Raw genomic sequence first — 56,305 nt, 5'->3', positions numbered from 1 at the left:
ACACCACCGCGTATCCATAGCGCCGGACTCAACAGCCATCCATCTGTTTACCATCGAGGAACACTTAATGAGAATCGCAGTCCTGCCAGGCGACGGCATAGGTAAAGAAGTGACAAGCGAAGCCGTAAAGGCATTGCGCGCCGTCCTGGACCAAGATACGGCGCTGCAACTGATCGAAGCGCCCATAGGCCAGGCGGGCATAGACGCCGCGGGCGACCCGCTGCCCGCCGAAACCGCCGAAATAGCAAGCGCCGCGGATGCCATCCTGTTCGGCGCCGCCGGCGTCCCGGGCGACGAAACCATTCCTTATGCCATGCGCCCCGGCGCGAGCCTGTTGCGCTTGCGAAAAAAACTGGGACTGTTCGCCAATTTCCGCCCCGCCTTCCTGTTCCCCGAACTGGCGGGTGCATCCAGCTTGAGGCCGGAGATCGTGGAGGGACTGGACCTGATGATACTGCGCGAGCTGACCGGCGACATCTACTTCGGAGAACCGCGCGGCATCCACACACTGGCGTCCGGAGAACGCGAAGGCTACAACACCATGCGCTACTCGGAGTCTGAAATCGAACGCATCGCGCATGTGGCATTCCAGACGGCTCGGCAACGCCGCCGCAAGGTTTGCTCGGTGGACAAGGCAAACGTCCTGGAGACCATGCAGCTGTGGCGCGAGGTGGTCACGCGCGTTTCCAAACAATATCCGGATGTCGAACTGACGCATTTATTCGTGGACGCCGCGGCGATGATGCTTATGCGCGCCCCAAAACAGTTCGATGTCATGGTAACTGGCAATATCTTCGGCGATATCCTCTCGGACGCCGCCGCGATGCTGACCGGCTCCATCGGCATGCTGCCATCGGCATCGCTGGCGCTCGACAAGAAAGGCCTGTATGAACCGGTACATGGGACAGCGCCGGATATCGCCGGCCGTAACTTGGCTAACCCGATCGCATCCATACTTTCAATGGGCATGATGCTTAGATACTCATTCAATCAGCCCGATAATGCCGACCGGGTGGAGCGCGCGGTACGCAAGGTGCTGGCCGATGGGTACCGCACAGGCGACATCGCGCAAGCCGGCTGCAAGCAAATAGGCACTTCGGAAATGGGGGATGCGGTGGCCGCCGCCATAGCCAGCGGCGCCTAGAAAGGAACGCGAATCTTAAGCCGTCAGGGCGCGCCGCATGGTTACATGCTCGATGCCGGCATCCATGTAGGAGGTCCCTTCCGGCACGAAACCGTGCCGGGCGTAGAAATCCTGCGCATGCAGTTGTGCGGAGAGCACCACTTCCATGTAATGGCGGCGCCTGGCCTCGTCCACCAATGCCGCCAGCAGCCTCGAACCGACGCCGGCGCCGCGGCAGTCTAGCCGGACCGCCATCCTGCCGATATGCGCATTGGGCAATAAGCGGCCGGTTCCCAGCGCCCCGCCCTGCTCATCGTAAGCGACGACATGTACGCAATCCCTGTCATGCTCGTCCATTTCCAGTTCGGGGGGCACATGTTGTTCCACAACAAAAACCTCGTGCCGAATGGCCGCGGCGTCGTGCCGGCATGCAGCCCAATCGCCCACAACGATTTTTATTTTCTGACCCAAGTGTATGCCCCCTTGTTTCAACCGGCCAGCTTCAGGCCGATGATCCCCAGGATAATGAAGCCGACGCTGATCAGTCGGGGAAGACTGGCTGAATCGCCAAGCAGGATGATGCCTAATATAACCGTTCCCACGGCGCCTATCCCCACCCAAACGGCGTAAGCTGAGCCTACAGGCAGTTGCTTCATGGCCATTCCCAGCATCACCACGCTTATCAGCATTGCCAGCAATGTACCCACGCTGGGCCAAAAACGGGTGAAGCCTTCGGTGTATTTCAGGCCTATGGCCCAGCCCGTTTCAAAAAGGCCTGCAATAATCAAGACCAGCCAGGACATGGATATCGACATAATGGTTCTCCGACAGGGGCCGTCCCCTTGCATGGGCGCTTGACAATGCTAAGCGGCAAGGCCGTCCTTGCTGTTGGAAAGGTATGCATTTTACTATTGCCAGGCAATATGACGGCAACACCTCGAAACAAAGGAAACATATGGACCGCCTGTTAACACGCTACACCGCCTTTTACCTGGCCATACTGGGCACGCTGGTTTTTCTTGCCATGGGGATGGCCGCTGATGCCTGGTGGCTGCTCGCCGCGGCGGTATTCGCCGCGCTGACGGTCCTGGGCATGTGGGATTTGCGGCAAACCCGGCATGCCATCCGGCGCAACTACCCGGTGATCGGCAACCTGCGTTTCCTGTTCGAATCCATACGCCCTGAAATGCGGCAGTACTTCTTCGAGGACGACACCACCTCGCTGCCGTTCTCCCGCGTGGACCGCTCGCTGGTGTATCAGCGCGCCAAGCGCCAGATCGACAAGCGCCCCTTCGGCACACAGGGCGACGTGTACCGTACCGACTACGAATGGATCAACCATTCGATGGAACCGGCCCACCCTGAGACCAGCGATTTCCGCATCACGGTCGGCGGTCCCGATTGCACCCAGCCCTACTCCCTATCGGCGCTGAACATATCGGCGATGAGCTTTGGCGCCCTCTCGGCCAATGCGGTGTTGGCGCTTAACAAAGGCGCGGCGCTGGGCAACTTCGCCCACGACACCGGCGAGGGCGGCGTCAGCCGCTACCATCTGGAACACCAGGGCGACCTTATCTGGAACATCGGCTCGGGCTATTTCGGCTGCGGCGATGAAAAGGGAAATTTTTCCGAGGAAATCTTTACCAACCGTGCCCGCCAGCCCAGCATCAAGATGATAGAAATCAAGCTGTCGCAAGGGGCCAAGCCCGGCCATGGCGGCATATTGCCCGGCCCCAAAGTCACCCCCGAAATCGCCGAGGCGCGGGGCGTGCCCGTATGGCAAGACTGCAATTCACCCGCCAAGCACAGCGCCTTCACCACCCCCATCGAGCTCATGCATTTCGTGGCGCGCCTGCGTACGCTGTCCGGCGGCAAGCCCGTCGGATTCAAGCTGTGCATCGGCCATCCCTGGGAGTGGTTCGCCATTGCCAAAGCCATGCTCAAGACCGGCATCACGCCGGACTTCATCGTGGTCGACGGCGCGGAAGGCGGCACCGGCGCTGCTCCCATCGAATTCGTGGACCATGTGGGAACGCCACTGCGCGAAGGACTGCGCCTGGTGCACAACACCTTGGTAGGCATAGGCCTGCGCGAACAGATCAAGCTGGGCGCATCGGGCAAGATCATCAGCGCCTTCGACATGGCCCGGGTCATGGCGCTGGGCGCCGACTGGTGCAACAGCGCGCGCGGATTCATGTTCGCCATCGGATGCATACAGGCGCAGGCCTGTCATACGGGCAAGTGCCCCACCGGCGTCACCACACAGGACCCCAAGCGCCAGGCCGCATTGGTGGTGGGCGACAAATCGCTGCGGGTCGCCGGCTTCCATGGAAACACCCTAAAGGCCTTGGCAGAGCTGCTGGGCGCCGCCGGCCTACGGCACCCGGACGAACTACGCCCGCATCATATCGCCAAGCGTATTTCCAACGGCGAAGTACGGGTACTGTCCGCCCTGTTCCCGGACCTGGAAAAAGGCGAGCTGCTGGAGGGCAAGTTCCGCCTGACCATATTCAGAACCGGCTGGCCCATGGCGCAGGCCGAATCCTTCGCCCCCCTATACAGCCTTAGCGCGGCGCTATCGGGCAATGCCAACAGCCCGCTACCCGACGATGCCAGCGACACCCACAAGGCACACAGCGTTCCGACCTAGTATTTTCCCGTACTTGCATTTGCCGCAGCTTGGAATTATCGTTGAATCGCTGCCTGACGGCAGTATAGCTACCTCTCCGGTAGTTAATCCGACACTACCTTCAGCGTAGTGTCCACTGCCATACCGGCAGTAGGGCCCCGCCAAAAGGCGGGGCCTTTGATTTTTTGGCCTCCCGTCGCGTGCAATCAGGCTTGCCATATCGACGGCTCGGCCTTCGGACCGTGGCAATCGTTTTTCGCTGCCAACCAGCCCGTTTTGCCGCTACACAAACCAAAAAAAATATGCTAAAGTGTCGGACTTTGGCGCATTAGCTCAGCCGGTTAGAGCGACGGAATCATAATCCGCAGGTCCCCTGTTCGAATCAGGGATGCGCCACCAAAGAATACAAGCTGCCCCGACACCGCAAGGTTCGGGGCAGTTTTTTGTTCTTTTAATTCGTAATCATTTGATTTTAAAGGGATATTTATAACCTAAAGTGGGTTCCATTTTAGCGTCAACGACAAGTTGCTAGACGAAGTAGCTGGTACACAAGACTGGTACACACACCGTCCGACAACCAGCGACATCCAACGTATAGCTAGATGCAAACCTCCATCACTCGTGAAGCCATTCGGCGATGCCGCATCACGGCGGACGAAGTGGACAAACTGTTCCTCGAAGCCGAAAAATGGCGTGAAGGCGCCTGCCCCCTTAACGCTGTGGCCAACTTGAGGGCCTTGCAAGCCGAGTTCGACGACCCCGATGCGGTGACTGACCCGCTGGAGCGTTGGATGATTCCAACAATCCTTGCACGCTACCAGGAAGCAGTGCTTGCCGGGCATGAGCTGCAATGCCAGTCCATGCTGCCTGATGAGCTGACCCCCGCAGCAGACACGTCCTTGGCCTGACCTCGCTTGAGCGAGCCAAGGCGGAAGCTCTTGCGGCCCGGCTTCGCCAAGATATCCCAGGCCTTCAAATCACTGGTTATCAAGCACGTGTGGCTGAATGGCTGGCCAGGGTGGAAAACCACAAGGAATACGACTTGGTCGTCGAATGCACCGGTGAGAGCAGTGTGCGAACAGTACTCTCGCAATGGCGCCCACTTGCTTTCGGAAATACCCCAGTTCTACATGCCTGGCTTGAGCCCTATTGCTCAGCAGCCCACGTTGTCTTGACCTTAGCGGATGACCCATGGCCAGCATCAGACCCCGCTGATGACAAAGTCAATGCGGCCGGATTCTCTGGCTTTGATATCAGAGTGGATTTACCTGCTTGTGGGGCCGGCTTCCACCCCTACGGCGCTGCGGATGCCTGGCAAGGCGCGGCATTCGCTACAGAACGGGTCCTCGCCGTGCTTGATGGCCAATGCACCGAGGCAACTGTGTGGAGCTGGGTAAGGACAAAAGCTTTCTACGACGCCCTTCCTGTCCCAGGCCAGGTCCCTCTGCGCGCCATCGTGCCCCTGGACGGCTCCCGCTACGATTCTGTCATGCGAACCAGAGACTACCGCTCAGTCATGGGCGCACCATGAGCGAGGCCCTCCAATACCAAGTTGCCCGGGCAGCGCAAGAGGATGTTCTCCAAGGGACTGCACTGCATCGGGCTATGGCATTCACACCCGGAGCCGGTGCCATCCCCATCGGCCTCCCGCTCTGACAAGTCAGAATCCATGAAACAAAAAGTCAATGGCACCCACAATATCGTCGTGCAACTGTCGGAGACTGCATACGGGGTTCTGTAGCTCCCTGTCCGGAACTGCAGCGATGTATTGCGTCACCATCGCGTAGGGTTCACCACCTATGTCAAAAACAGGGTTAAGTGTCTTTGCTGGTTTGGGCGCCTCGCCAAGTGGTAGCAGTGGCACAACAGCTCTCGTATTCAGCGGCTGCAGGATGTCCGCCTGGACATCAAGAAGGTATCCACTGCCTGACGGATTGGGGTAAACGTCGTAGCGGCTCATCAGAACATCCGGTACTTCGCCAGAGGAAGGCCGTGTTTCTCAACGAAGGTATTGGAACTCTCGATGGCATCCTGGTTCTCGGCAAGCCAACGCTGGCTGCGCGTGCGTGCGACGGCCTGCGCAACACCGGCTTCAGCGGCCTGCGAGATATTAATTTGCAAAGCCTTGGCCTCGGAAAGCAGGTCCTCAGGCAGTGACACATTCGTGGCACGCTTGGCCGCACTGCGCGGGCGGTTGACGGTCAGCATGACAATCTCCTTGTTCAGTAGCGCAACCATGCGCACCTTTCTCAATAAATTATATGCGCATACTAGCAATACAAGAAAGGTGTTTCTGCCCAAAATTTTCGTAATCGATTTCGCTTGGAGGCTGGTACACCACGCTGATACACTAGCGCCAAGCAGCTTGTAAACCATTGATAATCATAATTACTTTACGAACTCCTATGCAAATTTCCAGCATCAGGGATGCGCCACCAAGATACTAAAGGCCGGAAGCCAGCATACATGCGGGTTTCCGGCCTTTTTCTATTGTCGCACGCCAGCGTAGTTGCTCCCAAGCTTCGCTTGTAACGTCGACCCACGACGCTACGTTATAAATAGCGGTCCAGCGCTCCGAGACGCAATCAGCATCAGCGTCAGGGTGTGAGCCTACGGAAGGTCTCCAGGACAGCAAGCATCACGCAATGGTTAAAAGCTCAGTAAGCCGGGGCGAGGCCGCATTAAGCCCCTTCTGCGTTGACCTCGGGGAACACCAGTCGGTAGTTTCGTAGGTCTTCTTCAAAGGCGTTGCACCTCTTGAGCGCCTCATAGAGGCCGGGCCGGGGCTGGGTGTAGTCAAAGGCCGCCGTCCAGGCATGGATGCGAGTCATGGCCCGGATGTAGGGTGTCGCGTCGGCATGGTTCGACAGGCTTTTCAGCGGCAACAGATAATCCTCGCGATAGACCGTCGGCACAATGATGCGCGACAGTCCGGCGGCGCTTAGTACGCTGTTCATGGCCAGGCGCGCTGTTCTGCCGTTGCCGTCCTTGAAGGGGTGAACCTCGGAGACAACAAACATAGTCATCAGCGCGCGGGCAAGGGGGTCCTCCAGCGCCTGAATCCGCTCGAAGCCTTCCCGCAGCGTGCCCGGTACAAGTTCATGGGCCACGAATAGCGTCGCCCCGGCCTGGTTGTTCTGGTTCTTCCACTCGCCTGGGCTCTTGTCCAACCTGGACTGCATCACCAGCGCGTTGACGCTCTTGAGCCAATGCAGGAAGTCGTCCGCCGAGCTTGCCGGTTGGTCGCGCCAAGGGGCTTGCATCGCGGCCTGGAAGGTACCCAAAATGTCGTGAGAGTCCTCCGTCCGGTTCGGTATGAGCTTGCCTTCAAACACGATTTCTTCGGCCTCGCTGACCAGGAATGTAGTGCCTTCGATATAGTTCGAGAAGTAGGACTCAAAAAAAGCGAAGTTCTCGCGTGCGACTCCTGTTTCCGCTGTGGCGGTCACCTCCGGCAAGACCGGGGCCCGTAGGCCGCTGAACAGGGTATCGAACAGCACTAGACGGTCGGGGTCATAGGGACGGTCGGTGGCGCGTGCGAGCGCCTGCTTGCCGTGTAACTTTTTGCTCTCGTGGGTACCCAGCAAGGCTCCCATGATGCCATCCAGACGCTTGAACTCCTTTTCCCTGCCAATCTTGTTCGCTAACGTGCGGCAGGCATCCCCGAGTTGGTTGAACCGATGCTCCCCCCGAATCGAAAGAAGTTTGTCGAGCTCGACCTCGAGCGTCTCCTGGGGAAGCACTCTTTCACTTACACCACGGCCAGTCGCCATGTTCTCCAACAACCAGCGGGATTGGCTGGCCAGGAAAAGGTTCTTGTAGGGCATGTCGCCATCGACCGCGCCGGGTCCCGGAATAACCTTGATGGTGAGTCCGGGCAGCTCAAGCGTTCGCGGTCGATTTCCGCGCGTTACATAGAGGCGTCCTTCGACGGGCTTCGCGTCATACCCGCTCCGATAGCTGAGGACGCCACCAGGGCGAGGCGACCGAGCTGTTTGGACTGGTGCGTGGTAATGGCCTGGCATCCGCCTTGGCAACAATTGAAGAGCCCTTTTTATTTGCCTACGTTTCCAGGCTTGCCCAATGCACCTTATGCTTTTAGAAGCATGGAAATCAGAATTTATAGCGCAAGCCGGCGACGAACAGGTTGTAGTTCTGGCGCCCCAGGTTGACATGCCAGGGCGCGGTAGGCTGGTGAACCCCAGGGTAGTTGGTCGACCCGAAGGTATAGCTCGTCGAGTAAATGGACAGATATCGGTATTCGGCGAATAGCGATAAGTTCGTATCGACGTCTGCTTTGAGCCCTGCCTTTAGTTGCATGGCGAAGGCCGAGTCCGAAGCATCGGGGTTCGAATTGAAGTGATTGATACCCGGTTCGGACGGATTTGCCGAGTCCGAGCCCTTAATAGAGATGTGCGCTACGCCCGCGCCGACTCCAAGATAAGGGAAAACCTTGCTTGAATATGGAGTTTGAAAGGTAAAAACGGCATTTGCCAAAAAAATGCCGGCCGTCATGGGAATGGTGACATATTGCGTCCCCAGGAATCGCGGAATGATTGGCATCGTGCCGATGGGCGAATGTTTGCCCAGATAGATGCCTTCAAGCTCAGCGGCAGGTTTCAGCCCCCATTTTGAGCGTCCGAATTTCCAGCCGGCCCATTCATAACCGGCTTGAACACCAGCTAGGGCAAGACTCTTGCTTCCTGTGTCCCCCCTGGCATTGATGGGTAAAAACTTAAGGTCCGGAGCCGGATCGTAAACCCCTCCTTTTTGCTGCAAGCTGGCCGAACCGGCAGCCCCATAGCCGGCAAACACACCGATGTAAGCGCCTGCCTTGTCTGGGGCATCGGCGGCTAGACTCGAGCTTGCACCGAATGAACAGAAAACTATAAATAAAAAACTCGATAGTTTTTTCATGCCTTGACCCCTCTTGTTTGGGTAAACAATCGTTACATGCAGGCATGCTAGCCGGTTTGTCGGTTTGAGGATACGGCCTGGCCAGATGTCAACCAACGGCCAACGACATAGCCAAGCAAAGCGTCCTTAGAATCCACGAAACAAAAGGTCAATAGCAGCGACGATTTCATCGTGTAGATACCGAAGACCGAGTGCAACACTTTTAAGTTCTTTCGCCCGAATCGCGGCCATATAGCCGAAAGCCTGATCAGACCCGTGACGCACGTATAAAATAGAGCATCTGCACCCTATCCGCAGCACTCCGGCAAAAAAAGAGATTCTTAATGATAAAGGCGGCGCCCGCCTGGCTTGTACCCATCGCGGCAATTTTCATCCTGCAAACCACGACGTCGTTCCTGGCACGGTTTATTCCCATCATTGCCCCGGCAATGTCCGACGAGTTCGGATGGGGCGGCAGTTCCATCGGTTACCTGACAGCCACCAATTCGCTGGGCGGGCTCGCCATTCTGGTCGCCGGATCGACCCTGATGAAACAGGTGGGCGGGATGCGCACCTTACAGCTCTGCCTATTGCTGGGAGCTGCCAGCATGGCGCTCTTTCTGCATTCCAACGTTGGCGTCGCCCTGGCCGCGTGCTTTGTAATGGGGCTGAGCGGGGGCACCGCCAACCCGGCCGGCAGCGAAGTCCTGCAGCGCTTTTCACCGCCCGGGAAACGCAATCTTATATTTTCCATCAAGCAAGCCGGCGTACCCCTGGGCGGGGTCATAGCCGGATTGATCATCCCCATCATGATTGCCGTAGCGGGATGGCGCATCGCCCTCTTCGCCTGCGCGCTCCTGGTCGCGTTGCCAACCATCCTGACGTGGCGCATGAGCGCCGGACTGGACGACACAAGCGATACAGAAAGGTGGCATTTCAGCCTGCCAGGCCTGCATTCGCTATATACCCTTTGGGTTCCCTTGCAGTCTTTGATGAGCAATGGCAGCCTGCTGAAAACATCCATAGTCGGCAGCCTGTTCGCCGTTTCCCAAAGCTGCTGGTTCACCTTCACGGTCATCTACCTGATAGACGGACTGGGATACTCCCTTGGCCTGGCCGGCGTGGTATTTGCCGTCATGCAAGCGGGCGGCGTGCTGGGCCGCATTGCATGGGGATGGCTTTCCGACCGCTTGCGATCGGCCACCGCATCGCTTTCAATGGTGGCGATCTTGTCGGCGACGACAACCGTGCTTCTGGGATTGAGCAAGCCTGAATGGCCCTTTTGGAGCATTGTGGCGCTGGCATTCATTGCCGGCTGCTCGGCGGCCAGCTGGAACGGCGTGCACATTGCCGAAGTGGCGCGGCGCTCGCCGCCCAACCTTATTTCCGAAACCTCGGCGGGATCCAGCATCCTGGTCAACCTGGTCAATATGCTGGTGCCGGCCGCCTTCGCCGCATTTGTGGCGTTCAGCGGCCGCTACGATTACGCTTTCGGCTGCGCGGGCATTTGCACCTTGCTTGTCCTGGTGTTCCTGCCGCGCGACAAGCAGGCGGCGCAATAGCGGCCAAGCCAAGGAGCACAGAATGAAGCCACGAGTAACCGTCATTACCCTGGGTGTCGACGATCTTGAACGCTCACTGCGCTTTTATCGCGATGGATTGCAACTGGCCACGGAAGGCATCATAGGCCAGCAATTCGAACACGGAGCCGTTGCCTTCTTCGATCTGCAGCCGGGACTGAAACTGGCCATATGGCCGCGTAAAAGCCTTGCGCACGATTCGGGGCTGGCCTTGGGCCCGCCCAGCGCCACGGAGCTCTCGCTGGGGCATAACGTATCGTCCAGGAAAGAAGTGGACGACGCCATGGATCAGGCCAAGGGTGCCGGAGCGGTCATCGTCAAACCCGCCCAAGACACGTTCTGGGGAGGTTATGCCGGTTATTTCCAGGATCCCGACGGCCATCTTTGGGAGGTTGTCTGGAATCCCGAATTGTTGCCGCAAGACTGACGCCATGAATCCCGACGATCTGGAGTTGCTGCTGACGCGCAGCATGCCTTACGGCAAATACAAGGGGCGTCTTATCGCGGACCTGCCCGGCCACTACTTGAACTGGTTCGCCCGGGAAGGCTTTCCCAAAGGAGAGATCGGCCGCCTTCTGGCCTTGATGCAGGAACTGGATCACAACGGGCTTTCCTCCTTGTTGACGCCGCTGCGGACGCGGCGCTACCCGCCCTCGGCCGCCGATTCCTTGCCGCCCTCCGAGCCGGACTTGTTGCCATCCGGACCAGACTCTTGATAGACCCTCATTTCGCCACGGCCGAAGCTCAAGCCCCGCTGCGCCACTTCACGCATGATGCCCAGATTGATGGCCTGCTGGATATCCATATACTGGTTGTATTCGGCGCTTAGCACGTAATACACCACCTCGTACTCCAGCCCGCGCTCGGTAAATTGCAGCAGGTGCGCCCGATCGAAACGCGTGCCATCTTGTTCCTGGATCAACGCCCTGACGGAATGCGCAATCTCTTCCGCCTGTTGCGGTTCGGCTCCGTACGCCAAGCTGAAGCGGAAGGCAATACGGCGCAACTGCATGCGCTTGTAGTTTTGTATGGTCTGCTTCAACAGCTCTGTATTGGAGCAGACGATCTGCTCGCCGCCCAGGCTGCGGATACGCGTCGTCTTCAAGCCCACGTGCTCGATGCTGCCGGCGATGCCGCCGACCACGATAAAGTCGCCGGGCTCAAAGGGCTTATCCAGCCCTATCGAAACAGAGGCGAACAAATCGCTTAATACCACCTGTGCCGCCAAGGCAACCGCCACGCCGCCTATGCCCAGGCTGGCGATAAAAGCCGTGATGTTCACTCCAAGATTATCCAGCACGGCAAGGACCGCCACCACCCAAAGCACGGCCCTGGCCGCAAACCCGACGATACTCATCGCGACGGCATTCAGGTCGGCATGGCGCTCCAGATACCGCGCCAGGCCGAATGTGATGGCCCCGTTCAGCCACAGCGCCACCTGCAGCACCACGGCCACGAACCACAACTGTGATATTCCGGCTCGCCAAGCCAGGGGCATATCCAGAAATTTCACCCCGACCAACACAGCCAGGGCAAACAAGGCGAACGAACTGGTGCTGGCTGCAATCTGGAAAAACATGCGGAAGAAAATGCTGCGCTTATGCTCCGGATCACTGCCGGCCCGCCTGCGCACCCATTGCCGGATCAACAGCAAAACCACCAAGATCAGGCCGGCAACCACCAGCGCCGACAGCCAGTTCCACACGGGAATAGACAACACCTCGGTTTCCAGCCACCACTCGCGCATCGTTCCGCTCCTTTGAATTGAGTACGGGCACGGCGATGCGGCAGCAAATGCCATGCCCCTGTACCGGGAATGCCGATTGCTGGCAAAACGAAGACGGCTGCCGCAGCCGCCTCTTCAACCCACGACCAAGGAATCGCCATGACGAATAGACCCGGCCAGTCCAACGAGACCCTGCAAAAAGATGACCGTCTTCGCGAGGAGCAACGCAGCCATCGAGACCAGCAGAACCGAAGCAAGAAAGACGGCCATACCAGCCAGATCGGCACAGGCCAGGATCAGAGCAGTCAACGCAACCGCGGGCAAGGCGCGCGGCGCCCATGACGGTTCCTCCCCGAATGTGGCGCAGAGCCACGATTCGGGACCTAGTGGAAACACCGAATTTCTACGTGATAACCCTGCCAGCCAGGGAAAGAAAATCCTCGCCAGCCTAAATATTCAAACCTAAACATCCTCCGGAAACCCTTATGGACATTGGGTTTCAAACAAAACTCAAAAATTTTTTTATTCCTGGTACTTGAATTTGCCCGGCTTACAAATTGTTGACTCGCCTATTCGGATAGCCTATAAAAGCGACGGCAGTTGATAGTTTGTACCTTGTTGCAACCAACGATACGTAGTCATATAAGCCAGGAGACACAGAAAATGAAAAGCAGTGCTAAATTGGACAACCTTGCCCCCGCCAAGTCGTCGCGCCGCCAGTTCCTAGGCGGCGCCGCCGCCGGTACGGTGGCCGCGGTGGGCATGGGCTTCCCCGCCATCGTCAGCGCACAGACCCCCATCAATTTCCGTTTCCAGAGCACCTGGCCGACGGTCGATATTTTCCACGAGTACGCCCTGGACTTCGCCAAGAAGATCAACGACATGACTGGCGGCGAACTCAAGATCGAAGTCCTGCCGGCAGGCGCTGTCGTGCCCGCATTCGCACTGCTCGATGCCGTATCGAAAGGAACCCTGGATGGCGGCCACGGCGTGCTGGGCTATAACTACGGCAAGCAAAACGCCCTGGCTCTGTACTCGTCCGGCCCGGCCTTCGGCATGGACGCCAACATGGTTCTCGCTTGGCACAAATACGGCGGCGGTAAAGAACTGCTGGTCAAACTGTATGACCAAATCGGCGGCAACGTGGAGTCCTTCCTTAGCGGCCCCATGCCCACGCAAGCCTTCGGCTGGTTCAAGAAGCCGGTCACCAAGACGGCCGACCTGAAAGGCCTGAAGTTCCGCACCAACGGCCTAGCCATCGACTTGTTCACGGCCATGGGCGCGGCGGTCAACGCCCTGCCCGGCGGCGAAATCGTTCCGGCCCTGGACCGCGGCCTGCTGGACGGCGCCGAGTTCAACAACGCCACATCGGATCGCCTGCTGGGCTTCCCCGACGTGTCCAAGGTGTGCATGCTGCAAAGCTTCCACCAGTCGTCGGAAACCTTCGAAATCATCTTCAACAAGGACAAGTACAAGGCCTTGCCCGACAAGATGAAAGCCATCATCGCCAATGCCGTGGAAGCCGCCTCGGCCGACATGTCCTGGAAGGCGGTCAACCGCTACTCGCAAGACTACATCAAGCTGCAAAAGGAAGACGGCGTCAAGTTCTACAAGACGCCCGACGCCATCCTGCAAGAGCAGCTTACGGTCTGGGACGACATCGTCGCCACAAAGGGCAAAACCAATCCGCTTTTCAAGGAAATCGAAGAGTCGCAACGCGCTTTTGCATCGCGCGCGGTGTCATGGGACATGGACACCAACAACAATCGGCGCATGGCATACAACCATTACTTCGGCAAAAAGCCGGCCGCCAAGAAGAGCTAAGCCGCAATTGTGCTGCACCAAACACTACCCAGCTGTACGGGTAGTGTTTTTTAAATCGGCTGCCAGGAGCCGCGGCATCTTGTGCGCGGTTCCCCTGCTTCTTCCCTAGCAAGGTGAATCTACCATGCAAAAATTTTTGCAAACCATAGACCGGGTCAACACCTGGATAGGGCAGCTTTTTGGCTGGTTTGTCCTGGCATTGACGCTGTTCGTGACTTATGAAGTGTTTTCGCGCTACGCCCTGGGCGAGCCCCATGCATGGGCCTTCGACGCCATGAACATGATGTATGGCGCACTGTTCATGATGGCCGGCGCCTACACATTGTCCAAGAACGGACACGTGCGCGGCGACGTGCTGTATGGCTTCTTCCCGCCGCGCCTGCAGGCCGGCCTGGATCTGACCCTGTACATATTGTTCTTCATACCCGGCGTCGTGGCGCTGGCCTGGGCGGGCTATAACTATGCCATGGAGTCCTACATGATCAATGAGCACTCCACCATTACCGCCGACGGCCCGCCCATCTACCCGTTCAAGTTCATCATCCCCCTGGCCGGCGTCACGCTGCTGTTCCAGGGCTTTGTCGAGATCGTCTACTGCATCCAGTGCCTGAAGCACGGCGACTGGCCCAAGCGCGATAAAGACGTCGAAGAAGTCGACGTGGACAAACTCAAAGACATGGTGCACGTGGACACCAATGAAATCAATGCGCTTGACTCCATAGTCATCGACCAAGAAAAAGGGAAGCAACCATGAGAAAAGAGATATGGTTCGGCCTCTCTATATTAGTGGCCGTCGTCATCGCGCTGATAGTGCTTATGCCCTCGCCGGCGGACATCACCAACGGCCACCTGGGCCTGCTGATGCTGGGCCTGATCGTCGTCACCATCATGCTGGGGTTCCCCACCGCCTTTACCCTGATGGGCATGGGCGTCATGTTCACCTACCTGGCCTATCGCGGCATGGGGCCGCAGATCGCCATAGAACAAACGCTGGACCTGATGGTGCTGCGCACTTATGCAGTCATGACCAATGACGTGCTGATTGCCGTGCCGCTGTTCATTTTCATGGGCTATTTGGTCGAACGCGCCAACCTCATTGAAAAACTGTTCAAAAGCATGCACCTGGCCATGGCCCGCGTGCCGGGCTCGCTGGCCGTCGCCACGGTCATTACCTGCGCCGTGTTCGCCACGGCAACGGGCATCGTGGGCGCCGTGGTCACGCTGATGGGCCTGCTGGCCCTGCCGGCCATGCTCAAGGCAGGCTACAGCATCCGGCTGACCGCCGGTGCCATTACCGCCGGCGGCTGCCTGGGCATCATGATCCCGCCATCGGTGCTGCTTATCGTGTACGGCGCGGTGGCCGGGGTATCGGTGGTCAAGCTGTATGCGGGGGCCTTCTTCCCCGGCATCATGCTGGCCCTGCTGTACGTCCTGTACATCATGATCGTGGCGAAAGTCAGCCCCAAGTCGGCGCCTCCGCTGTCCGAGGAAGAACGTCGCGTAACGCTGCCCGAGTTCGCGCAGATCGTCAAGGACACCGTCAGCAACCGGGTACTCCCCGGCCTGATCGGCGCCATGAAAGGCAAGCGCAATGCGAACGTGCCGATGCGCACCTTGTTCAATCACCTTGTCATCGCGCTGCTGCCCGCCCTGGTGTTCGCCGCCGCCATGCTGCTTAGCTACGAAATCGTAACCAAGCCCGCCGCCGTCCAGGAAAGCGGCCTGGTGGAAATGGGCTTTGCCGGCGGGTTCGACAACAGCCTGGCCAGTAGCGGTGGCCTTCAAGAACCGGAAGGATCCACCGGCCTGGCCGAACCCGCAGGGGCGGAGCCAGCCCAGCCTGCCGCCGCCGCAAGCGGCGACGCGGCGGGCGAAGCAACGGCCGATTCCATTTCGGCACCACTCAGCTTCTGGATCACCCTGGCTGTGGGCACGATCCTGCTGCTGATCTTCTACACCATCTTCACCTTTGCCCGCCTTGAAGTCTTCAAGATGCTGCTCAGCTCGTTCTTCCCGCTGGCCATCATGATTCTGGCGGTCCTGGGCAGCATCGTGTTCGGACTTGCCACGCCATCGGAAGCGGCGGCCATGGGCTCGTTCGGCGGCCTGTTGCTGGCGCTGGCCTACCGGCGATTGAACATGGAAATGCTGAAGGAGTCGGTGTACCTGGCGGCCAAGACCAGCGCCATGGTGTGCTGGCTGTTCGTGGGCTCCAGCATCTTCTCGGCGGCATTCGCACTGCTGGGCGGACAAGAGATCATCAACAGCTGGGTATTGGGCATGGACCTGACCCCGGTCCAGTTCATGATCCTGGCGCAAATCGTCATTTTCCTGCTGGGCTGGCCCCTGGAATGGACCGAGATCATCGTGATCTTCATGCCCATCTTCCTGCCCTTACTGGCGCACTACCAGATCGATCCGCTATTCTTCGGCCTGCTGGTCGCGCTTAACCTGCAAACGGCCTTCCTGTCGCCGCCGGTCGCCATGTCCGCGTTCTACCTGAAGGGGGTTGCGCCGCCGCACGTCACCCTGAACCAGATCTTCGCGGGCATGCTGCCTTTCATGGGAATACAGATCATCGCCATCGTGATGCTGTACGTATTCCCCGAAATCGGACTGTGGCTCCCCAGGGTGCTTTACTGATCCTGGTAGATAACAAGAGGGCCGCCAAGGCCCCTGGCAGCAGCCGGCTCCGCAAGGAGCCGGTTTTTTTATGGTCGGCAGGTTCGTGACGTAGCACCTTGGGGGTGGGCATGATTGTCACAGGTGGCAAGACATTGGGCAGTGCCACACGGTATGGTCATGCCTGATACGCGCCGTCGATACCTGGCGGTGCCTATTCCTTTACTTGCCTATCCAATTGGTATAAAATTTTATACAAAAATGGTTTATGAAATCAGAAAAGCAGAAAAGGAAATTCGCTGGGTCGGTTCTGCCTACAACGATTTATTAGCGTTTCCCGATGCGCCGCGCCGTGATGCGGGCTTCCAGTTAAGCAGAGTTCAAGCAGGTCTTGAGCCAGAGGACTGGAAACCGTTCAATAACATAGGCATGGGTACCCAAGAGATTCGTATTTCCGACGGTGGGGGGATATACAGAGTGATATACGTTGCCAAGTTCGAGGAGGCCATATACGTTCTGCATTGTTTTCAAAAGAAAAGGCAGTCCACCAGCAAGCGGGACAAGGAGCTCGCCGTAATACGTTACCGAGCTGTAGTTGATTCAAGGAAAACAAATTCGTGAAAGCCGATACTGAAATTCGCCACATTACAAAACCAGGAGTGAATCTGTTTCTTGAACTAGGCTTCCCTGTCGGCGAAGCCAAACGGCTGCAAGCCGCCTCACAGAAGCAGATAAATGACATATCCTTATTAAAAGAGCAATTGATGGCAGAGCTGGCTGGGTGGATAGAACAAAACCATCTGAAACAAGCTGAGGCTGCAGAAATCCTGATGGTATCCCGCCCTCGGGTCTCTGATGTCGTTAACAAAAAAACAAGCAAGTTTACGATTGACTCATTAGTCGAAATGTTAAGCCGCATAGGGAAGCCAGTTCGACTGGCGATTGGCCAATGAAAGCAAGCAACAAACATTTCTACCATTCAAATAACCATACCAATAACCTGGTTACATGATCCAGATCAAAACGGCAGGCCGGACTCCGTCCTAATATCGCCCCAACTTTCCAATTTTTATAACAACAACCCGAAAAGCCTGGGCCGACGCCCAGGCCTCCGAGACCGGCTATTTCAACCTCATGCGCATCAACCATCCCGTCAACAACATCGAAACCAAAGTTCGCCCCGATCAATACCTGATTTCCAAGACGGACACCAAGGGCAGAATCACCTACGCAAACCCGGCATTCATCGAGATCAGCGGCTACACCCGGGAAGAGCTTATCGGCAAGCCGCATAACCTGATCCGCCACCCCGACATGCCGCCTGCGGCATTCCAGGATTTATGGGACAGCATGCATGCCCGCAAGCCTTGGCTGGGTCTGGTCAAGAACCGGCGCAAGGACGGCGGCTTCTATTGGGTGCTGGCCAACGTCGTGCCTATCTACGAACATGGCGAAGTCACGGGGTATGCATCGGTCCGGGTCCAGCCCACCCAGGAACAGGTCGACGCGGCCCAGGAGTTCTACGACGACATCAACGCGGGCCGCGCGGGCGGCTATGCCGTCAGGCACGGCCAGCGCGTGCGCACCGGATGGCGGCGGGCATTCGACATCGCCGCCCTGCCCTTTGAAAAAACCTTGAAAGCCGGCATGTTCCGCATGGCCGCCCTTTCCACGGCAACCATAGCCGTCGCCACCTGGCTGGCGCTGACCGGCGGCGTGCCCGCTCCCTACCAGTGGTGGGCGCTGGCGGGCATCGGCGCAGCCACTGCGGCCAGCCTGGCCTATGGCTGGCGCATCGCCCAGCGCGTCGTCATGCCTCTGGAGGGCGCCGCCAAGATCGCCCGCCAGATCGCATCGGGTAATTTACAGATCGACATCGACGCCGAGCAGGAAGGCGAAGTCGGCAATCTGTATTTCTATCTGGACATGATGCGCAAAAGCCTGCTGGGCATCGCCAACGACGTGCATGGCGGCGCCTACGCCACCGCGCGCATGGCCCAGATCCTGGACGCCAGCAACACCAACCTGTCGGCCCGCACCGAAGACCAGGCCGCATCCCTGCAGGAAACGGCCGCCAGCATGGAAGAGCTGACCGTTACCGTCAAGCAGAATGCCGACAACGCCCACTTGGCCAGCCAGTTGGCCGACGACAGCATGCAGATCGCCCAGCGCGGCGGCGCCGTGGTCGGCGACGTCGTCAACACCATGCAAGGCATACACGACAGCTCGCGCAAAATAGGCGACATCGTCTCCTTGATAGAAGAAATCGCATTCCAGACGAATATCCTTGCGCTTAACGCCGCCGTCGAATCCGCCCGCGCCGGCGAGGCGGGCCGAGGCTTTGCCGTCGTGGCGGGCGAGGTGCGCAGCCTGGCCCAAAAGAGCTCGCAGGCCGCCAAAGAGATCAAGACACTGATCGACGAGTCTGTGGATCGCATGGCGGTCGGATCCGAACATGCCGCCCGCGCCGGCCAAACCATGCAGGAAATCGTCGACTCCGTGCGCCGCGTCACCGACATCATGGGCGAAATATCCACCGCCTCGGTGGAGCAATCCAGCGGCCTGGAGCAGATCAACCAAGCCATCGCCCAGATGGACGGCGTCACCCACCAGAACGCGGCACTGGTCCAGGACTTGGGGAATACCGTAAGAACCTTGGCGGGTGAAGCCGGCAATCTGCGGCTGTCCATAGAAGTGCTGAATACAGGCAGACACAAAACAGGCGCGATACCGTTACGGGCACAGATTTTGCAACCCAGGCAAACCGCCGCACTGATACTTTCCGAGGCTTGATACCTTGCCATTTAACCGCGTCGTCCTCAATATTGGCGGAAACAAATATCGTTTAGTAGCGGAAATCCAATATCGTGCCAGTATTGTTTGGATAAAGTTCATCGGCACACACGCGCAGTACGACCAAATTAATGTGGAAACCGTTAATGAATATTAAGCCCATACGAAATGACGCAGACTTGCAGACGGCTTTCAAACAACTCGAATCTGTGTTCCAAGCGACAGAAGGAACGCCCGAAGCCGATGAAATGGAAATCCTTGTAACACTGATAGAAGCGTACGAGAACAAGCACTACCCGATTGGCCCGGCCGATCCGGTAGAGGCCATAAAATTCCGGATGGACCAACAAGGGTTGACAGCGAAAGACATGCAAGCCTACATCGGCTCCAGCGGCCGGGTATCGGAAATCTTAAGCCGAAAGCGGCCGCTGAGCCTGGGCATGATCAGAAGGCTACACAAAGGGCTGAATATTCCTTACGAAAGCCTGTTGAGCAAAGCCAACTAACTACCCATCTATGCTTTTTACAGCGCCTGCGCCCAGTCCTTCCGCACCCGGCGCAGCGCTTCGGGCAACTTGCCTTCCATGCGGGCGAACAACTCGTCGTGCAATTCAAGCTCTTCGCGCCATTTCTCGGGGTCGCAAACCATCAACTGCTCGAATTGCGTATCGTCCAGCGACAGGCCGGTCCAATCCATATCCTGAAACCGCGGCGAAATACCGAAGAAGCCGTCCTCGCCTTGGGCGCTGCCTTCCAGCCGCCCAATAATCCATTTCAGCACCCGCACATTGTCGGCAAAGCCGGGCCAGATGAACTTGCCGTCAGCCCCTTTGCGAAACCAGTTCACGCAATAGATGCGCGGCAATGCCGCGCCCAAGCGCTCGAGACCCGTCCCCAGGCTTAGCCAATGCGCGAAATAGTCGGCCATGTTGTAGCCGCAAAAAGGCAGCATGGCGAAGGGGTCGCGCCGCACCACCCCTTGCTTGCCGGCGGCCGCGGCAGTGGTCTCCGAGCCCATGGTGGCCGCCATGTAGACGCCCTCCGCCCAATTGCGCGCTTCGGTCACCAGCGGCACGGTATCCGATCGCCGGCCCCCGAAAAGGAAGGCGTCCATTACAACTCCTTCAGGATTCTCCCACTCCGGATCGATGGACGGGCACTGGGAAGCGGGGGCCGTAAACCGCGCATTCGGATGAGCCGCCTTGCGCCCGGTTTCGCGGGCGATATCGGGAGTCCAGTCCCGGCCCTGCCAATCGATAAGGTGGGCCGGCGCGGTGGAAGTCATGCCCTCCCACCACACATCGCCGTCGTCGGTCAGGGCTACGTTGGTGAAAATGACGTTTTCCCGTAGCGTGGCCATGGCGTTGTAGTTGGTCTTCTCGCTGGTGCCCGGGGCCACGCCGAAGTAGCCCGCCTCAGGGTTGATGGCCCGAAGGCGGCCATCGGGGCCGGGCTTGATCCAGGCGATGTCGTCGCCCACCGTGCTTACTTTCCATCCGTTGAGCTGGGCTGGAGGAATGACCATGGCGAAGTTGGTCTTGCCGCAAGCCGATGGGAATGCCGCGCCAATATGGTACTTGCGGCCTTCGGGCGATTGCACACCCAGGATAAGCATGTGTTCGGCCAGCCAACCCTCGTCCCGCCCCATGGTCGAGGCAATCCGCAAGGCGAAGCACTTCTTGCCCAACAGGGCATTGCCTCCGTAGCCGGAACCGAAGCTCCAGATTTCCCGGCTTTCGGGAAAATGAACGATGTACTTGGTATCGTTGCAAGGCCAGGGCACATCGGACTCGCCCGGCGCCAGCGGCTTGCCGACCGAATGCACGCAAGGCACAAACTCGCCGTTTTCGCCCAGCAGGTCGTATACCTTCTTGCCCATGCGCGTCATGATGCGCATGTTCGCCACCACATAGGGACTATCGGTCAACTCGATACCAAGATGCGATATGGGCGAGCCCAATGGCCCCATGGAAAAGGGAACCACATACAGCGTGCGCCCGCGCATGGCTCCGGCGAACAGCCCGTCCAGCGTCTGGCGCATTTTTTCCGGCGCCATCCAATTGTTGGTCGGACCGGCGTCCTCTTCGCGCTCGGAGCAAATAAACGTGCGGTCTTCCACCCGGGCAACGTCCGACGGATCCGACCAGGCCAGATAGGAATTGGGACGCTTTTCAGGATCGAGCCGACGCATGGTGCCGTTGGCGACCAGTTGGGCGCACATCCGGTCGTACTCTTCCTGCGAGCCGTCACACCAGACAATGCGGTCCGGCTGGGTGTGGCGAGCGATCTGGTTCACCCATTTGATCAACCCTTGGTGCCTGACATAGGCAGGCGGCGCATCGGCCTGTGCCCCGTCGGCATGCTGCTGCGTCGATCCATCGGCGGCCGCAGATCGGCTGCCCTCGCTATATAGCTTGTCCATGCTGTCTTCCTCTTGGTTCGAATATCCTGAATGTCCCATATCCTGCATCATGCTTGTTCGACGGTTCCCACGCAAATAGCGCCGGCAGAGCAATCGAATGTCGCTTCTACGTGATAGTAACGTGCAGATGTAAGAGGATTGCACCATGAAGCTTCAAGAAATGTCTATCCAACAGGCAGCCCATTTATCAAGCGGCCCGCAGCGGCATGAATAATTATTTGAGCCTGCGCAGCGGATCTATGCCTTTTTCAACCGCCCTTGCAGCCATACCAAAGGCAGGCCGGCAGCCAGTACCGCCAGTCCCAGCAGCGCTCCCGCAGCGGCATACTGGATGCTGGACCAGCACAGCGCCAGGCAGGTAAAGGCAAACACCACAGGCGTCAGCGGATACAAAGGCACACGAAAGGGCCGCCGGCGCTGCGGATCGCGCCGACGCAGCACCATCACCGCGCATGCGGTCAGAAACATGAACAGCCAGAAAACCGGCGCCGTATAGGCCACCATGGCTTGGATGCCACCCTGGCTAAGCACGCCGAACAGAATCAGCGCCAGCGTAATGGCCGCCTGCAGCAATAGCGCCCTGGCGGGCGTCTCCCCGCGGTCATTCCATGCGCCCAGCCCGCGCAGCACCCGGACATCCCGCCCCAATGCGTAATACACCCGGGCGCCCGTGAAAATGCTGCCGTTGATCGTGCCAAGCGCGGTGCAGCACACCAGCAGACTGAGCAATACAGCTGCCCATGGCCCCGCTACCAGCCTCATCAGGTCCGCCCCCACCGCCTGCGTGCCCCGCAGCGGCTCCAGGCCGAAAATCTGTAGATAAGCCGCGTTCACGATCAGGTACACCGCAGTCACCACGAGCGACCCGATCAACAAGACACGGCTCATATTACGGCCTGGATCGCGTAGTTCTCCGGACAGATAAGCGGTTTCGTTCCAGCCACCGTAGGTCAGCAGCACAAACACCATGCCCAGCCCCAGGGCACCCGCAAGGCTGCCCGTAACCGGCGCAGATGCCGCCGCCACCCCGGCTGCCGGACCCGCCAAAATCAGCCCTGAAAAGCTGGTGATCAGCAATGCGGCAATCGTCGCCCCCGCCAGCAACAGCTGCACGCGCTTCGATTGCAGGGTGCCAAGCACATTCAGGCCCGTCAATGCGATGACGGCCATCGCCCCATGCAGAGCCGGGCCGTAGGTCCCCAAAGGCATCAGTATCTGGGCATAATCCCCATAGATGAAAGCGACCGCCGCGATCGAGCCCGTTTGTATGACCGTGCCGCGCGCCCAGGCAAACAGCATCCCTGTCGGCAGCCCCCATGCGCGCACGAGATAGCTGTATTCCCCGCCCGAATCCGGATAGGCGCTGCCCAGTTCGGCATAGCATAGGGCGCCCACCAGCATGATCAGCCCGCCAGCCAGCCAAAGCGCCATGTAGATTGCAGGGGTCGGCGCTTGCTGCGCCACCAGTGGCGGAAACCCGAAAATGCCGATGCCCACCACCACGCCCACCAGCATGGCCACAGCGTCCAGAACCGACAGCCCGCCGACAGGGGCGAAGGACGGGGCGGGCTTCATAGCGCGCTAACGCCGCTCGGCTTGCCAGCCCTGCACGGCCCCCGGGGCCGCCACCGCCACGATGGAGTCGCCCTGAACACGCCCCACATAACGCCGGGCCTGCGCACCCTCGCCAATATCGAAACGCAGTTCGGAGCCGCGCAAACGGCCGATTATCAGTTCCGCGGCCGCGCCTTGCCGTATTGCGCGGCCATTGAATTTTTGAAAAGACTGGGCAAGGTTCAGCATCACATCGCCGTCAGGCCCGCTAAGCAGCCATTTTCCATCCACCTTGGCAGGCACCACCCAAAAATAAACCCGGCTTCGGCCCACATCGGCATGGGCATCGCTTTCCCAGTCATCCATATCGAAATCATGGGATACGATCCGGGTTCCGGGCGCTAGATCCAGGATCGCCGGGCGCAGCTTCAGGTTGACATCCGGCAGCAAATACATGCTGATCACCGATGCACGGGACAAATCCGTCTGGAACAGATCCTGGACTTCAAATCGCACCTTGTCGGATACGCCCTCTTGCTGAGCGCTGGCGCGCGCCTCGTCCACGCGATCAGGATCGATATCCACCCCGAAAGCGCCTTTGGCGCCGAAATCGCGTACGGCTGTCACGGGAATCCGCCCATCGCCCGAACCCAGGTCAATCAAAAAATCCGAAGGCCCCACCTGTGCCATAGTCAGCATACGGGACACCACTTCCGTGCGCGTGGGCACAAAAGGCACATCCAGATCAAGCGGCGCCTGCGCGGCCGCCGCGCCTGTAAAGGACAAGGCCAGCATCAGCATTATTGACCGAACCCCCGCTATCGAGCCGCGACCCAGCAGCCCCCCGAAAAAGTTGCCCATGATCGCCCCTCTTTTGTTGGGATGCTAGTAATTTACATTAAGCTGAATTTAATCTTACTACAAGCTGAACATTTTTTACTTAATGACACGAATTGAGAATGGAAGCCCGCAGGCTAAAGGCTTGCCAGTTGTCCGGTAGTAAGTATGAAGGCCAGAAGGTAAATAAAGAGGGCTGTATGCCGTAAAACAAGGTAGGAAGCGTTCTTGTTGCAACAAACGCATAACTCTCCCTAAAGTTCCGCAAGCCATAGCCGTTAATGCCAGTGAACAGGAAGAAACCGGCTTTGCTTTACCGCGGAACAAGCAGCACACCGCTCAAAACAGGCTTTTTTCTTCTTGGCAACCAGGCGGAGCCAGATTCGCCGTATTTATTCCTCTCAGGAGTTATCCATGTCAGTCATCAACACCAACTCGCTTTCCCTGATTGCCCAAGGCAACCTTCAGAAATCGCAGTCGGCTCTGGGCAGCGCCATCGAGCGCCTGTCCTCCGGCATGCGCATCAACAGCGCCAAAGACGACGCCGCCGGCCAAGCCATTGCCAACCGCTTCACGGCAAACATCAAGGGCTTGACGCAAGCCACCCGCAACGCCAACGACGGTATCTCGATCGCTCAAACGACCGAAGGCGCGTTGAACGAAATCAACAACAACCTGCAGCGTGTTCGCGAACTGTCGGTTCAAGCCGCCAACGGCACAAACTCGGCTTCCGATCTGCAGTCAATCCAAGAAGAAATTACCCAACGCCTGAACGAAATCAACCGCGTTTCGGCGCAAACCCAGTTCAACGGGGTTAAAGTTCTTGCCAGCGACGCAACCTTGAAGATCCAGGTCGGCGCCAACGACAACCAAACGATTGACGTCAACCTCAAGCAAATTGACAGCGGCAAGCTGAATTTGCGTACGTTTAGCGTTGCCGGCCCGGATGGCACCGGGACTAGCAGCAACACCACGCTGAAGGCCTTTGTGGGCGCAACGGCAATGGGTACAAACTCCGCCACAACCATCACCACTGCGGCTGGCACAGCCGCTGGTTTGGCCGACCTTGGCACCACCGCGCCCACCGTCAGCGTTGTAATGGACTCCAAGGGAAATTACTACGCGGAAGTTACCGCTGGCGCCGGCACAACTCGCGAAGGAGTACAAGCCAGCGACAAATTGTATGTCGCGATCCAAGCCAAAGACGTCGACACAACTACTTCGTCTTCCGCTGCCACCATCTCGCTTGATAAGCTTGACTTCTCCAAGGCTACCTTTGCAAAAAGCTCGGGCGCGCTGGCCAGCGTCGACAGCGCTCTCGCTCAAGTCGACAGCCTGCGCGGCGAACTGGGTGCGGTTCAAAATCGCTTCCAATCCACCATTGCCAACCTTAACAACACAGTAACCAACCTCTCGTCGGCTCGTTCCCGGATCGAGGACGCTGACTACGCGGTTGAAGTGTCCAACATGACACGTGCGCAGATTCTGCAACAAGCAGGCACCTCGGTCTTGGCGCAAGCCAACCAAGTGCCTCAGACGGTGCTGTCCCTGCTGCGTTAATGTTGTGCGCACATCGAGTCCCTGGGTAAATACCCCGTGACTCGATGAAAAACCTAAAAGGCAAGCTGAAGCCAGCTTGCCTTTTTTATTGTCCGTTTGGAACTCAATGGGGGTACGTATACTGAACAGCGCCCGCTATTTTTAATGAAAACGCCCCAAATATCATGCCAAATAGTCTTCCTACGGTTACCGATTCAGAAAAAAAATCAATCGAACCCATAACAAACAGCCAAGAGTTTTCACCATTCTCGCTAACAAGGCTGCGGGCGATCGCCCACTTATACGGCATAGAAACCGTGGCACTCGAACAGGCCCGTACCCTAGTGGTTGGCAGTGGGGCCGTGGGTCAACTGATCGCCTATGCGGAGCTTTACCCCAACGCGGAATTCCTCGGCCTTTGCAATAACCCGGCAGAGCAAGCAGCCGGCACTCGATTAATCGCCGAACTAGGCCTAGGAAATGTCTATGTCGTAGAAGCAAGTTTAAGTCAGCTTGACCCTGCCACAGTAGGGAAATTCGACTACATACTTGTGCCCAGCCTGTATAACAAACTGACCACCCCTGCTGCTCAATCCGCATTACAAGACTGCCAGGCCCTATTATCAACGCTGGGCATGCTCTGTATTGGCTATGACGTCTATCCAGGAGCGAAATCGATAGAAGTTGTCCGCGATGCCATGCTTATGCATAGCGCAAACAGCGTTGGCGAACCTGAGCTTACCGGGTCGGCCAAGGCGGCCCTGACTCTCTTTACAGAAGGGCTGGCCGCCACTGGCCCAATGGCCGCGAGCCTTCGCGCTGCGGCGGTTACCCTTGCCGGCCGAATAGATGCGGAAGGGATCCATTCAGTACTGGCTACGGAAGGCTCCCCAAAGTATTTCATTGAATTCGTAGAGCAAGCAGCTAAGGCGAACCTAGCCTATATCGGGGATGCCATCCCCCAATATGACATGCTTTCCGTTCAGGATACTTCTGTGGCCACCGCGAACAGTGTGCTAGCACTGGGGCAGTCGCCTCTGCTAAGGCTGCAATACCTGGATTTTTCCACAGGACGCGCATCGCGCCATAGCATCCTTGTAAGATCAGACAGACTGACTGACGCTATCGGGGCTATCAATGTCAAGAATTTGCTTGATTTAAGCTGGGCCAGCAGGTTGGCGCCAATAGAGGTGCCGGGCCTGGAAATTGATACTGTCGCGTTTCACGACAGCCAAGGCCATCTGGTCTTTGTCAAAGACGAGATCGTCGCCGCCATGCTAAACGCCTTGGCATGCGTCTGGCCTGGTAGCTTGCCTGTCGATTCACTGATTAAGGCTGTAAGGAAAGCAGTAAGCAAGTCAAATCGGAATGATCAAGACGATAATGTGCGCGAGCGGGTGCTGCGTACATTAAAAATGTGGTTCGAGGGAGGCGACCCCGCGATTCAATATTGCCTTGGTTGCGGGCCTTATGACAATCTGCAAGGCGATGGGGTACGCTTGCTACCGAGCTTGCTATTTGGAACCAAGGATAGCAGTGGCCAAATTTCAAGCTTTGATGCAGTCAACCTCTGGGACCAAGTCCTGGGTCTTCAATTCTCCGATGCAGAGCTCGAAATATTGCAGCACTGGAAGCAAGGGCTGAAGGCTGACCAGATCGCCTCGGGCATACTTGCCGATGAGCCTACGGCAACTGAAGCCGGTCAAGGCGAGAGCAGCCATGCGCGTGAATTTGAAAACCTCTCCCCCAAGGAAACCATAGCCGTACAGAACGGCTTACTGATTAAACTACATCGTGCGGGCCTTCTCTTATCCAAAGGCGAAGCTTGGCGTGATTTTCTTTATTCCGTTATTGCCATGTCCGATGGGGAATCCCCCTACTGGGCGGAATATATGGCTGCGCTAGCAAGATACCGTTACACCACAAACGAAATTGGCAAAGAAGCTCAGGCAACACCTCTGCCACCACATCTTTTGAATCAAATCAAGAAAATTGATTCCTTATTTCAGCTCGCCAACTATCGTTCTGCCGAGCAGTTGTCCAGGCAGTTGGTGGAAAAGCACCCCCACCTGCCAGAAGGCTGGTATCAGCTAGCCCGCATTCAAGTCGAATCAAAGCAATATATAAAATCATTGCCAAGCTTTTTAAAGGCCCTAAGCTTAGCCGGCGATGATACCCGCATATACGAGTATCTTGCCACGGCACTAATCCGAATCGGGTACTGGTCAGTAGCCCACCGCGCCATAAACCATGCTCTAGCGTTAAACCCTGATTTACCGCAAAAGAATTTTCTCTTTGGCAATCTCTATCTGTCCTTGGCGGAAAACTCCAAAGCAGAGATTTACTTTCACCGCGAGATCGAAGCGTATCCAGAAAATGCAGCGGCCCATCTAAATCTGGCAAGCTCACTGATTCTCCAAGGAAATTCCACCAAAGCGGAATCTGTGCTGGAGAGCGCGCTGAATAAATGCGCACCCAATGCCATTATTAAATTTGAATTGATCAATGCATACCTTTTTGCCTTGAACTACAGCGCAAAAAAAACGAGCGAAGATATATTTTCCAAGTACAAAAATTTTGATAAAGAAATTTATGCCGTACATAGAAAAAATTGGCGGTCTCATAAGAACAGAAAGCTTGCTGGTCGAAAAATCAATATTGCTTACGTATCTCCCGACTTTAACAATCATGCAGTCAGCAAGTTTCTTGAGCCATTAATCTCTAACCATGATCGTGAAAAATTCAAAGTTTATGCCTACGCCAATCAAGTTAAACACGATGCGGTGACGGAGCGCTATAAATCCTATGTAGACCAATGGCTTAATGTCCTGGACATGGATGACGACGCTTTAGCCGCACAAATAAGGGTAGATCAAATCGATATTTTGGTGGATGTAGCCGGGCACACTGCCGGGAGCCGCTTAGCGGTTTTCGCTCGCAAGCCTGCGCCTATTTCAGTCACATGGCTTGGCTATGGTTATACAACAGGCCTTTCCGCCATCGATTACTTTCTTGGCGACGACAATTTATGTCCTCCCGGTTCAGAGCCTGTTTTTTCGGAAAAACCTTGGCGCCTGGCTCCATCCAATTACGTTTATCGAACCAATTGGGAATCAATGGGCGAGGTGGGCGCGCTTCCTGCGCTAACAGGCGATGGCATCACTTTTGGTACATTAACCAGAGCGATCCGACTCAACGAACAGGTTATTGAAACTTGGTCCACCATTCTTAAAAAATTGCCGGCATCCAGACTCATCGTAAACAGCGCCAATTACTCGGATCCTGTTGCCTGCAACCGCCTGGCAGCTCAATTCGCTGAACACGGCATAGCAAGAGATCGTTTAACATTGATGTACGAGTCGCCCCCTTGGGACTCCTTGCGTAAGATGGACATTGGCCTGGATTGCTTCCCGCACAACTCCGGTACAACATTATTTGACACCTTGTGCATGGGTATTCCATATGTCACTCTAATGGGAAGACCAGGCGTTGGCGGCATCGGTGCGTCGATTTTGAACGGTGTTGGCCACCCTGAGTGGATCGCCCACAGTCGGGAAGAATATATAGAAAAAGTGCTTGAGTTGGCGAGCGATGTGCCTAGGCTAGCTCATACCCGCTTACGGCTGCGCGATGAGCTGAAAAGCAGCCCCTTGATGGACGAACAAGGGTTTGCCCGAAAGGTTGAAGATGCTTATCGAAAGATGTTTCAAAATTGGGTGGAAAGCAAAAATGATAGTCAGTGACGATTTATGTAAAAAGGCTTTGACGCTTGGTGTCAGCCTATCGGCCGGCACAACGCGTACTATCGGTAGGTGGCTGATAAAAACAGACTGTTATCGTCATGTCATACTCAACTCATCAGTGTTCAAAGGATAATCATGGCTGAAAGCATAAGCCACCCCAAGACAGAGAAATTGCAACAAGCGCTACTAAGGTTAGGGCGAAACGAAGCATTACGTCATGAGTTGCTGGATTGGCTGAAACAGGCCGAAAAGAGGCTGGAAGGTCCTTCTCCTTTTGCTGTCCGTGATGAAATCACAGGCCCTATTGTCGACGCCCTACATACCAACGAAGACAAATATGAAAAAACCCTGGAGGGTGGTGTACGGTTCCAGTTTTTGTATCGCACCAAGATCGCAAGGGAATTTCTTCTATCTGCTCGTGAGCACCCAACCCATGTATGGGAGCCTCAAACAACCCGACTATTGCAGTATTTAGCCCGCAACACCAAGAAAGACATTCTGATTGGCGGTGCTTATTTCGGCGATCACGCAATATTGCTTGGCCGGCAGTTGGAAGACTCCGACCGCTTGATCCATTGCTTCGAGCCCGATATCTCGCAATCCGGAATGTTGAAAATCAATGCAGAAATCAACAATCTTGATAATATGCGAATCCACCCACTTGGCCTTTGGCGTGAAAGCAATCAACATCTGAAGTTAGAGGGGTTTGATTCCCTTGCCAGCTCTGTTGTTGCAGACAATGAGCCAGGTGCATTTGCAACGGTATCAATTGATGATTACATGGCTACGCAAGGCAGGGCTTGTGGATTAATCATGATTGATATTGAAGGTGGCGAGTTAAATGTTTTGCAAGGCAGTGCCACAACGCTGAAGCAAGACAAGCCAGTCATAGTTTTTGAAGTCCACCGAGATTACGTAGACTGGACCAACGGACTCTTAGCTACCCCTATTTGTTCCTTACTAACAAATGCGGGATATCAAATTTTCGCAATAAGGGATTTCAATAGTAATCAAGAAATGGGGCAACGCCCCATTGAACTGATTCCGGCAGACAAGGTGTATCTGGAAGGCCCGTCCCATGGCTTCAATATGCTGGCTATCCAAGACAAAGAGTTAATCTCTAATGCCTTGTTTAGCATAGTAGAGAATGTCAGCCCAAAACTGCTGCGGCATAAAAACCCTGCATTACATCACCCTTTAGACGGGCTGCCGGACTAAGCAAAGGGCCTTATCGGCCCTTTGCAATAGCTAATAAGGCGTGCTTAATGATCAAAACGTGTCGTCAGGCAATACGTCGCAAGAAACCATCCGGCGCTGAAGTAATCAGCAACTTATCTTCGATAGATTTATCGATTTCAAAATTGGGGTTTGTTTTCAACCATTCCGAAACAGCCGTCTTGGGATTGTTCCCCTTCCCCCATGGACGATCTTCCCATACGTAATCGGCTGGCAGGTCTTCCACAAACGTATCGAAAACTACGCAATAGCTGTCAATACCGACCAACCCGGCATAAGCCTTTAATTCCGCCAAGACATGCTCATGCGTATGGTTCGAATCCAAAAAGACCAGTGCTCGCTTTCCTTCGGCCATGGCATGAATCTGTGCAACCACATCCGGGGCAACACTGGAGCCTTCGATCAATTTAATACGGTGCGCCATGGGATGATTTTGGATTGCGCTGCGATTATGCGAGCGAATATCAATGTCGATGCCGACCACTTCGCCATGTCCCAAAAGCTGTAACATTGACGCAGACAGAATCACGGAACCTCCATGGGCTACACCGGTCTCAATCACCAAGTCTGGTTTTACCGCCCAAATAATTTCCTGAATCGCCATAGCATCAGTTGGCAATTGGATCATCGGCCGGCCCAGCCACGAGAAATTATTCATATACTTTCGCTCAAGCGCTTTGGCGCGCCAAGCTACCGATAGAGCCCGAAATTCCGCATCGCTTGCAAATCCAGTGATTCGGGCTTGCTTTTCAGCCCGATAATCTGCAGCTGCGTCTGGCGTGGTTTCTAGGTAAGTCATAAAAAGCCTTTATTGCGGCGATATAGTTTAAGAAATTCAGGAAAATAATCAGAAAACAAGCGGGGTTGAATGGCAAACTCGTCTTTCAACCGGTTTATATCAATTGCTGTGAAATCCCATGCGGGCGCGTTAGCCGCCACATCCACAATGAATCCCATATCAGACTCCAAGATGCGAACTATCTGTTGGTTATCGACAGCTTCGCCGCTGGCGACATTGATAATCCCTTGGGCCTTCGATGCGGCGATAAGCGCTAAAGCGGACACAGCATCGTCGATATACAAATAGTCCTTACGAGAACTGAGCGCTGTACGCAATAGTATCCGCCCGGTCTTCCTTCCCTCTTCAAGAAGCTGGTCAATAAAAATGTCGGGATCGGGGCGCAAGCCAACAATATTCGACAAACGGGCAACGCGCGTATTAGCACGCCCGCCATGCAAGCATAGGGATTCTCCCATCAGCTTGGACAAATTGTATAAATCACCTGGCTGATTAGGGTTTACATGCAAAGTGGAGCTTTCATCCGTGGCGGTTGCACCGGCGTACACGCGGGTGCTGGACAGATACGTTAACGATTCGAATTCAGCCTGCTCAAGCAAGCGACGTAGCAAACACACATGGGCTTCGACGGTGTCCAGCGGCCTGCTACGAAAATCGGCAGTCAAGCCAACGCAGTAGATAACATGGCCAAGCGAAGAGTTGAATAAAGAATCATCACCGCGTAAGGGGGAAAAGCACTGATGATCATTTTGCCGTAAATAACGCAGCAAGTGGCTACCAATAAATCCGCCCCCCCCTAATACCGTATAGTGTCCTGCGGTCACAGCGAAGCTCCAGCCATATCCACTCCTGCAAACTTGCCCTCCAGGAATGGGCGTTGACGATCGCGTGCAGATACCTCGCTGACCGGTACTGGCCATGCAATATTGATCATTGGATCAAAAGGATTAAGGCCACCTTCATGTTCGGGACTGTATTGCGTCGTCACTAAATAAAATACTTCGGCTTCAGGCGTCAATGTCTGAAACCCATGTGCAACCCCTGGTGGAATTACAAGGCTGTTCTGGCTTTCTGCAGACAACGTCACGCCGAACCAGTTTAAAAATGTTGGCGAGGCCGCACGTAAATCGACAGCGACATCAAACACTTCTCCGTGTAAGCAGGTGACAATTTTGCTTTCAGCGTTGGGAGCATATTGAAAATGCATCCCTCTGACGGTCCCTTGCAAATCAGACCATGAATGGTTGATCTGAGTAGGAACGCCTTGTAGTCCAATAGCTGAAAACTCATCTTCACAGTAAAACCGCGTAAAGAAACCTCGCTCATCGCGAATAGGTTTGCGGTTAACCTGCCAAACGCCTTTCAAAGGTGTCTGCGCAAAACTAAATCGAGAGGTTTCCATAATCTTCCGACACCATCATTCAAATTGACGCACTCATATAAGCTGCAATATCCGCTTCACATAACAGACGCGCATCCATCCCTTCATTTTGCGAGCGGTACCAAAGCACAGTGCGCTCGACAGCCTCCCGCAATGACCAACGTGGATATATGCCCAGAACATTACGACTTAAAGATGTTTCAAGTGCCAGCCAGCCAGCTTCGTACGGTCCCTGGTTGATGTCATCGCTATAACGGACGTTACCGCAGCCATATACTTCCCGAGCCAAGGAAACAACCCGGCTCACGGTCGCCGCCTCATGAGGCGTAGGCCCGAAGTTGTAGGCCGTTGGCAAGGAGGGTGTGTCCCACAATCGCTCTGCCAAAGCCAAGTATCCGGACAATGGTTCCAACACATGCTGCCAAGGGCGTATGGCTTGCGGTCGACGAATCTCAAGAGTTGAGTTACTTTGCCATGCTCGAACGGCATCCGGTATTAAGCGATCTATAGACCAATCGCCCCCCCCGATGACATTACCCGCACGCGCGCTGGCAACCGCTACGCCTTGAGCAGATAAAAAAGCGGACCGATAACTTTCGATGACAAGTTCACTAGCCGCCTTGCTGGCGCTGTAGGGGTCATGGCCGCCCAAGCGGTCAGTCTCTCTATAGGGATACGAAGACTGCTGCGGCGAATACACCTTATCGGTGGTTATCATTACCGCGATACGTACACTATCGATGCCTCGCAATGCGTCCAAGACGTGCACCGTACCTTGTACATTGCTGGCGAAAGTACCGATAGGATCTTCGTAACTCGCCCTGACCAAAGGCTGAGCTGCCATATGAAAGACAATTTCCGGCTTGGCTTGCCTTACGATGCCTGCGACCCGCACAGCGTCCCGTATATCACAGAAATTGCTGTCAAGAGCCTTCTCAATATCCGCCAGAGCATAAAGATTTGGAGCGGTATTTGGCGGTAAAGCGATGCCAGTCACGCGAGCGCCTAATTGAGCTAACCAGAGAGCTAACCACCCGCCCTTAAACCCAGTGTGCCCAGTAAGCAATACTCGTTTTCCTTTCCAAAATTTGGGCGACACCATTGAGGTTTTCACCAAGCTTTCCATGGAGCTCGCCCCGTCTGCCATAGATCCTCCAGCAAATTCTTTTCCCGTAAGGTATCCATGGGTTGCCAGAAGCCGCTATGCTCGAATGCCATCAATTCGTCAAGCTCGCATAATTGGGCCAGGGGTTCTTGCTCCCAACTGGTTTCATCACCATAAATCATCTCTATGCATTTGGGGGAAAGCACGAAAAACCCCCCGTTGATGAACCCACCATCGCCACGCGGTTTTTCCATAAAACCGGTAACGCTGTCACCATGGCGCCTTAAGGCGCCATATCTACCAGGCGGCCGCACTGCTGTGACGGTGGCCAACTTTCCATGTTCACGATGAAATTTTATGCAGGAGGCAATATTCACATCGCTTACCCCATCACCGTAAGTAAAGCAAAATGCTTCTTCATCCTGTAAATATCCCGCCACGCGTTTTAAGCGCCCCCCCGTCATAGTGTTTTCGCCCGTATCCACCAGGGTAACCCGCCACGGTTCAGCATGCTGATGATGGACCTGCATGCCGTTATTGGTCATGTCAAACGTTACATCGGACATATGCAAGAAATAGTTGGCAAAATACTCCTTAACCACATACCCCTTATAACCACAACAAATCACAAACTCATGAATTCCATAATGGGAATACATCTTCATGATGTGCCAGAGTATTGGCTTACCGCCAATTTCCACCATGGGCTTAGGCTTGAGATGTGTTTCCTCGGAAATGCGGGTACCAAGCCCTCCCGCGAGAATAACGGCTTTCACCTTGGGTCCTGAAAATAATGTTTTGTACGAAGAAAAATGAAGCTGGAGAGCAAGAATCATCCAGTTAGCACTATAGAAGCTGCAAATATAGCGGCAGTTTGGATATCTCAATATCCGAAATAGCGATCAAATCGACATCCAGTCTGTGTGAATAGCTAAACCGTGACACGCATCGGAATTGGCTTAACCACCTTGTCGATAGAGTAGCGTCGCTTGCCCGCTGCGCTGGCGGATGCGGATAATCCGCCTTTCAGCGATGCGGAATTGGCTGCCTTGCGACCGCGCCACGGACGCCCGCCCAAAGCAAGGCCTAAAAACCAGGTATCCATATGCTATTTCGCCGAGGTTATCGGACTGTTCAAAGCCGGATGGCAAAACCAAGGATGCCCCTGGACCGAACATCTTCGTAAAGTCGGAGTCAGGGCAGCAGGCATAGGCTATGTTGGCGTTATCATGCCTCAAGCGCATGTCGCTGCCAGCGCGGCGTTGATTCTTGTAATGTCTGGATTTACAATTTGGCTAGGGTTCGCATTAACGCACAGGCGCATTGATAAGGGTTAACAATGACCACTGCATTTATCCTGACTACCGGTGGCCTGTTTGTTGCCTTCATGGCTGTTGCCGGCTATGTCTTTTATTTCTCAGACGGAATCCATTCAGACAAATCAAAGCATTGATGCCGGACCGACTGGGCATAAACCGGTATTCCTGAAAGAGCTACAGGCAGTCATGCGTAGCGCCAAGCGGCCGGTGCAGAACAAGCGACTGTAGTGTTGTATCGTGTATCTACACAAGATACAATAGCAAATGATCAAGAGCTTTCGCCACAAGGGCATCCAGATGTTCTTCGAGACCGGCTCCAAGGCCAAGATACAGGCCGCGCATGCAGGTAAGCTTCAGCGTCAATTGCTTGCACTGAACCGCGCCGCCGAACCTAAAGATATGGATGTGCCTGGTTGGCGGCTGCACCCTTTGCAAGGTGCTGACCTGCAAGGCCATTGGTCGGTATGGGTAAATGGCAATTGGCGGCTTACGTTCATGTTTGACGGACGGGACGCCGTTCTGGTGGATTACCAGGACTATCACTAGGAGCATGATTATGCCGATGCACACTCCCCCGCATCCGGGCAGCATCCTGAAAGAAGACGTTCTGCCGGAGCTTGGGCTGACGGTGACGCAGGCCGCCGAGCAACTGGGCGTGTCGCGTGTTCAGTTTTCGCGTTTTATCAACGGGCGCTCGGGCGTGACGCCCGACTTGGCTATACGTTTGTCCAAGTGGATTCGGGCGCCCACGGCCATTATGTGGCTACAAATGCAGGCCGACTATGAGCTATGGCAAGCAGAGCATTCGGGGCGCAACATAGAGGTTGAGCCGGCGCATACTATACCGGCCTAGCTTTATCCCCTCGTCTGGGTGTATCGGTCGCCGTCTACAGCTCCCGCCCTATCGAGTAATAAACGACACCGCGCCGTTCCATCCGGGCAGGGTCATACAGATTCCGCCCGTCGAATATCACCGGCTGTTTCAGCCACTTCTTGATGTGATCAAAATCTGGCGCTTTGAATGCCTGCCAGTCCGTTACGATCGCCAGTGAATCGGCCCCTTTCAGGGCGGCCTCCTTGGTGCCGCACAAGCTTAGCTCATCCCGTGTTCCGTACAGCCGCTGGGCCTCTTCCATGGCTTCGGGGTCATAGGCCTGGACGTTGGCGCCGGCTTCCCACAAGGCTTCCATCAGCACCCGGCTGGGCGCCTCGCGCATGTCGTTGGTATTGGGTTTGAAGCTTAGGCCCCACAGGGCAATTGTCTTGCCGTTCAGGTCGCCGTTGAAATGCCGATGGATTTTGTTGAACATAACGGTTTTCTGCGCGTCATTGCGCTGTTCGACAGCCTTGAGTATCTTCGGATCGAACTCAATGCTCTCGGCAGTGCGGATCAGCGCCTGGATGTCCTTGGGAAAGCACGAGCCCCCATAACCCGCGCCTGCGTAGATGAAGGCATACCCGATGCGCGGGTCGGAACCGATGCCCTGCCTGACCATTTCAATATCGGCGCCTAGTTTTTCAGCCAGGTTGGCCATTTCATTCATGAAGCTGATTTTGGTGGCCAGCATGCAGTTGGCCGCATACTTTGTCAGCTCGGCACTACGCACGTCCATCACGATGATTTTTTCGTGATTGCGGTTGAAAGGCGCATACAACTCGCGCACGGCTTCTTCAACCTCATCGCTGTCTGTTCCAATGATGATGCGATCGGGCCGCATGCAATCCGCAACAGCCGACCCCTCCTTCAGGAATTCGGGGTTGGACACCACATCGAAAGCCAAATCGTTGCGGTTGCGCCGGCCCAGCACCTGAGCCATGCGAACAGCCACCTTGTCGGCCGTCCCCACCGGCACGGTGGATTTGTCGATAACGATTTGACGGCGCTCCATGTGCCGGGCGATGGTATCGGCCACATCCAGAACATAACGCAGGTCTGCCGAGCCGTCTTCGTCCGGCGGCGTGCCCACCGCGATAAATTGCACATCGCCGTGCATCACGCCTGCAGCGGCGTCCGTGGTAAAGTTCAGTCGACCGGCCGCATGGTTGTCTTTGACCAGCGCGGCCAGCCCGGGTTCATAGATGGGGATGCGCCCCTGCTTCAACAGCTCGACCTTATCGGCGTCGATATCCACACACACCACATCGTGGCCGACTTCAGCCAGTACGGCCCCTTGGGTCAGGCCGACGTAACCAATGCCAAATACCGTAACTTTCATGATTTCTGGATGCCCGGAGCGCATCGCTTGCGCGATGCGCTCCAGATGCCTCGGTGGTATCAATAAGCGGCATGATGGCAGTGGTCTATGACCGTTTGATTTCTTACTATGCGGCTGTGCAGCCTCGCCAGGCAACCAGGGTGTTAGATTAGAAAAAAATCAAACAGACGAGATGCTTGCACTCATCAGCCTCTCCACCTTGGGCTGCTTATGCTCTTTAGCTTTGGCGAGATCGTACTCAGCTTGCAATGCAATCCAAAAACGCGCTGTACTAATACCTGCGGTTTCAAGCCGAATAGCCAAATCAGCACTAATGCCCGCTTTGCCATTGACGACGCGCGAAAATGCGGCCCTGGACATACCCAGCTTTTTAGCCGCATCGCTGACTGATATACCTAAAGGCGCAATGACTTCGTCGCGTAAGGTAACGCCGGGATGAGGATGATTTGCAGCATTCATCATGTGCCTTTCAATGGTAGTCCTGATAGTCGACGATATCCACGTCAGCGCCAACAAAGGCAAACGTCACGCGCCAATTACCATTGACAGTTATGGACCAATGGCCTTCCAGCTTGCCTTTCAAGGGATGAAGATTGAATCCAGGCAAATTTAGTTCCGCCGGAGCCTGTGCCACATTGAGCGCCCTCAAGATACTTCCTATCTTCTTGGAATGGCTGGCCTGGATCCCTCGCAAGGAACCCGTATAGAAGAACGCTTCCAACCCTTTGTGCCTGAACCTTAGAATCATAGTTATTGTATAGTGGGGCGCGTCACGATACAAACTTCCTGCTAAGTCGCGCTGAATTATTGGCCCAAGAGCAATATGGGATAAATCCAGTAAATACTCCAGCACCATACCGTGACAGAACCGTCGATTTGCCATCCTGCACCTGGTTGCGTCCATCCGCAAAACTGCGAAGGGCGGCACGTGTTTTTCACGTGTCGCCCTTCTGAACCACTATGACATCAACCGCCCTTCCTAAAACTTAAAACTCTTCCCACTCCTCCTCGCGTACCGGCTCGGCCTTGCCCATGGTCAGTGCTTGCCTGGATGGCGCAGGGGTGGGCTTTCCTGTCCTTGGCGAAGGCTGTCCTGCACGCTGCGGCTTACCCTGTGGGATCGCTGCCGCGGCAGCTTCACCTGTAGGCATTTCGCCACTGGCTGGCGCATTTCGGCCAGGCAATCGCGCAGGAGCTGTCGCTACCTGCTTGGCTACCGCCACCCCCTGATCCTGCCCCACTTGGAACACGCCCACCACGTCCACCAGCGCCTTGGCCTGATCGTTCAAGCTGTTGGAGGCCGAGGCCGACTGTTCGACCAAGGCGGCATTCTGCTGGGTTACATCGCTAAGCTGCAGCACGGCGTCATTGATCTGGGCAATGCCCGAGGTCTGTTCCTTGGTTGCCGCGCTGATTTCACTGATCAGGTCGGTAACGTGCCGGACCTGGGTCACGATACCCGTCATGGCCTCGCCCGCCGCGTCCGCCATCTGGCTGCCGGCTTCCGCTTTGGCCACGCTATCGTCTATCAGGGTCTTGATGTCCTTGGCGGCGGCGGCGCTCTTCTGCGCCAGGCTGCGCACTTCGCTGGCCACAACGGCAAAGCCGCGGCCCTGTTCGCCGGCGCGGGCCGCTTCCACGGCGGCATTCAGCGCCAGAATATTCGTTTGAAAGGCGATGCTGTCGATGACGCCGATGATGTCCACAATTTTCCGGGACGAGGCATTGATTTCGCCCATGGTCGCCACGACGCCGTTGACGACTTCGCCGCCCTTGGTCGCGGCGCCGCTGGCCGAACTGGCCAGTTGCGCCGCCTGCTGGGCCACGTCGGCATTGCTCTTTACCGTACTGGACAATTCCTCCATAGCGGCGGCGGTTTCAGTCAGGTTGGCGGCCTGTTCCTCGGTCCTTTGGGAAAGATCGGCGTTGCCGGCCGCGATTTGGCTGGATCCGGTGGCGATGCTGTCGCTGCTGGCGCGCACGGAATGGACCACCCTGCGCAAGGACTCCTGCATGACGTTGATGGCGTGAATGACGCTGCCTTCCCCAGCGTGGGATACGTCGATGCGGTTGGTCAAATTACCCTGGGCTATCGACGCCGCCACTCGAGCGACATCGGCCGGCTCGCCACCCAATTGCCGAGTCAGGACGCGGGTGATTACCCAGCCCAGCAGTACCGCCAACAAAACCCCGCCCAGGGTCAGAGCGATGGAAATAAGCTTGGTATTTGTATAGACATCGGCGATTTCACCGTCCAATCTTTGGGCATTGGCCTGCTTTTCCTCGACCAGCTTGTGTAGATTGGCCTCGGCATCGCTGGCCAAGGCCAGCGCCTTATCGCCGAGTTTCTTGCCCTCTTCGGCGGAAACCTCGCCGCGCTGGGCGATGGCCATGATGGCGGCGCCTTCGAAGGCCTCGATACTGGCGCGGGTTTGTGCAACGGCCGCCTGACCGGCCTCGGTGATGAACAAAGCCTTCAATGCTTCCAAGCTCTTGTAGGCGTTCGAAAACCGCTGTTGCAGGCGTTTCATGTTTTCGCCGCGCTCTTGCTCATTGCTTGCCAATAGCGCGCTACGCACCGCGCCGCCCGCCCCAATGATATTTCCACGCGTATCGGCCGCTTGGCGCAAGCCCACGATTTCGGTTTGATACATTTGCCCGGCCATGGCGTTCACCTGGCTGGTGGAATATAAGCCCACTACGCCGATAACGGCGGCAACTGCGGCGACTATCAAAAAGCCGCCGATCAACTTGGTTTGAACCGTAAGGCGCGCAAGCCACTTCATGTTTTCTCCGGATTTTTTATGAATCAATTATTAAGGGTAAACCCTTAGTTATTATAGGGAGGCAAGTGGCGGGCAATTAGATGAACTAGGGCCAAACCACCTGTCAAAGCATCGCTTTGCATAAGTAGTAACCCTAGACTCTTTGAATAATGCTTCGTCCAAGATACTTCGATCAAAACCCTTCAATAGCTGGATAGAACTCGGTGTTTTCTTTCTGCATGCGCGTATGCAGGGTCTTCAGCACTGTGTTGGCCTCTTGACGAAACTGTTCCGCCTTTTCGGCAACGGCGGCGACCTTGCCCCATTTGCGGGCAAACGTGATATATGCATTGGCGATGCCCTGCATTTCTTCCTGATATGCCCGGCTCATGTCGGCCAGGCGCTGGTCGCCGCCTTTTTGCAGGGTGGGATACAAAATTCGGTCTTCGATAGCCAGGTGAAGGTTCACGACAGAAGTCAGTACGCCTAGTTGATGGACTATTTCATAGGCATTTTCCTTGATTCCCGCATGGGCGAATTTGCGCAGATTCGCAATGCCTTGCAAGATTTCCACGTGCTGATGCTTGAAACGATCGATTTCCATGACCCGGTCCTTTGCTGAAAGAATTAACACATAAGATACATATTAAATACATCTTATAAAAAACACAAACCGTTTCACTTGGCGAAAACGGAATTAAAGCAAGGCCTGGAACTCGGCTTCGCCAGGGCTCTCGTGCCAATCGGCATGAGCCAGCGCGGCGCGTATCCGCGCAACGGCCTGCGAACGCAGTTGCGATACCCTGCCTTCGGTAATGCCCATGACAGCCCCGATTTCCTTCTGATTAAGATCCTGCTCGAACTGCAGGGACAGCAATAGCTGCTCACGTTCAGGCAATGTCTTGATCGCAGTCACCAAGGCGCGCCGCAGGCCTTGGGATACCAATTGGCCCAGCGGATTGGCCCAATGCGTGGACTGGGTGTCCGTAGTTTGGCTTTGGTCCAACAGATGCTGTGCATCGTCGCTATGGCGGGCCAGGTCTTCGTAATGAATAATTTGCACGCCGCGCGCTTCTTCCAGCAATTGCTGATATTCAGGCAGCATCACCTCCATTTCTTCGGCTATTTCCGCCTCCGTTGGGGGACGCATGAGTCGATGACCCAGAACGTGGACGGCCTGCTCTATGTTTTTGGTCTTGCTGCGCACGCTGCGCGGCAACCAGTCCTGGCTGCGCAGCTCGTCCAGCATGGCGCCGCGTATTCGGGTTACGGCATAGGTTTCAAACTGCGCGTCGGGAGACTGCTGGTAGCGCCGCACGGCGTCCAGCAGGCCCATCATGCCGGCCTGCATAAGGTCGTCCAGCTCTACGCTGGCGGGCAGCTTGGCTATCAGTTGCAAAGCCAGGCGGCGAACCAGTGGAGCGTGTTGTCCGACAAGGAGGTCTTCGGAACTAGGCATGCGGCATTAATAAAACATACGATCAAGACATACAAAGGGGCCGCTTATTGTGGCGTGAACCACCTGGCGGCGGTGGATTGATCAGCCCGCCATTTGCTTGTCTATTCGCCGAATTAAAGTTTTTCCGTATTCTGCCGTTAAGAACGCCTATAAGGCGCTTGCGCCAAACGAAAATTACTTTCGGAGCCAATCCAATGGTCAATCCTATTGCTTCTGGTGTAGCCGCTGTACCGTTTGGCGCCCCTTCGGCCGACTTTGAACGGCCCATGTCGCTGCCCGAACCGGCCGTTCAGGTTACAAAATCCAGCGAAGCCCTGAACAGCGGCAGTTCGACCAGCACCCAGCGCGACCGCGACGATTTGCCCGAGGGCCTGGATCCGCTGGCAAAGGCGCTGGACATGCTTAATAACAATATGAAGGCATGGTCCACCGGCATGCGCTTTGACGTCGATCCGGAAGCGCAGCGGGTGGTGGTATCGATTATAGACAGCGAAACCGGAGATGTACTGCGCACGGTTCCCACCGATGCCGTCATCCGGGTGGCGAAAATGATTGTGCAGCTTCAGGGCCGCAGCGTGGATACCAAGGTTTAATGGAAATGAGGTCGTTTAGGGTAAACGCCTAAACAGCCAATACTAATACCCGCTTTCATCCACATTGAAGCGGGCGATTTTGCAGGACAATAACCCCAATCGGGAGCTTCACATGGCTATATCTTCTATCGGTGTCGGTTCAGGTCTTCCTCTGGACGAACTGCTGGGCAAATTGCGCGCCAGCGAAAACCAGGCGCTGACCCTGATCGAATCCAGGGCGACGTCGGTGCAAAGCCGGCTGACCGCCTATGGCACGATAAAAAGCTCGATCGAAGCCTTGAAGACGGCGTCCGACGCTTTGGGAAAGGCCGAGACCTTCGGCGCGCTTAAAACCAGCGTCAACAGCGAGGCATTCACCGCCGCTGCCAACAGCAAAGCCATTGCGGGTCAATACAGTATCGAAGTCACGCAACTAGCCTCTTCGCAAACCCTGACCAGCAGTTCGGGCATGGCCGATCGCAAGGCCACGCTGGCGAACGGCAGCGTGGACATCGCCTTCACCATAGGCGGCACAACCAAGACGATTACCGTAGCACAAGACCAGACCAGCCTGGAAGGCATCGTAAAAGCCATCAACGGCGACTCCAGCCTGGGCGTTTCCGCCACCATTGTCAACGATGGCTCCGGCACACCGCATCGCCTGCTGCTGACCGCCAAGAATACCGGCGAGCAAGCCGCGCTGCAAACCATTACCGTAACAGCCACCGATGCCGGCGCGGGTACCGACATCAGCCAGGTCTCGGGCTTGATCGGCTACGACAGCGCGGCCCCCGGCCCCAACTTTACCGAGATAACCGCCAAGAATGCCATTGTGCAGATCAACGGCATACAGGTGCAAAGCCAGAGCAACACGATTGAAGACGTCATCGAAGGCGTAACCTTGACGCTGACCAAGCAAAGCGAGGTCGGCAAGCCCAGTGTGCTGTCCGTTACCGCCGACGATTCCGTCACCAGCAAGGCGGTCAATACCTTTGTTACCGCCTACAACAACCTGCAGAACATCATCAAGACACTGACGTCCTATAACGTCGACACCCAGAAGGGCAGCGCCCTGACCGGCGACAGCCTGGCCCGCCAGGTGCAAAGCCAGATACGCAGCGCCTTAAATGTAGCGGGATCACCAGGCGCCATCCGTAATCTGTCTCAAATGGGCATTACGACCAACCCCAGCGACGGCATTCTAAAGGTCGACGACACCAAGCTGGCCGCAGCGCTTAAAGACAATATGGTCGATGTCCAAAAACTGTTCGCCGGCGAAAACGGCGTCAGCGCAAAAATGGCGGCAGCGGCGGATGCCTTCGTGAAAAGCGGTGGCTCGATCCCCTCCGCCACCGACAGCATGAACAACACGCTGAAAGACCTGGAAAAACAATACGAGGCCATGTCCAACCGCATCGACGCCAAAATGGAGACCTACCGCCAGCAGTTCTCACAGCTGGACACCATGATGGCGCAAATGAACTCGGTCAGCAGCTATTTAACCCAGCAATTGTCGATGCTGGGCAATACAGGCGAACAGAAATGAGCTACTCCCCCACGCGTGGGCTAAGGCGGCACTCCGTCCAGGCCTACGCCAACATAGGCCTGGAAACCCAGGTGCTTAGCGCCAGCCCCGAACATCTGATTACGCTGCTGTTCGACGGCGCCCGGGCGGCCATTCTGAAAGCCCGGCTGCACATGCAGAACAACAACATCGAAGGCCGCGGGATGGCGATATCGAAAGCCATCGATATCGTGGACTCGGGCCTGAAAGCCAGCGTCGACCAGGAAACCGGCGGTGACCTGGCGAAAAACCTGGTGGCCTCGTACGAGTTGATCATACGCAATCTGTTGCTGGCCAATCTGAATGCCGATTCCGAAAAGCTGGATCTGGCCGAACGCCTGCTGACTGACATTGGCAGCGCCTGGCGCGAAGCCGTGGACCCCGTACGCATGGAACTTCCCGCCAGTCAAACGGCCTAATACATCCAATGGCTTGTCAGCAACAGCAGGCTTTATTAAATTCATGCACTTGCCATCCATTTCCGGCATAAAGCATATTGCCTTATCATCATCCAGACTCCAGCAGCCGCATAGACCGTGCAACGTTAATTATGAGCAAATCGTCAACCATCCTGCGCCAGTATGAAGTCATTGCGGGGATTTCCAGCCGCATGCTTAGCGAGGCGCGCGCCAACCACTGGGACGAGGTCGTTACATTGGGCGAACAATACCAGGCCGCGGTGGAATCGCTGCGCAGCCTGAATCAGCTTAGCGACGAAGACCGCCTGGCCCGGCGCGACCTGCTTACACGCATCCTGGACGACGACGCCAATATACGCCTGTTGGCCGCGCCGGAGCTGAACCGTTTAGGCATGCTATTGGGCAGTATGAAGCGGCAGCATACCGTTCTACAGGCCTATTGCGCGCCGCTGCTTAAGCAATGAGCATAGGCGCCCCCTCGGCACTGGGCACGCTGCTGGTGCAGCGACTTGATGCCGCGCTGGGCACCACCCTGTCTCAACAAGCCAATCTGGTCACGGGCGCCCGTCCCGATGCGGTCACGCAGGCCGCCAACCCGGAACGCGCCGACGCGGCCCGCACGGAAACCCAGCGCCATCCACGCGAAATCGTCGATCGCGCCACGGCCCAGACCGAGCAGCAAGGCCGGGGCGCGGTGGATAAAGCGCGACTGGACGCCCGGACCGCCGCCCTGCTGCTCGGCAGCAACCTGACCAATACCGCAACCACGCCATCGGCCCCCACGACTCTGGGCCAGGCGGCAAGAACCATATTGGCGCTGTTAGCCAACTACCCGGAGCAGGCTGCCGCCCTTCAAGGCAAGCAGCCTTTGCTGCAAACCCGACCCAACCCTCTTGTCGACGCGCGCGCGCAATCGCCGGGCCAGGCGCCCGTGGACGGCGCGCAGCAGACTGCGGGACGCGGGGCGGGCGCCGCCGGCCAATCAGCGGCCGGCGCGGCGGCGGCGGGCTCCGGATCTGTCGGCGCCACTGTCGGCTCTGCTGCGGGCGCCACTGCCGGCACTGCGGGAAGCGCCAATACCGCCGGACCGGTTTCGGCCGGCGCCTCCGCTGCGGCAGCGGCCGGCACGGCGCTGCAAACCGCCGCCGCACCGGCTCAACTGGCGCAGACGCTGGCCCAGGTGTTGCAGACCAGCGGCATGTTCTACGAATCGCATCTAGGCAATCTGGCTTTCGGCAAGCAGAACCTGGCACAACTGATGCTGGAACCACAAGCCCAGGCCGGACGCGCTCCTGCCGGCAACGCTCCATCCCATGCATCCCTACCCGCTTCCGGCGAGCCAGGCGGGGCGCGCGGCGCAGCCGAGAACGCTGCTCTCAACACCACGGCGGTCCGCGCCGGCGACGCCGGCGGCAATCAAGCCGGCGTCAGCACTGCACAAGCGCTCTCTCAGCATGCCCCCGCCCTGCTGGCCAGCGGCATGGATCCGCAAACCCATTTGCTGGTGCGGCAACAACTGGAGGTCCTGGCCAACCAGACATTCGCCTGGCGGGGAGAAGCCTGGCCCGACGCCCCGATGGAATGGGAGATATCCCGGCGCGATGCGCAAGGCGATGATGCATCGCCCCAGACCGAACACTGGGCCACGCGCATCAACATCCATCTGCCCGAGCTTGGTAAAGTGCAGGCGCAACTGACGCTGGCGGGCCGGCAACTGGTCATGCATCTGGTGGCGCCCGATTCAGCCGGGTTGCTGGGCCGGCACACCGAGGCTTTGCGCGGACGCTATTCCGCGCAGGGCCTGCAGCTTAGCCAGTTGTCCATTGCCAGCGAGGAAAAGGCGTCAAGCCCCACGTCGATTGTGCGCATGGGCGCCGAAATAGATAAGAGTCAAAGCCAAGCCGCGGAAACAGGCAACCAGGCCGGCAAGCAGGCGGACGCGGATCGCGCCAACGGAGGCGCGGCATGAAGACCGGCCCCCGTCCACTTGATGACGGCCGCCCCAGCGCGGTCGCCATCGCCTACGACAAAAGCGACAGCGCGCCCAGAGTGGTCGCCAAGGGTTACGGAACACTGGCCGAGAACATTATCCGCACGGCCAAGGACAACGGCCTGTATGTCCACGAATCGCCCGAGCTGGTTGGCTTGCTGATGCAGGTCGATCTGGATTCCCACATTCCCCCGGAACTGTACGTGGCGATTGCGGAGCTGCTGGCGTGGCTGTATCAGCTGGAAGGCGGTGCCGGTGGCGGAAAGCGGGAAGACCTGCTGGGGGCTCCTAAGCCCTAGCCCTATACAGGCATGCTGGCGATTTCCTGGTACGCGGCGACCAAGCGGTTGCGGACCTGGACGGTCGCCTGGAAGGCGATGCTGGCCTTTTGCATGTCTATCATCACGTTGTTAAGCGAGATGTCGGGCGCGCCCATCTGGAATGCGCGTCCCTGGGCGGCGGAGTCGTTCTGCAGGGTCGATACACGATCCAGCGAACGCGCCAGTTCCGCGGCGAAGCCGCCGTTATTGACGACTGTGCTTTTCGCGGACGAAGGCGTCGACGACGCGGCCTGCGCCACGGCGCGCATTTGCGACAGCATGTTCTCGATGGCGGAAAGGTGTTGTATGGCCATAGTGGTAAATAAGTCCTGACAGGGCGAGGATCGCCGCTTGCCTAATGTACTCAATAAGGCCCGCCGCCAAGCGGCGCATCAAGCGTCAAATCACCCTTCTTTTCACCTGATACCCGGCGTATCCGCAAAGGCTATAGTCCCATCCGGGCTTGTCGGCCCGCCCTGATCCATAAGAGCTAAATGACACCCAAAACACGTGTTTTTCGACGCTTGCGGGTTTTACTTTACGCGCAATAATTCAGGCTCTCTTACCTTTGTCTTGCCGCATGTACACCTTGCCAACCCACTGCTTGACGTTCTTCTTACGCCAGAACCAACCCAGCGACAGAGGCCGTCAATGAGCCAGTCGGCGCAATTGTTGGCGCGTTTTCCTGCTTTGGAGAAAATCAGCGGTTGGCCCAAACCAGCGCTTCTTGGCGCCGCGGCGGCCGCTGTGGCCGTTGTGGTCGTGCTGCTGCTTTGGGCGCGCACACCCGATTACAAAGTTCTGTTTTCGAACCTCGAGGACCGGGACGGCGGCGCCATCGTGGCCGCGCTGACACAAATGAACGTGCCCTACAAGCTGGCCAGTACGGGCAATGCCATACTGGTCCCGGCGGACAAGGTTCATGAAGCGCGCCTGCAACTGGCCCAGCAGGGTTTACCCCGCAGCGGCGAGGCCGGGTTCGAGCTCATGGATCAGACCCGCTTCGGCGCCAGCCAGTTCACCGAACAGATCAACTACCAGCGCGCCCTGGAAGGCGAGCTGGTCAGCTCCATCCAGGCCGTGCATGCCGTTCAAAGCGCCCGCGTGCATTTGGCCATACCCCGCGAATCGCTCTTCGTGCGTGATCGCCAGCCTCCCACGGCATCGGTCCTGCTGACGCTCTATCCCGGACGCAGCCTTAGCGATGCGCAAGTGGCGGCCATTACCTGGCTGGTGTCCTCCAGCGTTCCGCACCTTACCGCCGACAAGGTATCGGTGGTCGACCAGAACGGACGCCTGCTGACCGCGCCCACGGGCGAAGCCGGCGCTGACGGCAGCCGGCGCAACCTGGTCAACGACATCGAGCAGCGCACGGTCCAGCGCATCCTGACCCTGCTGAATCCGCTGGTGGGTTCCGGCAATGTGCGCGCCCAGGTCAGCGCCGACGTGGATTTCGCGCAGCGCGAGCAGACATCGGAAGTCTACCGGCCCAACCAGAAGCCGGGCGAAGCAGCGGTGCGCAGCGAACAGACCAGCGCATCGGTGCAGCACAATGTCCTGCCGCCCGAAGGTGTTCCCGGCGCGCTGACCAACCAGCCTCCGCTTAATGCCACGGCGCCCATCGTGACGCCGCCGGCTCCCAATCAGAACCCCGCGAATCCGAACGCGCCCAACGCGGCAGCCGCCAACCCGGCGGCCGGCGCCCCGGCGGCCGGCACTCCGGGCCAGAACACCGCGACCGCATTGGCCGGCGGCGGCAATCTGCTTCAAGGCACAGGAAATTCCCGCAACGACGCGACCATCAACTACGAAGTCGATCGTACGATCAGCCACGTCAAGAATCCCCTGGGAACCTTGCGGCGCCTGTCCGTGGCGGTGGTGGTGAACTACCGCAACAACGAAGGCGAACTCGAACCGCTGCCGCAGGCGGAGCTTGATAAACTGAATGATCTGGTCAAGCAGGCCATGGGCTATTCCGCCGAGCGCGGCGACTCGCTAAGCGTGGTGAACAGCCAGTTCAGCGATGCCGGCGAAGTCGAGCCGCCCGTCTGGAAGAACCCCGTGTATCTGGATTACGCAATGCAGCTGATTCAATACCTGTTGATCGCACTGGTCATCTTCATTCTCTGGCGCTCGGTCGTGAAGCCCTTCTTGGCCGACTCCGAAGCCGTCAAGGAAAAGCGCAAGGCGGAAGCGCTGGAAGCGGAAAAGAACCGCGAACAGATGGCGGTGGCGGAGCGCCTGGCTTCCGAAATGAACCGCTACGAAGAAAACCTGAGCACGGCGCGCAAGATGGCCGAAAAAGACCCACGCGCCGTTGCGATGGTGTTGCGTTCTTGGATGGAAAAGAAAGATGGCAACCGTTGATTCCGATTTGGATCAGTGCGCAATCCTGGTCATGTCCCTGGGCGAAGATGCCGCAGCGGAAGTCTTCAAGTACCTTTCGGCCCGCGAAGTACAGCAGATTGGCGCCGCCATGGCCAACCTCAAGCAGATTACCCGCGCCGACGTCGACGGGGTTCTGGAGGAGTTCCGCCAGGAAGCCGACCAGTTCATGGCCGTCACCCTGGGTTCGGACGAATACATACGGTCCGTGCTGACCAAGGCGCTGGGCACCGACCGCGCCGCGGGCTTGATTGAAGACATACTGGAAGGCGGCGAAGGCGGCAACGGCATCGACGCGCTGAACTGGCTGGACGCCAACAGCGTGGCCGAATTGATCTGCGACGAGCATCCGCAAATCATCGCCACCATCCTGGTCCACCTGGAGCGCGATCGCGCATCGGCAGTGCTGGCATTGCTGAACGAGCGCCTGCGCAACGATGTCATGCTGCGTATCGCCACCTTCGGCGGCGTACAGCCGGCCGCCCTGCACGAACTGACCGATGTGCTGAACGGCATGCTGTCGGGCCAGGGCGCCAAGCGCAGCAAGATGGGCGGCGTGCGCACCGCCGCCGAAATACTGAACTTCATGAATTCGGCCGAGGAAGACGCGGTGGTGGCCAGCCTGCGCGAACTGGACGCCGATCTGGCGCAGCGCATCGTGGACGAGATGTTCGTTTTCGAAAATCTGGTGGGCATCGAAGATACCGCCATCCAGATGATCCTGAAAGAGGTCGACACCGCCTCGCTGACCATCGCCATGAAGGGCGCCCCGGAAGAACTGCGCGAGAAATTCTTCAAGAATATGTCGAACCGGGCGGCCGAAATGCTGCGCGACGATCTGGAAGCCCAAGGTCCGGTGCGCATGTCCAAGGTCGAGGAAGAGCAAAAGAACATCGTGCAGATCGCCCGCAAGCTGGCCGAAGCCGGCCAGTTCACCCTGGGCGGCCTGGGGAACGACGAGTATGTCTGACAAGAGGCCGGCCCCTCTACGCGTAGCCGAAACATGGAAACGCTGGGAGATGGCATCGTTCGATGCCCCGCCGGCCGCCGCGCCCGTCAAGACAAGCGCCGCGCCCACCCAGGTCCTGCCGGACCCGGAGATGCTAAGAAAAGAGGTCAAGCGCCTGCATGACGCGGCGCAGGCCAGCGGACATGCCGAGGGTTATGCCGCCGGCCATGCGCAAGGACTGGAAGCCGGCACCGATGAGGGCTACAAGGCCGGCCACAGTCAAGGCTATGAGGCCGGTTTTTCCGCCGGACATGTCTCGGGCCGGGAGCGCGCGCAGCAGGAAACCACCCAGCTTCAAGCGCTGGCGCAGGACTGCGCCGCATCGATCGCATCGATCGAGGCGGAGATGGGCCAGGCGCTGATTTCGCTGGCAATCACGATTGCCGAGCAAGTTCTACGCAGCACGCTGGAGGCCCAACCCGAAAAAATCCTGGATATCGTGCGCGACATTACGCATGTGGATACCGGCAGGGAAACCATGCTTACACTGCGCGTCAACCCCGCTGACCTGGCGCTAGTCCAAGAATACCTGGACGGCGATCCGGGCTCGGGCAAGTGGCGCCTGACGCCCGATGCTTCGATCGAGCGAGGCGGGTGCATTGCGCAAACCGCCTTGGGCGGCATCGACGCCACGCTGCAGACACGGTGGCAGCGCGTGACCTCGTCGCTGGGCCACAAAGCCGCAGCGGCCAAGGACGAACGGTGACCCAGGCTTCCGACCTTCTGCCCACGCCGACGGCCCGCTGGCAAGCCCAGCTGGAAGCGGGAGCAAGGCGTGTATCGGCCACCGAATCGTGGCATGTCAGCGGCCGGATCACACGCGCCACCGGCTTGGTGCTGGAAGCGACCGGGCTGCGCCTGGCCGTCGGCGCGGCCTGCAAGATCGAAATAGCGCCCGGACAGAACCACTGGGCCGACGCGGAAGTGGTCGGCTTCCATGGCCACACCCTGTATCTGATGCCGCAAAGCGATATCTCGGGCCTGCCTCCGGGCGCTCGCGTGATTCCGCTGGAACCCTCCATACAAAGCCGGGTGCCGCTGCCTTTGCGCGCCAGCGACGATATCGGCCCTCCTCCCGTGCTGTCCCGCCACTTGCCGGTGGGCGACGCCCTGCTGGGCCGGGTGCTGGACGGCGCCGGCCGGCCTTTGGACGATTTGGGCCCTCTGGACAACGTCAGCTCGGCTCCGCTGGGCGCGCAAATCATCAATCCGCTGGCCCGCGCGCCCATCGACACCGTGCTGGATGTGGGTGTGCGCGCCATCAACGGCCTGCTTACCGTGGGCCGGGGCCAGCGCATGGGCCTGTTCGCCGGCTCGGGCGTGGGCAAGAGCGTGCTGCTGGGCATGATGGCCCGCTACACCAAGGCCGATGTGATCGTTGTGGGACTCATTGGCGAACGGGGCCGCGAAGTCAAGGAGTTCATCGAGCTCAATCTTGGGGCCGAAGGCCTGAAGCGCTCGGTCGTGGTGGCGGCGCCGGCCGATGTCTCGCCCCTGCTGCGCCTGCAGGGCGCCGTCTATGCAACCAAGCTGGCCGAGTACTTCCGCGACCAGGGCAAGCATGTTCTGCTGATCATGGATTCGCTGACCCGCTACGCCATGGCGCAGCGCGAAATCGCGCTGGCTATCGGCGAACCGCCCGCCACCAAGGGGTATCCGCCATCGGTATTCGCCAAGCTGCCGGCCCTGGTCGAGCGCGCCGGAAATGGCGCTCCCGTGGGCAATCGGCCCGCCGGTTCAATCACCGCGTTCTACACCGTCCTGACCGAAGGCGACGACCAGCAGGATCCCATTGCGGATTCGGCGCGCGCCATCCTGGACGGCCACGTGGTGCTGTCTCGCAGCCTGGCGGAATCGGGCCATTATCCGGCCATCGACATCGAGGCATCCATATCGCGCGTGATGGCGGCCGTCGTGCCCAAGGAGCAGTTCACGCTGGTGCATCAGTTCAAGAAAATGCTTTCGCGTTACCAGCGCAATCACGATTTGATCGCCGTGGGCGCCTATACGCCCGGCAATGATCCGCAAATCGATGAAGCCATCGAGAAGTACCCCTGGCTGGAGGCCTATCTTCAGCAAGGCATCGAAACGCGGATCGACTATCCGTCGGCGGCCGGTGAATTGGCCACGCTACTGGGCAGGAACAACCCTGCTCCGGGAGTGCCGTTTCAAGGAATGAACCATGGCTAAGCATTCTTCATTGCCTGTCCTGATCGATCTGGCCAAAGAGGGTGCCGATCAGGCGGGCAAGCAGCTGCAGTTGCTGATGGCGGAACGAAATAACGCGGAAACGCAGCTTTCCACCTTGCTGGTCTACCGCCAGGACTATGCCGAGCGGCTGCAAAAAGCGACCGAAACGGGTCTTTCATCGTCGAACTACCACAATTTTAGGCAGTTTATCGCTACTTTGGATGAGGCCATTTCGCAGCAAAATAGGGTCGTAGCGCATATTGACGGCAAACTCGAGAGCGGGCGCCAGCGTTGGCATGCGGAAAAACGCCGCCTGAGTTCGTTCGAAGCTTTGCAGGCGCGGGAAAACCGGCTGCAGCTGGTGCGAGAGAACCGGACCGAGCAGCTTGCCAGCGACGAGATTTCGGCCAATATGTACCGCCGGGCGCGCCAACCACATTGATCAGGCTGAACCATGAATACACCTACGATTTCCGCTGCCCCGCCCGTTGCCCCGGGCAACGCCGGCCGCACACAGAATGGCGGCGGATCCGAGCCTGACAGCGCCACCCCTTTTTCCACCATCCTGACGCGCCAGCGCGGCGCCGAACCATCACGCGCCGAACCGTCACGCGCCGAACCGTCACGCACCGAACCGTCACGCGCCGCGCCGACCGCCGCGAACGGCCAGGACTCCGCCGTCGAGGGAAAGAATCCCACAGACAAGAAAGGCCACGCGGCCGACAAGAACGCCAAGGAAGGCGATGAAGCCCTGGCCCTGGCCCAGGCCGCCGCCGAGGAAGGCCTGACCCTTCCGCAAATCGCCCTGACGATCGCGGCCGAGGCCGCCGCGGTTCAGCAGTCTTCCCATACGGCCAAGACGCAGGCTGTCGATGCGGCGGGCCTTCGCACTCCGGCGATGCCGGAGCATCCCGCCGCCAATGGCGGGAAAGCCCCCTTGAAACCCGCGCTTGCCGCCGATTTGGCCGCAAGCAGAGTAACCGCCAATGTATCGGCCGTTGCGCGAAACACATCAGCGGCTCAGCAGCCCGTCCAGGACTTGACTGCCAACCCGCTGGTCAACGCTCCTTCCGCCGGCCTGCCGCCCGCCCCAATCGCACCGATGCCGCAAGCAACGCTGCTGGGCGCCAACAAGGCGGCCAGCCTGGCGGGTGCCCGACAGGCTGTGCTGACCATGCAGGCTCGCGCCCAGGCATCCGGCGATGGCCAGATCAAGCTGGTGCTGCCCGAGGTTTCAGCAGCCATGGCCAGTGCGGCACGCCATGGCGCCTCCGATACCGGGATGATTGCCGCCGGCAATACCGAACTGGCAGCAGCGCAAATCGGCTCTCTGGCCGCCGGCCATTCCGCCGGCGCCGCCAGCCTGCCGGCCAATGGATCGGCCTTGCTCGCCAACCTTGGCCTGCAAGCCGCCCCCCCCGCCATCGGAGCGCCATTGCAAAGCCCGCAGTGGGCTTCGGAGCTTGGACGCCAATTCGTATCGATTACCCAAGGCGGGCACAACATGCCCCACACAGCTGAACTTCGGCTCGATCCCCCGGAACTGGGGCCTCTGCGTATTACGATCAACATCAGCGACAACGTGGCTCACGCCGTTTTTGTTTCTCCTCATGCAGGAGTGCGGCAGGCTGTGGAAAACGCCATGTCGCAGTTGCAGCAATCGCTGGCGCAGGCAGGCATATCCCTGGGCCAGACCAGCGTCAGCGACCAGAACCAGCCTCAGCAGGCGTTCAATGAATCGTTCGGGAACAGCCGGCGCGAAGCAGCCGACGGCGGCGCCGTGAACGCGGCGGGCCCGGATGGCGGCATTGCGCAGTCGGCCGCGCGCAGCCGCGCGCCCGATGCGCTGGTCGACACCTTCGCCTGATGGCCGTGAAGCCCTCCATCAAACCCCGGAGCTACCAAGCTTTCGATCCCTTATTCAACATGATCGCACTCGCCCGATTGCGCCACAATGTGATAACTTGAACAAAATCCCGCGTGCATCCGCGCACGCGAACCACCACGATGGCAACTTCTTCCACCAGTAACCCACGTCGACCGGTCATGGCCAAAAACGAACCCAGTGCAATCGCCAAATTAGTCAAATCTATGCTGGCGATTATTCTTATCGTCGTCGCCAGCGTCGGCGCCACCCTGTTTCTGTACGATAAGATCGGCAGCGGCCCGGCCAGCACCGAAGCCACGCCGGACAAGCCCGCGCCACTACCCACCCCCATCTTCACGCCGCTGGAACCGTTTACCGTGACGCTGCGTGGCGATAGCAGCAGCCGCATCCTGTATGTAGCCGTAACGCTGCGCGTGGCCGACGAGGATTCGCGCCGCATGATCGTGAACTACATGCCCGAAGTGCGCGACCGCATCCTGCGCAAGCTGTCCGAGCAGAAGCCCGATTACGTCCAGACCGCCCAGGGCCGGGCCGCCCTTGTGCAGGTGCTGACCAAGGACCTTGAAGCACCCTATTCACCCCAGCCGCGCGGTCCGCTGATCAACGGCGTCCTGTTCACTGCTTTCGTGATTCAATAAATGTCCTACCAAAGCCTTCTCTCGCAAGATGAAGTCGATGCGCTACTGGCCGGCGTAACCGGCGAAAGCAGCGAGAAATCCGGCGAGGCCCAAGACTTAAGCGGAGTACGGCCCTACGACCTGAGCTCGCCCGATCGCGTGGTGCGCCATCGGATGCAAACGCTGGAGCTCATCAACGAGCGTTTCGCCCGCCGGCTGCGCTCGGTATTGCTGACTTTCATGCGTCGCAACGCCGACATCACCGTCGGCACCATACGCATACAGAAATATTCCGATTTCGAACGGAACCTGCCGGTGCCCAGCAACCTGAACATGGTTGCCATGAAACCCCTGCGCGGCGCGGCGCTGTTCACCTTCGATCCCAACCTGGTGTTCCTGGTCATCGACAGCATGTTCGGCGGCCACGGCCGCTACAACACCCGGGTCGAGGGCCGCGACTTCACCACGACCGAGCAGCGCATCATCCGGCGCCTTCTGAATCTGACGCTGGAAAGCTACGGCGGCGCCTGGGAACAGGTGTATCCGGTGGAATTCGAATACATCCGTTCGGAAATGCACACCAAGTTCGCCAGCATCACCAGCGGCAACGAGATCGTGGTGGTTTCGTCCTTCAATATCGAACTGGGCGCGTCGGGCGGCAACCTGAACATCTGCCTGCCCTACTCGATGATAGAACCGGTGCGCGACCTGCTGACCCGGCCGCTGCAGGAAGCCAACGTCGAAGCCATAGACCAGCGCTGGATACACCAGTTGTCGCGCCAGGTGCGCAGCGCCGATGTCGAACTGGTGGCCGAATTCTCGCAAATACAGACCAGCATCGCCGAACTCATGAAGCTGCAGGTCAACGACGTGCTGCCCATGGAAGTCCACCCGACCATCACCGCGAACGTGGGCGGCGTTCCAGTCCTGGAATGCGGCTATGGCACATTCAACGGCCGATACGCGCTGCGCGTAAAAAAAATACTGGCGAACTCTGAAACCGACCTCACTTGAGCACACCTAAATGACTGATCCCAACAACGATTCCGCGAAAGAGAACGAAGCGCCCGAAAGCGCGGATCTCGATTGGGCGGCTGCGCTGTCCGAACAGCAGGCAGCCCAGACAAAACAAACCACGCAGGCCGATGGCCTGGCGCAGGAAGCCGACGACTGGGCCAGCGCGCTGGCCGAGCAGACCGCCGCGACGCCAAGCCCGACACCCGCCGCCGTAAGCACCCCGGCTCCCGCCAGCCCGGCGCTGAACGTGTTCCAGCCTTTGGTCGACAACGATGTGCAGGGCAACAGCGACATCGACATGATCATGGACATACCCGTGCAGCTGTCGGTCGAACTGGGCCGCACGCGCCTGACGATCAAGAACATCCTGCAGCTTGGCCAAGGCTCGGTCGTGGAACTGGACGGCCTGGCCGGCGAACCCATGGATATCTTCGTGAACGGCTACCTGATCGCGCAGGGCGAAGTCGTCGTTGTCGACGAGAAGTACGGCATACGCGTTACCGACATCATCACGCCCTCCGACCGTCTTAGCCGCCTGAACAGCCGCCGCTAGTCCCAAGCATGTCCGAAGCCGCCGTCCTGCGCCTGGTCATAAGCCTGGTTTTCATCGTTGCGTTGATCCTGGCTTGCGCCTGGATGACGCGGCGGGCCGGCTGGCTGCGCGGCATGGGTTCCCAGCAACTGAAAGTGCTCAGCACCCAAAGTCTGGGCGCCCGCGCCTATATCACGATGGTCGAAGTCGAAGACGCCCGGCTGGTGCTGGGCG

Annotated in this window: 60 protein-coding genes, 1 tRNA gene and 1 pseudogene (2 of these 62 only partly in view); 39 read left to right on the top strand and 23 right to left on the bottom strand. The window is 57.7% G+C overall.

Annotation, left to right across the window (positions count from 1 at the left end):
• Positions 1-20, top strand: partial view of a 3-isopropylmalate dehydratase small subunit gene (leuD, locus tag V0R37_RS13545; protein ID WP_420375019.1) — the final stretch only. It extends 580 nt beyond the left edge of the window; 20 of the gene's 600 nt are visible here — the last part of the coding sequence; its start codon lies beyond the left edge, outside the window; the stop codon is at positions 18-20.
• A 47-nt stretch (positions 21-67) separates the two neighbouring features.
• A complete protein-coding gene (gene leuB / locus V0R37_RS13540; protein WP_420375018.1) occupies positions 68-1,144 on the top strand; it encodes a 3-isopropylmalate dehydrogenase in 1,077 nt (358 codons plus the stop codon).
• 15 nt (positions 1,145-1,159) lie between these two features.
• Here the strand turns inward: leuB and V0R37_RS13535 are convergent, their stop codons facing one another.
• Both V0R37_RS13535 and sugE read right to left on the bottom strand, forming a co-directional pair.
• Positions 1,160-1,594 (bottom strand): GNAT family N-acetyltransferase, encoded by a 435-nt coding sequence (locus tag V0R37_RS13535; protein WP_420375017.1) that lies wholly within the window; start codon positions 1,592-1,594, stop codon positions 1,160-1,162.
• Between the two features lie 17 nt (positions 1,595-1,611).
• A complete protein-coding gene (gene sugE / locus V0R37_RS13530; protein ID WP_420375039.1) occupies positions 1,612-1,926 on the bottom strand; it encodes a quaternary ammonium compound efflux SMR transporter SugE in 315 nt (104 codons plus the stop codon).
• A gap of 152 nt (positions 1,927-2,078) precedes the next feature.
• Between sugE and V0R37_RS13525 the strand changes: the two genes are divergently transcribed.
• The 4 genes from V0R37_RS13525 to V0R37_RS13510 all read left to right on the top strand — a co-directional run bounded on the left by V0R37_RS13525 (position 2,079) and on the right by V0R37_RS13510 (position 5,493).
• Positions 2,079-3,773, top strand: a complete 1,695-nt coding sequence (locus V0R37_RS13525; RefSeq protein WP_420375016.1) for an FMN-binding glutamate synthase family protein — start codon at positions 2,079-2,081, stop codon at positions 3,771-3,773.
• A 301-nt stretch (positions 3,774-4,074) separates the two neighbouring features.
• Positions 4,075-4,151, top strand: a tRNA-Met gene (locus V0R37_RS13520).
• Between the two features lie 203 nt (positions 4,152-4,354).
• Complete coding sequence (locus tag V0R37_RS13515) at positions 4,355-4,660, top strand: hypothetical protein (protein WP_420375015.1); 306 nt, start codon at positions 4,355-4,357, stop codon at positions 4,658-4,660.
• Between the two features lie 644 nt (positions 4,661-5,304).
• On the top strand, positions 5,305-5,493 hold the full coding sequence (locus V0R37_RS13510; protein WP_420375014.1) for a Mov34/MPN/PAD-1 family protein: 189 nt from the start codon (positions 5,305-5,307) through the stop codon (positions 5,491-5,493).
• Here V0R37_RS13510 and V0R37_RS13505 read toward each other — a convergent pair.
• The 4 genes from V0R37_RS13505 to V0R37_RS13490 all read right to left on the bottom strand — a co-directional run bounded on the left by V0R37_RS13505 (position 5,413) and on the right by V0R37_RS13490 (position 8,669).
• Positions 5,413-5,712, bottom strand: a complete 300-nt coding sequence (locus tag V0R37_RS13505) for a CcdB family protein (RefSeq protein ID WP_420375013.1) — start codon at positions 5,710-5,712, stop codon at positions 5,413-5,415. The genes V0R37_RS13510 and V0R37_RS13505 overlap by 81 nt on opposite strands.
• Complete coding sequence (locus V0R37_RS13500; protein ID WP_420375012.1) at positions 5,712-5,960, bottom strand: type II toxin-antitoxin system CcdA family antitoxin; 249 nt, start codon at positions 5,958-5,960, stop codon at positions 5,712-5,714. The genes V0R37_RS13505 and V0R37_RS13500 overlap by 1 nt, the downstream gene beginning before the upstream one ends.
• A 473-nt stretch (positions 5,961-6,433) precedes the next feature.
• A complete protein-coding gene (locus V0R37_RS13495) occupies positions 6,434-7,579 on the bottom strand; it encodes a Fic family protein (RefSeq protein ID WP_420375011.1) in 1,146 nt (381 codons plus the stop codon).
• Positions 7,580-7,865: 286 nt separating this feature from the next.
• Positions 7,866-8,669: an outer membrane protein gene (locus tag V0R37_RS13490; RefSeq protein ID WP_420375010.1), complete on the bottom strand. Its 804-nt coding sequence runs from the start codon at positions 8,667-8,669 to the stop codon at positions 7,866-7,868.
• Between the two features lie 323 nt (positions 8,670-8,992).
• Here V0R37_RS13490 and V0R37_RS13485 point away from each other — a divergent pair, with 323 nt between their 5' ends.
• From V0R37_RS13485 to V0R37_RS13475, 3 genes and pseudogenes are all read left to right on the top strand, one after another.
• The gene (locus tag V0R37_RS13485; RefSeq protein ID WP_420375009.1) at positions 8,993-10,210 is read left to right on the top strand and encodes an MFS transporter; all 1,218 of its coding nucleotides are present in this window, start codon (positions 8,993-8,995) and stop codon (positions 10,208-10,210) included.
• A gap of 22 nt (positions 10,211-10,232) precedes the next feature.
• Entirely contained in the window at positions 10,233-10,655 is a 423-nt protein-coding gene (locus V0R37_RS13480; RefSeq protein ID WP_420375008.1) for a VOC family protein, read from the top strand.
• Between the two features lie 4 nt (positions 10,656-10,659).
• Positions 10,660-10,869 (top strand): annotated as a pseudogene (locus tag V0R37_RS13475) (DUF3820 family protein); the annotation flags it as partial.
• Between the two features lie 2 nt (positions 10,870-10,871).
• On the opposite strand, the gene V0R37_RS13470 reads toward V0R37_RS13475, so the two are convergent.
• Complete coding sequence (locus V0R37_RS13470) at positions 10,872-11,975, bottom strand: mechanosensitive ion channel family protein (RefSeq protein WP_420375007.1); 1,104 nt, start codon at positions 11,973-11,975, stop codon at positions 10,872-10,874.
• A 138-nt stretch (positions 11,976-12,113) separates the two neighbouring features.
• Here V0R37_RS13470 and V0R37_RS13465 point away from each other — a divergent pair, with 138 nt between their 5' ends.
• The 9 genes from V0R37_RS13465 (at position 12,114) to V0R37_RS13425 (ending at position 19,699) form a co-directional block, all read left to right on the top strand.
• The gene (locus V0R37_RS13465; protein ID WP_420375006.1) at positions 12,114-12,296 is read left to right on the top strand and encodes a hypothetical protein; all 183 of its coding nucleotides are present in this window, start codon (positions 12,114-12,116) and stop codon (positions 12,294-12,296) included.
• 321 nt (positions 12,297-12,617) lie between these two features.
• Positions 12,618-13,778, top strand: a complete 1,161-nt coding sequence (locus tag V0R37_RS13460; RefSeq protein WP_420375005.1) for a TRAP transporter substrate-binding protein — start codon at positions 12,618-12,620, stop codon at positions 13,776-13,778.
• Between the two features lie 124 nt (positions 13,779-13,902).
• Complete coding sequence (locus tag V0R37_RS13455) at positions 13,903-14,532, top strand: TRAP transporter small permease subunit (RefSeq protein WP_420375004.1); 630 nt, start codon at positions 13,903-13,905, stop codon at positions 14,530-14,532.
• Complete coding sequence (locus V0R37_RS13450; RefSeq protein WP_420375003.1) at positions 14,529-16,421, top strand: TRAP transporter large permease; 1,893 nt, start codon at positions 14,529-14,531, stop codon at positions 16,419-16,421. Before V0R37_RS13455 ends, V0R37_RS13450 begins: the two co-directional genes overlap by 4 nt.
• Positions 16,422-16,661: 240 nt before the next feature.
• Positions 16,662-17,021, top strand: a complete 360-nt coding sequence (locus tag V0R37_RS13445) for a type II toxin-antitoxin system RelE/ParE family toxin (protein ID WP_420375038.1) — start codon at positions 16,662-16,664, stop codon at positions 17,019-17,021.
• Positions 17,018-17,353: a helix-turn-helix domain-containing protein gene (locus tag V0R37_RS13440; RefSeq protein ID WP_420375002.1), complete on the top strand. Its 336-nt coding sequence runs from the start codon at positions 17,018-17,020 to the stop codon at positions 17,351-17,353. Before V0R37_RS13445 ends, V0R37_RS13440 begins: the two co-directional genes overlap by 4 nt.
• Positions 17,354-17,534: 181 nt before the next feature.
• Positions 17,535-19,193, top strand: a complete 1,659-nt coding sequence (locus tag V0R37_RS13435) for a methyl-accepting chemotaxis protein (protein ID WP_420375001.1) — start codon at positions 17,535-17,537, stop codon at positions 19,191-19,193.
• A gap of 4 nt (positions 19,194-19,197) precedes the next feature.
• Entirely contained in the window at positions 19,198-19,350 is a 153-nt protein-coding gene (locus V0R37_RS13430) for a type II toxin-antitoxin system HigB family toxin (RefSeq protein ID WP_420375000.1), read from the top strand.
• Positions 19,340-19,699, top strand: a complete 360-nt coding sequence (locus V0R37_RS13425) for a helix-turn-helix domain-containing protein (protein ID WP_420374999.1) — start codon at positions 19,340-19,342, stop codon at positions 19,697-19,699. Before V0R37_RS13430 ends, V0R37_RS13425 begins: the two co-directional genes overlap by 11 nt.
• Positions 19,700-19,716: 17 nt before the next feature.
• Here the strand turns inward: V0R37_RS13425 and V0R37_RS13420 are convergent, their stop codons facing one another.
• The 3 genes from V0R37_RS13420 to V0R37_RS13410 all read right to left on the bottom strand — a co-directional run bounded on the left by V0R37_RS13420 (position 19,717) and on the right by V0R37_RS13410 (position 24,030).
• Positions 19,717-21,615: a phosphoenolpyruvate carboxykinase (GTP) gene (locus V0R37_RS13420; RefSeq protein WP_420374998.1), complete on the bottom strand. Its 1,899-nt coding sequence runs from the start codon at positions 21,613-21,615 to the stop codon at positions 19,717-19,719.
• Positions 21,616-21,852: 237 nt separating this feature from the next.
• A complete protein-coding gene (locus V0R37_RS13415; protein WP_420374997.1) occupies positions 21,853-23,190 on the bottom strand; it encodes an APC family permease in 1,338 nt (445 codons plus the stop codon).
• A gap of 6 nt (positions 23,191-23,196) precedes the next feature.
• Complete coding sequence (locus tag V0R37_RS13410; RefSeq protein WP_420374996.1) at positions 23,197-24,030, bottom strand: SAM-dependent methyltransferase; 834 nt, start codon at positions 24,028-24,030, stop codon at positions 23,197-23,199.
• 390 nt (positions 24,031-24,420) lie between these two features.
• Here V0R37_RS13410 and V0R37_RS13405 point away from each other — a divergent pair, with 390 nt between their 5' ends.
• From V0R37_RS13405 to V0R37_RS13395, 3 genes are all read left to right on the top strand, one after another.
• Positions 24,421-25,566 carry a FliC/FljB family flagellin gene (locus V0R37_RS13405; protein ID WP_420374995.1) on the top strand — a complete coding sequence of 382 codons (1,146 nt, stop codon included), beginning with the start codon at positions 24,421-24,423 and terminating at the stop codon, positions 25,564-25,566.
• Between the two features lie 164 nt (positions 25,567-25,730).
• A complete protein-coding gene (locus V0R37_RS13400) occupies positions 25,731-29,288 on the top strand; it encodes an O-linked N-acetylglucosamine transferase family protein (protein ID WP_420374994.1) in 3,558 nt (1,185 codons plus the stop codon).
• A 135-nt stretch (positions 29,289-29,423) separates the two neighbouring features.
• Entirely contained in the window at positions 29,424-30,506 is a 1,083-nt protein-coding gene (locus tag V0R37_RS13395) for an FkbM family methyltransferase (protein ID WP_420374993.1), read from the top strand.
• 64 nt (positions 30,507-30,570) lie between these two features.
• Here the strand turns inward: V0R37_RS13395 and V0R37_RS13390 are convergent, their stop codons facing one another.
• The 6 genes from V0R37_RS13390 to V0R37_RS13365 form a co-directional block, all read right to left on the bottom strand.
• Positions 30,571-31,323 (bottom strand): cephalosporin hydroxylase family protein, encoded by a 753-nt coding sequence (locus V0R37_RS13390; protein ID WP_420374992.1) that lies wholly within the window; start codon positions 31,321-31,323, stop codon positions 30,571-30,573.
• Complete coding sequence (locus V0R37_RS13385) at positions 31,320-32,147, bottom strand: NAD-dependent epimerase/dehydratase family protein (RefSeq protein ID WP_420374991.1); 828 nt, start codon at positions 32,145-32,147, stop codon at positions 31,320-31,322. Before V0R37_RS13385 ends, V0R37_RS13390 begins: the two co-directional genes overlap by 4 nt.
• The gene (locus V0R37_RS13380) at positions 32,144-32,725 is read right to left on the bottom strand and encodes a dTDP-4-dehydrorhamnose 3,5-epimerase family protein (protein ID WP_420374990.1); all 582 of its coding nucleotides are present in this window, start codon (positions 32,723-32,725) and stop codon (positions 32,144-32,146) included. The genes V0R37_RS13385 and V0R37_RS13380 overlap by 4 nt, the downstream gene beginning before the upstream one ends.
• 19 nt (positions 32,726-32,744) lie before the next feature.
• Complete coding sequence (rfbG, locus tag V0R37_RS13375) at positions 32,745-33,830, bottom strand: CDP-glucose 4,6-dehydratase (RefSeq protein WP_420374989.1); 1,086 nt, start codon at positions 33,828-33,830, stop codon at positions 32,745-32,747.
• The gene (gene rfbF / locus V0R37_RS13370) at positions 33,815-34,585 is read right to left on the bottom strand and encodes a glucose-1-phosphate cytidylyltransferase (protein WP_420375037.1); all 771 of its coding nucleotides are present in this window, start codon (positions 34,583-34,585) and stop codon (positions 33,815-33,817) included. The genes rfbG and rfbF overlap by 16 nt, the downstream gene beginning before the upstream one ends.
• Positions 34,586-34,740: 155 nt before the next feature.
• Positions 34,741-34,914: a hypothetical protein gene (locus tag V0R37_RS13365; protein WP_420374988.1), complete on the bottom strand. Its 174-nt coding sequence runs from the start codon at positions 34,912-34,914 to the stop codon at positions 34,741-34,743.
• Positions 34,915-35,392: 478 nt separating this feature from the next.
• On the opposite strand from V0R37_RS13365, the gene V0R37_RS13360 reads away from it, so the two are divergent.
• Together V0R37_RS13360 and V0R37_RS13355 are read left to right on the top strand one after the other, a co-directional pair.
• Positions 35,393-35,674 (top strand): type II toxin-antitoxin system RelE/ParE family toxin, encoded by a 282-nt coding sequence (locus V0R37_RS13360; protein WP_420374987.1) that lies wholly within the window; start codon positions 35,393-35,395, stop codon positions 35,672-35,674.
• A 10-nt stretch (positions 35,675-35,684) separates the two neighbouring features.
• On the top strand, positions 35,685-35,981 hold the full coding sequence (locus tag V0R37_RS13355; RefSeq protein ID WP_420374986.1) for a HigA family addiction module antitoxin: 297 nt from the start codon (positions 35,685-35,687) through the stop codon (positions 35,979-35,981).
• Positions 35,982-36,015: 34 nt separating this feature from the next.
• On the opposite strand, the gene V0R37_RS13350 is transcribed toward V0R37_RS13355, so the two are convergent.
• From V0R37_RS13350 to V0R37_RS13325, 6 genes are all read right to left on the bottom strand, one after another.
• Entirely contained in the window at positions 36,016-37,344 is a 1,329-nt protein-coding gene (locus V0R37_RS13350; protein WP_420374985.1) for a UDP-glucose dehydrogenase family protein, read from the bottom strand.
• A 159-nt stretch (positions 37,345-37,503) separates the two neighbouring features.
• Positions 37,504-37,806, bottom strand: a complete 303-nt coding sequence (locus V0R37_RS13345; protein WP_420374984.1) for a HigA family addiction module antitoxin — start codon at positions 37,804-37,806, stop codon at positions 37,504-37,506.
• A 7-nt stretch (positions 37,807-37,813) separates the two neighbouring features.
• Positions 37,814-38,065, bottom strand: coding sequence for a type II toxin-antitoxin system RelE/ParE family toxin (locus V0R37_RS13340; RefSeq protein WP_420374983.1), 252 nt, complete (start codon positions 38,063-38,065; stop codon positions 37,814-37,816).
• Between the two features lie 265 nt (positions 38,066-38,330).
• Positions 38,331-40,130: a methyl-accepting chemotaxis protein gene (locus V0R37_RS13335; RefSeq protein ID WP_420374982.1), complete on the bottom strand. Its 1,800-nt coding sequence runs from the start codon at positions 40,128-40,130 to the stop codon at positions 38,331-38,333.
• A gap of 172 nt (positions 40,131-40,302) precedes the next feature.
• Positions 40,303-40,713 carry a hemerythrin domain-containing protein gene (locus V0R37_RS13330; protein ID WP_420374981.1) on the bottom strand — a complete coding sequence of 137 codons (411 nt, stop codon included), beginning with the start codon at positions 40,711-40,713 and terminating at the stop codon, positions 40,303-40,305.
• A gap of 93 nt (positions 40,714-40,806) precedes the next feature.
• Positions 40,807-41,568: an RNA polymerase sigma factor FliA gene (locus V0R37_RS13325; RefSeq protein WP_420374980.1), complete on the bottom strand. Its 762-nt coding sequence runs from the start codon at positions 41,566-41,568 to the stop codon at positions 40,807-40,809.
• A 194-nt stretch (positions 41,569-41,762) separates the two neighbouring features.
• On the opposite strand from V0R37_RS13325, the gene V0R37_RS13320 reads away from it, so the two are divergent.
• The 6 genes from V0R37_RS13320 to V0R37_RS13295 all read left to right on the top strand — a co-directional run bounded on the left by V0R37_RS13320 (position 41,763) and on the right by V0R37_RS13295 (position 46,412).
• Positions 41,763-42,161 (top strand): flagellar protein FlaG, encoded by a 399-nt coding sequence (locus V0R37_RS13320; protein ID WP_420374979.1) that lies wholly within the window; start codon positions 41,763-41,765, stop codon positions 42,159-42,161.
• 112 nt (positions 42,162-42,273) lie between these two features.
• On the top strand, positions 42,274-43,686 hold the full coding sequence (gene fliD, locus V0R37_RS13315) for a flagellar filament capping protein FliD (protein ID WP_420374978.1): 1,413 nt from the start codon (positions 42,274-42,276) through the stop codon (positions 43,684-43,686).
• Positions 43,683-44,123, top strand: a complete 441-nt coding sequence (gene fliS / locus V0R37_RS13310) for a flagellar export chaperone FliS (RefSeq protein ID WP_420374977.1) — start codon at positions 43,683-43,685, stop codon at positions 44,121-44,123. Before fliD ends, fliS begins: the two co-directional genes overlap by 4 nt.
• Positions 44,124-44,254: 131 nt before the next feature.
• Complete coding sequence (locus V0R37_RS13305) at positions 44,255-44,587, top strand: flagellar protein FliT (protein WP_420374976.1); 333 nt, start codon at positions 44,255-44,257, stop codon at positions 44,585-44,587.
• Positions 44,584-46,092 (top strand): flagellar hook-length control protein FliK, encoded by a 1,509-nt coding sequence (gene fliK / locus V0R37_RS13300; RefSeq protein WP_420374975.1) that lies wholly within the window; start codon positions 44,584-44,586, stop codon positions 46,090-46,092. Before V0R37_RS13305 ends, fliK begins: the two co-directional genes overlap by 4 nt.
• Positions 46,089-46,412 (top strand): EscU/YscU/HrcU family type III secretion system export apparatus switch protein, encoded by a 324-nt coding sequence (locus V0R37_RS13295; RefSeq protein WP_420374974.1) that lies wholly within the window; start codon positions 46,089-46,091, stop codon positions 46,410-46,412. Before fliK ends, V0R37_RS13295 begins: the two co-directional genes overlap by 4 nt.
• 2 nt (positions 46,413-46,414) lie before the next feature.
• Here the strand turns inward: V0R37_RS13295 and fliE are convergent, their stop codons facing one another.
• Positions 46,415-46,747, bottom strand: a complete 333-nt coding sequence (gene fliE / locus V0R37_RS13290) for a flagellar hook-basal body complex protein FliE (protein ID WP_420374973.1) — start codon at positions 46,745-46,747, stop codon at positions 46,415-46,417.
• Positions 46,748-47,084: 337 nt separating this feature from the next.
• On the opposite strand from fliE, the gene fliF reads away from it, so the two are divergent.
• From fliF to fliO, 10 genes are all read left to right on the top strand, one after another.
• Positions 47,085-48,800 carry a flagellar basal-body MS-ring/collar protein FliF gene (gene fliF / locus V0R37_RS13285; RefSeq protein ID WP_420374972.1) on the top strand — a complete coding sequence of 572 codons (1,716 nt, stop codon included), beginning with the start codon at positions 47,085-47,087 and terminating at the stop codon, positions 48,798-48,800.
• The gene (gene fliG, locus V0R37_RS13280; RefSeq protein WP_420374971.1) at positions 48,787-49,788 is read left to right on the top strand and encodes a flagellar motor switch protein FliG; all 1,002 of its coding nucleotides are present in this window, start codon (positions 48,787-48,789) and stop codon (positions 49,786-49,788) included. The genes fliF and fliG overlap by 14 nt, the downstream gene beginning before the upstream one ends.
• Entirely contained in the window at positions 49,781-50,533 is a 753-nt protein-coding gene (gene fliH, locus V0R37_RS13275; protein WP_420374970.1) for a flagellar assembly protein FliH, read from the top strand. The genes fliG and fliH overlap by 8 nt, the downstream gene beginning before the upstream one ends.
• Complete coding sequence (fliI, locus tag V0R37_RS13270; RefSeq protein ID WP_420374969.1) at positions 50,530-52,017, top strand: flagellar protein export ATPase FliI; 1,488 nt, start codon at positions 50,530-50,532, stop codon at positions 52,015-52,017. The genes fliH and fliI overlap by 4 nt, the downstream gene beginning before the upstream one ends.
• A complete protein-coding gene (gene fliJ / locus V0R37_RS13265; RefSeq protein ID WP_420374968.1) occupies positions 52,010-52,459 on the top strand; it encodes a flagellar export protein FliJ in 450 nt (149 codons plus the stop codon). Before fliI ends, fliJ begins: the two co-directional genes overlap by 8 nt.
• A gap of 12 nt (positions 52,460-52,471) precedes the next feature.
• The gene (locus tag V0R37_RS13260) at positions 52,472-53,884 is read left to right on the top strand and encodes a flagellar hook-length control protein FliK (protein ID WP_420374967.1); all 1,413 of its coding nucleotides are present in this window, start codon (positions 52,472-52,474) and stop codon (positions 53,882-53,884) included.
• Positions 53,885-54,108: 224 nt separating this feature from the next.
• A complete protein-coding gene (locus V0R37_RS13255) occupies positions 54,109-54,543 on the top strand; it encodes a flagellar basal body-associated FliL family protein (protein WP_420374966.1) in 435 nt (144 codons plus the stop codon).
• On the top strand, positions 54,544-55,536 hold the full coding sequence (gene fliM / locus V0R37_RS13250; protein WP_420374965.1) for a flagellar motor switch protein FliM: 993 nt from the start codon (positions 54,544-54,546) through the stop codon (positions 55,534-55,536).
• Positions 55,537-55,546: 10 nt separating this feature from the next.
• Positions 55,547-56,092, top strand: coding sequence for a flagellar motor switch protein FliN (gene fliN, locus V0R37_RS13245; RefSeq protein ID WP_420374964.1), 546 nt, complete (start codon positions 55,547-55,549; stop codon positions 56,090-56,092).
• 8 nt (positions 56,093-56,100) lie between these two features.
• Positions 56,101-56,305 carry the 5' portion of a flagellar biosynthetic protein FliO gene (gene fliO, locus V0R37_RS13240; RefSeq protein WP_420374963.1) on the top strand. Its footprint extends 128 nt past the window's final position, so only the first 205 of its 333 coding nucleotides appear in the window; the start codon lies at positions 56,101-56,103; the stop codon falls past the right edge of the window.

The sequence above is a fragment of the Pollutimonas rozaliensis genome (genome assembly GCF_048751585.1).
Classification (GTDB): domain Bacteria; phylum Pseudomonadota; class Gammaproteobacteria; order Burkholderiales; family Burkholderiaceae_B.
Note: the sequence above shows the minus strand (reverse complement) of the source record. Positions and strands in the feature narration are given on the sequence as shown.

Coding starts and splice junctions, on each gene's coding strand:
- V0R37_RS13420 (WP_420374998.1), bottom strand. CDS start 21,615: ATGGACAAGCTATATAGCGAGGGCAGCCGATCTGCGGCCGCCGATGGA.
- V0R37_RS13455 (WP_420375004.1), top strand. CDS start 13,903: ATGCAAAAATTTTTGCAAACCATAGACCGGGTCAACACCTGGATAGGG.
- V0R37_RS13380 (WP_420374990.1), bottom strand. CDS start 32,725: ATGGAAACCTCTCGATTTAGTTTTGCGCAGACACCTTTGAAAGGCGTT.
- V0R37_RS13435 (WP_420375001.1), top strand. CDS start 17,535: ATGCGCATCAACCATCCCGTCAACAACATCGAAACCAAAGTTCGCCCC.
- fliM (WP_420374965.1), top strand. CDS start 54,544: ATGTCCTACCAAAGCCTTCTCTCGCAAGATGAAGTCGATGCGCTACTG.
- leuB (WP_420375018.1), top strand. CDS start 68: ATGAGAATCGCAGTCCTGCCAGGCGACGGCATAGGTAAAGAAGTGACA.
- sugE (WP_420375039.1), bottom strand. CDS start 1,926: ATGTCCTGGCTGGTCTTGATTATTGCAGGCCTTTTTGAAACGGGCTGG.
- V0R37_RS13305 (WP_420374976.1), top strand. CDS start 44,255: ATGAGCAAATCGTCAACCATCCTGCGCCAGTATGAAGTCATTGCGGGG.
- fliJ (WP_420374968.1), top strand. CDS start 52,010: ATGGCTAAGCATTCTTCATTGCCTGTCCTGATCGATCTGGCCAAAGAG.
- V0R37_RS13350 (WP_420374985.1), bottom strand. CDS start 37,344: ATGAAAGTTACGGTATTTGGCATTGGTTACGTCGGCCTGACCCAAGGG.
- V0R37_RS13515 (WP_420375015.1), top strand. CDS start 4,355: ATGCAAACCTCCATCACTCGTGAAGCCATTCGGCGATGCCGCATCACG.
- V0R37_RS13490 (WP_420375010.1), bottom strand. CDS start 8,669: ATGAAAAAACTATCGAGTTTTTTATTTATAGTTTTCTGTTCATTCGGT.
- V0R37_RS13415 (WP_420374997.1), bottom strand. CDS start 23,190: ATGAAGCCCGCCCCGTCCTTCGCCCCTGTCGGCGGGCTGTCGGTTCTG.
- V0R37_RS13410 (WP_420374996.1), bottom strand. CDS start 24,030: ATGGGCAACTTTTTCGGGGGGCTGCTGGGTCGCGGCTCGATAGCGGGG.
- V0R37_RS13335 (WP_420374982.1), bottom strand. CDS start 40,130: ATGAAGTGGCTTGCGCGCCTTACGGTTCAAACCAAGTTGATCGGCGGC.
- V0R37_RS13465 (WP_420375006.1), top strand. CDS start 12,114: ATGACGAATAGACCCGGCCAGTCCAACGAGACCCTGCAAAAAGATGAC.
- V0R37_RS13325 (WP_420374980.1), bottom strand. CDS start 41,568: ATGCCTAGTTCCGAAGACCTCCTTGTCGGACAACACGCTCCACTGGTT.
- V0R37_RS13255 (WP_420374966.1), top strand. CDS start 54,109: ATGCTGGCGATTATTCTTATCGTCGTCGCCAGCGTCGGCGCCACCCTG.
- V0R37_RS13480 (WP_420375008.1), top strand. CDS start 10,233: ATGAAGCCACGAGTAACCGTCATTACCCTGGGTGTCGACGATCTTGAA.
- V0R37_RS13445 (WP_420375038.1), top strand. CDS start 16,662: ATGGTTTATGAAATCAGAAAAGCAGAAAAGGAAATTCGCTGGGTCGGT.
- V0R37_RS13260 (WP_420374967.1), top strand. CDS start 52,472: ATGAATACACCTACGATTTCCGCTGCCCCGCCCGTTGCCCCGGGCAAC.
- V0R37_RS13395 (WP_420374993.1), top strand. CDS start 29,424: ATGGCTGAAAGCATAAGCCACCCCAAGACAGAGAAATTGCAACAAGCG.
- V0R37_RS13405 (WP_420374995.1), top strand. CDS start 24,421: ATGTCAGTCATCAACACCAACTCGCTTTCCCTGATTGCCCAAGGCAAC.
- fliG (WP_420374971.1), top strand. CDS start 48,787: ATGGCAACCGTTGATTCCGATTTGGATCAGTGCGCAATCCTGGTCATG.
- rfbG (WP_420374989.1), bottom strand. CDS start 33,830: ATGGAAAGCTTGGTGAAAACCTCAATGGTGTCGCCCAAATTTTGGAAA.
- fliN (WP_420374964.1), top strand. CDS start 55,547: ATGACTGATCCCAACAACGATTCCGCGAAAGAGAACGAAGCGCCCGAA.
- V0R37_RS13295 (WP_420374974.1), top strand. CDS start 46,089: ATGAAGACCGGCCCCCGTCCACTTGATGACGGCCGCCCCAGCGCGGTC.
- V0R37_RS13360 (WP_420374987.1), top strand. CDS start 35,393: ATGATCAAGAGCTTTCGCCACAAGGGCATCCAGATGTTCTTCGAGACC.
- V0R37_RS13505 (WP_420375013.1), bottom strand. CDS start 5,712: ATGAGCCGCTACGACGTTTACCCCAATCCGTCAGGCAGTGGATACCTT.
- V0R37_RS13485 (WP_420375009.1), top strand. CDS start 8,993: ATGATAAAGGCGGCGCCCGCCTGGCTTGTACCCATCGCGGCAATTTTC.
- fliS (WP_420374977.1), top strand. CDS start 43,683: ATGAGCTACTCCCCCACGCGTGGGCTAAGGCGGCACTCCGTCCAGGCC.
- V0R37_RS13500 (WP_420375012.1), bottom strand. CDS start 5,960: ATGCTGACCGTCAACCGCCCGCGCAGTGCGGCCAAGCGTGCCACGAAT.
- fliE (WP_420374973.1), bottom strand. CDS start 46,747: ATGGCCATACAACACCTTTCCGCCATCGAGAACATGCTGTCGCAAATG.
- V0R37_RS13355 (WP_420374986.1), top strand. CDS start 35,685: ATGCCGATGCACACTCCCCCGCATCCGGGCAGCATCCTGAAAGAAGAC.
- V0R37_RS13390 (WP_420374992.1), bottom strand. CDS start 31,323: ATGACTTACCTAGAAACCACGCCAGACGCAGCTGCAGATTATCGGGCT.
- V0R37_RS13495 (WP_420375011.1), bottom strand. CDS start 7,579: ATGCCCTACAAGAACCTTTTCCTGGCCAGCCAATCCCGCTGGTTGTTG.
- V0R37_RS13330 (WP_420374981.1), bottom strand. CDS start 40,713: ATGGAAATCGATCGTTTCAAGCATCAGCACGTGGAAATCTTGCAAGGC.
- V0R37_RS13320 (WP_420374979.1), top strand. CDS start 41,763: ATGGTCAATCCTATTGCTTCTGGTGTAGCCGCTGTACCGTTTGGCGCC.
- V0R37_RS13400 (WP_420374994.1), top strand. CDS start 25,731: ATGCCAAATAGTCTTCCTACGGTTACCGATTCAGAAAAAAAATCAATC.
- V0R37_RS13470 (WP_420375007.1), bottom strand. CDS start 11,975: ATGCGCGAGTGGTGGCTGGAAACCGAGGTGTTGTCTATTCCCGTGTGG.
- V0R37_RS13345 (WP_420374984.1), bottom strand. CDS start 37,806: ATGATGAATGCTGCAAATCATCCTCATCCCGGCGTTACCTTACGCGAC.
- fliK (WP_420374975.1), top strand. CDS start 44,584: ATGAGCATAGGCGCCCCCTCGGCACTGGGCACGCTGCTGGTGCAGCGA.
- fliF (WP_420374972.1), top strand. CDS start 47,085: ATGAGCCAGTCGGCGCAATTGTTGGCGCGTTTTCCTGCTTTGGAGAAA.
- fliD (WP_420374978.1), top strand. CDS start 42,274: ATGGCTATATCTTCTATCGGTGTCGGTTCAGGTCTTCCTCTGGACGAA.
- V0R37_RS13450 (WP_420375003.1), top strand. CDS start 14,529: ATGAGAAAAGAGATATGGTTCGGCCTCTCTATATTAGTGGCCGTCGTC.
- fliH (WP_420374970.1), top strand. CDS start 49,781: ATGTCTGACAAGAGGCCGGCCCCTCTACGCGTAGCCGAAACATGGAAA.
- V0R37_RS13460 (WP_420375005.1), top strand. CDS start 12,618: ATGAAAAGCAGTGCTAAATTGGACAACCTTGCCCCCGCCAAGTCGTCG.
- V0R37_RS13365 (WP_420374988.1), bottom strand. CDS start 34,914: ATGGATACCTGGTTTTTAGGCCTTGCTTTGGGCGGGCGTCCGTGGCGC.
- V0R37_RS13525 (WP_420375016.1), top strand. CDS start 2,079: ATGGACCGCCTGTTAACACGCTACACCGCCTTTTACCTGGCCATACTG.
- V0R37_RS13425 (WP_420374999.1), top strand. CDS start 19,340: ATGAATATTAAGCCCATACGAAATGACGCAGACTTGCAGACGGCTTTC.